Annotated in this window: 52 protein-coding genes and 1 pseudogene (2 of these 53 only partly in view); 20 read left to right on the top strand and 33 right to left on the bottom strand. The window is 67.3% G+C overall.

Annotated features, from left to right (window positions below):
• Positions 1–299, bottom strand: partial view of a TlpA family protein disulfide reductase gene (locus QFZ33_RS21265; protein ID WP_307030736.1) — the beginning only. The gene continues 313 nt to the left of window position 1, outside the view; 299 of the gene's 612 nt are visible here — the first part of the coding sequence; the start codon lies at positions 297–299; its stop codon lies beyond the left edge, outside the window.
• A gap of 3 nt (positions 300–302) precedes the next feature.
• Entirely contained in the window at positions 303–968 is a 666-nt protein-coding gene (locus QFZ33_RS21270; RefSeq protein WP_307030738.1) for a histidine phosphatase family protein, read from the bottom strand.
• A gap of 198 nt (positions 969–1166) precedes the next feature.
• On the opposite strand from QFZ33_RS21270, the gene QFZ33_RS21275 reads away from it, so the two are divergent.
• The 3 genes from QFZ33_RS21275 to QFZ33_RS21285 all read left to right on the top strand — a co-directional run bounded on the left by QFZ33_RS21275 (position 1167) and on the right by QFZ33_RS21285 (position 3388).
• Complete coding sequence (locus QFZ33_RS21275; RefSeq protein WP_307030739.1) at positions 1167–1715, top strand: YceI family protein; 549 nt, start codon at positions 1167–1169, stop codon at positions 1713–1715.
• A 426-nt stretch (positions 1716–2141) separates the two neighbouring features.
• Positions 2142–2300, top strand: coding sequence for a hypothetical protein (locus QFZ33_RS21280; RefSeq protein ID WP_307030740.1), 159 nt, complete (start codon positions 2142–2144; stop codon positions 2298–2300).
• A 218-nt stretch (positions 2301–2518) separates the two neighbouring features.
• Positions 2519–3388, top strand: coding sequence for a hypothetical protein (locus tag QFZ33_RS21285; RefSeq protein ID WP_307030742.1), 870 nt, complete (start codon positions 2519–2521; stop codon positions 3386–3388).
• Between the two features lie 97 nt (positions 3389–3485).
• On the opposite strand, the gene QFZ33_RS21290 is transcribed toward QFZ33_RS21285, so the two are convergent.
• Together QFZ33_RS21290 and QFZ33_RS21295 are read right to left on the bottom strand one after the other, a co-directional pair.
• Positions 3486–4190, bottom strand: coding sequence for a redox-sensing transcriptional repressor Rex (locus tag QFZ33_RS21290; protein WP_307030744.1), 705 nt, complete (start codon positions 4188–4190; stop codon positions 3486–3488).
• A gap of 86 nt (positions 4191–4276) precedes the next feature.
• On the bottom strand, positions 4277–4534 hold the full coding sequence (locus tag QFZ33_RS21295) for a glutaredoxin family protein (protein WP_307030746.1): 258 nt from the start codon (positions 4532–4534) through the stop codon (positions 4277–4279).
• 83 nt (positions 4535–4617) lie between these two features.
• Here QFZ33_RS21295 and QFZ33_RS21300 point away from each other — a divergent pair, with 83 nt between their 5' ends.
• Positions 4618–5436 (top strand): HAD family hydrolase, encoded by an 819-nt coding sequence (locus tag QFZ33_RS21300; RefSeq protein ID WP_307030748.1) that lies wholly within the window; start codon positions 4618–4620, stop codon positions 5434–5436.
• Between the two features lie 155 nt (positions 5437–5591).
• Here QFZ33_RS21300 and QFZ33_RS21305 read toward each other — a convergent pair whose 3' ends face one another.
• From QFZ33_RS21305 to QFZ33_RS21340, 8 genes are all read right to left on the bottom strand, one after another.
• Positions 5592–5690, bottom strand: a complete 99-nt coding sequence (locus tag QFZ33_RS21305; RefSeq protein ID WP_003792170.1) for a 30S ribosomal protein bS22 — start codon at positions 5688–5690, stop codon at positions 5592–5594.
• A 222-nt stretch (positions 5691–5912) separates the two neighbouring features.
• Positions 5913–6125, bottom strand: a complete 213-nt coding sequence (locus tag QFZ33_RS21310) for a helix-turn-helix domain-containing protein (RefSeq protein WP_003797758.1) — start codon at positions 6123–6125, stop codon at positions 5913–5915.
• A 98-nt stretch (positions 6126–6223) separates the two neighbouring features.
• Entirely contained in the window at positions 6224–7372 is a 1149-nt protein-coding gene (locus QFZ33_RS21315; protein ID WP_373427310.1) for a 3-deoxy-7-phosphoheptulonate synthase, read from the bottom strand.
• A 306-nt stretch (positions 7373–7678) separates the two neighbouring features.
• Positions 7679–8983 (bottom strand): MFS transporter, encoded by a 1305-nt coding sequence (locus tag QFZ33_RS21320; protein WP_307030750.1) that lies wholly within the window; start codon positions 8981–8983, stop codon positions 7679–7681.
• A gap of 90 nt (positions 8984–9073) precedes the next feature.
• Complete coding sequence (locus QFZ33_RS21325; RefSeq protein ID WP_373427311.1) at positions 9074–10564, bottom strand: rhamnulokinase; 1491 nt, start codon at positions 10562–10564, stop codon at positions 9074–9076.
• 5 nt (positions 10565–10569) lie between these two features.
• Positions 10570–12624 carry a bifunctional aldolase/short-chain dehydrogenase gene (locus QFZ33_RS21330; RefSeq protein WP_307030754.1) on the bottom strand — a complete coding sequence of 685 codons (2055 nt, stop codon included), beginning with the start codon at positions 12622–12624 and terminating at the stop codon, positions 10570–10572.
• A 4-nt stretch (positions 12625–12628) separates the two neighbouring features.
• Positions 12629–13795, bottom strand: a complete 1167-nt coding sequence (gene rhaI / locus QFZ33_RS21335; protein ID WP_307030756.1) for an L-rhamnose isomerase — start codon at positions 13793–13795, stop codon at positions 12629–12631.
• 45 nt (positions 13796–13840) lie between these two features.
• Positions 13841–14206 (bottom strand): L-rhamnose mutarotase, encoded by a 366-nt coding sequence (locus QFZ33_RS21340; RefSeq protein ID WP_307030758.1) that lies wholly within the window; start codon positions 14204–14206, stop codon positions 13841–13843.
• A 176-nt stretch (positions 14207–14382) separates the two neighbouring features.
• Here QFZ33_RS21340 and QFZ33_RS21345 point away from each other — a divergent pair, with 176 nt between their 5' ends.
• The gene (locus QFZ33_RS21345) at positions 14383–15408 is read left to right on the top strand and encodes a LacI family DNA-binding transcriptional regulator (RefSeq protein WP_307030760.1); all 1026 of its coding nucleotides are present in this window, start codon (positions 14383–14385) and stop codon (positions 15406–15408) included.
• A gap of 25 nt (positions 15409–15433) precedes the next feature.
• On the opposite strand, the gene QFZ33_RS21350 is transcribed toward QFZ33_RS21345, so the two are convergent.
• Positions 15434–16099 carry a rhamnogalacturonan acetylesterase gene (locus tag QFZ33_RS21350; RefSeq protein ID WP_307030762.1) on the bottom strand — a complete coding sequence of 222 codons (666 nt, stop codon included), beginning with the start codon at positions 16097–16099 and terminating at the stop codon, positions 15434–15436.
• Between the two features lie 250 nt (positions 16100–16349).
• Here QFZ33_RS21350 and QFZ33_RS21355 point away from each other — a divergent pair, with 250 nt between their 5' ends.
• Together QFZ33_RS21355 and QFZ33_RS21360 are read left to right on the top strand one after the other, a co-directional pair.
• On the top strand, positions 16350–18452 hold the full coding sequence (locus QFZ33_RS21355) for a DUF6807 family protein (protein ID WP_307030763.1): 2103 nt from the start codon (positions 16350–16352) through the stop codon (positions 18450–18452).
• Between the two features lie 24 nt (positions 18453–18476).
• Positions 18477–20492, top strand: a complete 2016-nt coding sequence (locus QFZ33_RS21360) for a beta-galactosidase (protein WP_307030765.1) — start codon at positions 18477–18479, stop codon at positions 20490–20492.
• 104 nt (positions 20493–20596) lie between these two features.
• Here the strand turns inward: QFZ33_RS21360 and QFZ33_RS21365 are convergent, their stop codons facing one another.
• The gene (locus tag QFZ33_RS21365; RefSeq protein WP_307030767.1) at positions 20597–21187 is read right to left on the bottom strand and encodes a TetR/AcrR family transcriptional regulator; all 591 of its coding nucleotides are present in this window, start codon (positions 21185–21187) and stop codon (positions 20597–20599) included.
• Between the two features lie 134 nt (positions 21188–21321).
• Here QFZ33_RS21365 and QFZ33_RS21370 point away from each other — a divergent pair, with 134 nt between their 5' ends.
• Positions 21322–22599 carry an MFS transporter gene (locus QFZ33_RS21370; RefSeq protein WP_307030769.1) on the top strand — a complete coding sequence of 426 codons (1278 nt, stop codon included), beginning with the start codon at positions 21322–21324 and terminating at the stop codon, positions 22597–22599.
• The gene (locus tag QFZ33_RS21375; RefSeq protein ID WP_307030771.1) at positions 22600–25107 is read left to right on the top strand and encodes a beta-glucosidase family protein; all 2508 of its coding nucleotides are present in this window, start codon (positions 22600–22602) and stop codon (positions 25105–25107) included.
• Here the strand turns inward: QFZ33_RS21375 and QFZ33_RS21380 are convergent, their stop codons facing one another.
• Positions 25108–25815 carry a FadR/GntR family transcriptional regulator gene (locus QFZ33_RS21380; RefSeq protein WP_307030773.1) on the bottom strand — a complete coding sequence of 236 codons (708 nt, stop codon included), beginning with the start codon at positions 25813–25815 and terminating at the stop codon, positions 25108–25110.
• A gap of 107 nt (positions 25816–25922) precedes the next feature.
• Here QFZ33_RS21380 and QFZ33_RS21385 point away from each other — a divergent pair.
• Positions 25923–27261 (top strand): annotated as a pseudogene (locus QFZ33_RS21385) (alpha-hydroxy acid oxidase).
• 80 nt (positions 27262–27341) lie between these two features.
• On the opposite strand, the gene QFZ33_RS21390 reads toward QFZ33_RS21385, so the two are convergent.
• Both QFZ33_RS21390 and QFZ33_RS21395 read right to left on the bottom strand, forming a co-directional pair.
• Positions 27342–27995, bottom strand: a complete 654-nt coding sequence (locus QFZ33_RS21390; protein WP_307030775.1) for an ArsR/SmtB family transcription factor — start codon at positions 27993–27995, stop codon at positions 27342–27344.
• Positions 27996–28072: 77 nt separating this feature from the next.
• Entirely contained in the window at positions 28073–29284 is a 1212-nt protein-coding gene (locus QFZ33_RS21395; protein ID WP_307030777.1) for an acetoin utilization protein AcuC, read from the bottom strand.
• 105 nt (positions 29285–29389) lie between these two features.
• Here QFZ33_RS21395 and QFZ33_RS21400 point away from each other — a divergent pair, with 105 nt between their 5' ends.
• Together QFZ33_RS21400 and QFZ33_RS21405 are read left to right on the top strand one after the other, a co-directional pair.
• The gene (locus tag QFZ33_RS21400; protein WP_307030779.1) at positions 29390–30823 is read left to right on the top strand and encodes a TrkH family potassium uptake protein; all 1434 of its coding nucleotides are present in this window, start codon (positions 29390–29392) and stop codon (positions 30821–30823) included.
• The gene (locus QFZ33_RS21405) at positions 30816–31502 is read left to right on the top strand and encodes a potassium channel family protein (RefSeq protein ID WP_307030780.1); all 687 of its coding nucleotides are present in this window, start codon (positions 30816–30818) and stop codon (positions 31500–31502) included. Before QFZ33_RS21400 ends, QFZ33_RS21405 begins: the two co-directional genes overlap by 8 nt.
• 236 nt (positions 31503–31738) lie before the next feature.
• Here the strand turns inward: QFZ33_RS21405 and proC are convergent, their stop codons facing one another.
• The 5 genes from proC to QFZ33_RS21430 all read right to left on the bottom strand — a co-directional run bounded on the left by proC (position 31739) and on the right by QFZ33_RS21430 (position 38185).
• Positions 31739–32572: a pyrroline-5-carboxylate reductase gene (proC, locus tag QFZ33_RS21410; RefSeq protein ID WP_307030781.1), complete on the bottom strand. Its 834-nt coding sequence runs from the start codon at positions 32570–32572 to the stop codon at positions 31739–31741.
• Positions 32573–33039: 467 nt separating this feature from the next.
• On the bottom strand, positions 33040–34032 hold the full coding sequence (locus QFZ33_RS21415) for a Ppx/GppA phosphatase family protein (RefSeq protein ID WP_307030783.1): 993 nt from the start codon (positions 34030–34032) through the stop codon (positions 33040–33042).
• A gap of 83 nt (positions 34033–34115) precedes the next feature.
• Complete coding sequence (locus QFZ33_RS21420; RefSeq protein ID WP_214852822.1) at positions 34116–34565, bottom strand: SseB family protein; 450 nt, start codon at positions 34563–34565, stop codon at positions 34116–34118.
• A gap of 53 nt (positions 34566–34618) precedes the next feature.
• Entirely contained in the window at positions 34619–37342 is a 2724-nt protein-coding gene (gene topA, locus QFZ33_RS21425; RefSeq protein ID WP_307030785.1) for a type I DNA topoisomerase, read from the bottom strand.
• 174 nt (positions 37343–37516) lie between these two features.
• Positions 37517–38185 carry an ArsR/SmtB family transcription factor gene (locus QFZ33_RS21430; RefSeq protein ID WP_373427312.1) on the bottom strand — a complete coding sequence of 223 codons (669 nt, stop codon included), beginning with the start codon at positions 38183–38185 and terminating at the stop codon, positions 37517–37519.
• A 185-nt stretch (positions 38186–38370) separates the two neighbouring features.
• Here QFZ33_RS21430 and QFZ33_RS21435 point away from each other — a divergent pair, with 185 nt between their 5' ends.
• On the top strand, positions 38371–38685 hold the full coding sequence (locus QFZ33_RS21435) for a hypothetical protein (RefSeq protein ID WP_307030787.1): 315 nt from the start codon (positions 38371–38373) through the stop codon (positions 38683–38685).
• Positions 38686–38780: 95 nt separating this feature from the next.
• Here the strand turns inward: QFZ33_RS21435 and QFZ33_RS21440 are convergent, their stop codons facing one another.
• Positions 38781–40400: a DUF7059 domain-containing protein gene (locus QFZ33_RS21440; RefSeq protein WP_307030789.1), complete on the bottom strand. Its 1620-nt coding sequence runs from the start codon at positions 40398–40400 to the stop codon at positions 38781–38783.
• Between the two features lie 147 nt (positions 40401–40547).
• On the opposite strand from QFZ33_RS21440, the gene QFZ33_RS21445 reads away from it, so the two are divergent.
• The 3 genes from QFZ33_RS21445 (at position 40548) to QFZ33_RS21455 (ending at position 42273) form a co-directional block, all read left to right on the top strand.
• On the top strand, positions 40548–41138 hold the full coding sequence (locus QFZ33_RS21445; RefSeq protein WP_307030791.1) for a hypothetical protein: 591 nt from the start codon (positions 40548–40550) through the stop codon (positions 41136–41138).
• Between the two features lie 10 nt (positions 41139–41148).
• Positions 41149–41592 (top strand): hypothetical protein, encoded by a 444-nt coding sequence (locus QFZ33_RS21450; protein ID WP_307030792.1) that lies wholly within the window; start codon positions 41149–41151, stop codon positions 41590–41592.
• Positions 41593–41712: 120 nt separating this feature from the next.
• A complete protein-coding gene (locus QFZ33_RS21455) occupies positions 41713–42273 on the top strand; it encodes a hypothetical protein (RefSeq protein ID WP_307030794.1) in 561 nt (186 codons plus the stop codon).
• Positions 42274–42343: 70 nt separating this feature from the next.
• On the opposite strand, the gene trhO is transcribed toward QFZ33_RS21455, so the two are convergent.
• Positions 42344–43237, bottom strand: coding sequence for an oxygen-dependent tRNA uridine(34) hydroxylase TrhO (trhO, locus tag QFZ33_RS21460; RefSeq protein WP_307030796.1), 894 nt, complete (start codon positions 43235–43237; stop codon positions 42344–42346).
• A 125-nt stretch (positions 43238–43362) separates the two neighbouring features.
• Here trhO and QFZ33_RS21465 point away from each other — a divergent pair, with 125 nt between their 5' ends.
• Both QFZ33_RS21465 and QFZ33_RS21470 read left to right on the top strand, forming a co-directional pair.
• Entirely contained in the window at positions 43363–44055 is a 693-nt protein-coding gene (locus tag QFZ33_RS21465; protein ID WP_307030798.1) for a GNAT family N-acetyltransferase, read from the top strand.
• Positions 44056–44163: 108 nt separating this feature from the next.
• Entirely contained in the window at positions 44164–46563 is a 2400-nt protein-coding gene (locus QFZ33_RS21470) for a DEAD/DEAH box helicase (RefSeq protein ID WP_307030800.1), read from the top strand.
• A gap of 141 nt (positions 46564–46704) precedes the next feature.
• Here the strand turns inward: QFZ33_RS21470 and QFZ33_RS21475 are convergent, their stop codons facing one another.
• The 7 genes from QFZ33_RS21475 to ssd all read right to left on the bottom strand — a co-directional run bounded on the left by QFZ33_RS21475 (position 46705) and on the right by ssd (position 52558).
• Complete coding sequence (locus tag QFZ33_RS21475) at positions 46705–47100, bottom strand: Rv3654c family TadE-like protein (RefSeq protein WP_307030802.1); 396 nt, start codon at positions 47098–47100, stop codon at positions 46705–46707.
• A complete protein-coding gene (locus tag QFZ33_RS21480) occupies positions 47097–47504 on the bottom strand; it encodes a TadE family type IV pilus minor pilin (RefSeq protein ID WP_307030804.1) in 408 nt (135 codons plus the stop codon). The genes QFZ33_RS21475 and QFZ33_RS21480 overlap by 4 nt, the downstream gene beginning before the upstream one ends.
• 140 nt (positions 47505–47644) lie before the next feature.
• Positions 47645–47932 (bottom strand): DUF4244 domain-containing protein, encoded by a 288-nt coding sequence (locus QFZ33_RS21485; RefSeq protein WP_307030805.1) that lies wholly within the window; start codon positions 47930–47932, stop codon positions 47645–47647.
• A gap of 385 nt (positions 47933–48317) precedes the next feature.
• The gene (locus QFZ33_RS21490; protein ID WP_307030807.1) at positions 48318–48932 is read right to left on the bottom strand and encodes a type II secretion system F family protein; all 615 of its coding nucleotides are present in this window, start codon (positions 48930–48932) and stop codon (positions 48318–48320) included.
• Positions 48933–48975: 43 nt separating this feature from the next.
• Entirely contained in the window at positions 48976–49776 is an 801-nt protein-coding gene (locus QFZ33_RS21495) for a hypothetical protein (RefSeq protein WP_307030809.1), read from the bottom strand.
• Entirely contained in the window at positions 49773–51251 is a 1479-nt protein-coding gene (locus tag QFZ33_RS21500; protein WP_373427313.1) for a TadA family conjugal transfer-associated ATPase, read from the bottom strand. The genes QFZ33_RS21495 and QFZ33_RS21500 overlap by 4 nt, the downstream gene beginning before the upstream one ends.
• On the bottom strand, positions 51248–52558 hold the full coding sequence (ssd, locus tag QFZ33_RS21505; RefSeq protein WP_307030810.1) for a septum site-determining protein Ssd: 1311 nt from the start codon (positions 52556–52558) through the stop codon (positions 51248–51250). The genes QFZ33_RS21500 and ssd overlap by 4 nt, the downstream gene beginning before the upstream one ends.
• 221 nt (positions 52559–52779) lie before the next feature.
• Between ssd and QFZ33_RS21510 the strand changes: the two genes are divergently transcribed.
• Complete coding sequence (locus QFZ33_RS21510) at positions 52780–54591, top strand: bifunctional 3'-5' exonuclease/DNA polymerase (RefSeq protein WP_307030812.1); 1812 nt, start codon at positions 52780–52782, stop codon at positions 54589–54591.
• A 267-nt stretch (positions 54592–54858) separates the two neighbouring features.
• Positions 54859–55050, top strand: coding sequence for a YegP family protein (locus QFZ33_RS21515; protein ID WP_111902112.1), 192 nt, complete (start codon positions 54859–54861; stop codon positions 55048–55050).
• Positions 55051–55110: 60 nt separating this feature from the next.
• Here the strand turns inward: QFZ33_RS21515 and QFZ33_RS21520 are convergent, their stop codons facing one another.
• Positions 55111–55788 carry an NUDIX hydrolase gene (locus QFZ33_RS21520; protein ID WP_307030814.1) on the bottom strand — a complete coding sequence of 226 codons (678 nt, stop codon included), beginning with the start codon at positions 55786–55788 and terminating at the stop codon, positions 55111–55113.
• Positions 55785–56403, bottom strand: the 3' portion of a protein-coding gene (gene nth / locus QFZ33_RS21525) for an endonuclease III (RefSeq protein ID WP_307031939.1). Its footprint extends 185 nt past the window's final position; 619 of the gene's 804 nt are visible here — the last part of the coding sequence; the start codon falls outside the window, past its right edge; its stop codon occupies positions 55785–55787. The genes QFZ33_RS21520 and nth overlap by 4 nt, the downstream gene beginning before the upstream one ends.

The raw sequence follows: 56403 nt of genomic DNA on the forward strand, positions 1-56403 counted from the left end.
GGCGCGCAGGCGGCAAACCAGAAGTTCAGCACGGTGACCTTGCCCAGGAAATCCTTGGGCGCCACGGCGGTGCCGTTGAACAGGGTGCCCTGGATTTCGACGGCAGATTTGCGGTCTGCAGCGGCGAATTCCGTCACCGAACCGTCGCCGGCCACGTAGTTCTTGTTGTCTCCGGCCTTGGCCTGCTTGGCCAGGGCGTCCTCCTGGGCGCAGGCGGACAGGCCCAGCGTGATTGCCGTGAGGGCCAGGCCGCCGGCGGCGAGGACGCTGCGGCGGGAACTTTTGGGCGTTTCAGTCATAACTTAGGCTCCGGGGGTGCTCGAGGCACCGGGAAGAAGGGCGGCGGCGGGTTCGCTGTACTCCACGCGCAGCAGGGCACCGTCGTCGCCGAAAACCAGGGAGGTGAGCGAAGTAAGGGTGCATTCGCGTTTCCGCGGATCGTGCCACAGCGGCCTGCCCTCGGCGCTGAGCCGCGTGGCCCAGATCGGAAGCTGGTGGCAGACCAGGATGGCCTCGGCACCGTCGCCGCCAAGCTCGATGGCCTTGGCGCGCGCTTCTTGGACGGCCTCGGTCACACGGGCTGCCTGCAGCTTGTAGGGCTCGCCCCAGGACGGCCGGAAAGGGTTGATCAGGTGCGGCCAGTGCTTGGGGTTGCGCAGCTCGGCCTTGGTGACCTTCATCCCTTCGAAGTAGTTTTCCGCCTCGATGATGCGGCCGTCGGTGTGGATGTCCAGCCCGAGAGCTTCCGAGGTGGGCTGGGCCGTTTCCTGGGCACGGGTGAGCGGCGACGCCACCAGGTACACGATGTTGGCGCCCTGGGAGACGCGTTCGCGGAAGTGCTCGGCGAGCGTCTGCGCCATCTGCCGGCCAAGTTCGGAGAGGTGGAATTCAGGCAGCCTGCCGTACAGGACACCTTCGGGGTTATGGACCTCGCCGTGGCGGAGCAAATGGACAGTGGCTTGGGGCATGTCTACCAGTTTCTCAAAGGGCAGGGGTAATGGCGAAATCTTCTACATCTAGTAGAACTCAGAAATTTTTAGAAAAGTTCCCAACCGATGGAATAAAAGATGCAAATGCATGTTTATACTGGATGCAGCAGTTAGTTGAGACTTCAATAAAAGCTTCAACGACTACCGGATAGACCCACTGATACAAGGAGAACCACCATGGCACTTTCCACCGAACTCACCCGCGGCACCTGGACCCTCGACAACTCCCACAGCGAAATCGCCTTCACCGTCCGCCACGCCGGCATCAGCAAGGTCCGCGGCCAGTTCAAGGACGCCACCGCAACCCTGGACCTCGCCGACGACGTGACGGCCACCAAGGTCGAGGCCACCATCCAGACCGCCAGCTTCGACTCCGGCGACGCCAACCGCGACGGCCACGTCCGCGGCGAAGACTTCTTCGACGTCGAGAAGTTCCCGGAGATCTCCTTCGTCTCCAACGGCCTCGTTGCCAACGGCGACAGCTACGAACTCCAGGGCGACCTGACCATCAAGGGTGTCACCCGCCCCGTCTCCCTCGAGACCGAATTGAACGGCGTTGCAGTTGACCCCTTCGGCAACACCCGCGCCGGTGTTTCCGCCGAGACCACCATCAGCCGCAAGGACTTCGGCCTGACCTGGAACGCCGTGCTGGAAGCCGGCGGCGTCCTGGTCAGCGACAAGGTTGCCATCAACCTTGAACTTGCCTTCATCGCACCTGCAGCCTAGGTTTCAGGCAGGTCCGGCAGCCACGATTACTGGCATCGAAACGCCCCGTCCGCGGACTCTCCGCAGACGGGGCGTTCGGCTTTCGGCCTTCTGGAATTGGCATGGTCCCGGGCTTAAAGTGAAGGCCATGAGCACCCCCAGCGATGAACCGGAGCCCCCTGAGCGCGGGGCCGTGCCGCCGTCCGGCAGCGACCATCCGCCGCCGGGACAGCCGACGCCGGGACAGCCGTTTCCGGGGCAGCCGTTTCCGGGGCAGCAGCCGCCCGCCAGTGGGGGCCGGTTCGCTTTCGAGATGCCGGCAGACCGGCCACGGAACTTCGGCGAGGCTTTGCCAGCCGGCGGCTTCTCCGGCCTCTTCGGCGTGACAGGGCTGCCCACAGAGCTCAAGGTGTCCTACTGGATCTGGGTCGGCTGGCCCTCACCATCGTGGCCGCGGCTTCGCTACTGCTGGCCATCATCAGCTCGAGTTTCCCGGCGGGCCAGGACGGGAACTGGCTGGGCTTCATGGTGAGTCTCGTGGCCACCGTGCTGATGTGGGTACCCAACTCCCAGAAATGGTTCGCCGCGGCACGGGACCGCCCCTGATAGATACCCGGCAAACTCCTCCCGGCAACGCCGCCGATTTTCAAAGCCGAGAATCCCCTGCCGGCAGCGTTTCCGCAGGTTGGCCCGCCTTTGGAATACCTCTCCGGAATGATCCACCGCGCACCCGCTGAGGGGTACGGTGGGAAGTGAACCATGCTGGGGAGGGCAGGCGTCTGAACCGGTAGCCGATTCAGACGTCACTACGCAAAGGACCGCTCATGAGCAATCCTCCAGTCCCGCACTCCAATGACCCCGGCTCCAACGAGCCCGACGACGGTTCCCAGCCAGGCAACGGGCAGCCCCGCTTCGGGCAGGGCACCCCCCAGTACGGCCAGAACGCACCGCAGTACGGACAGGACGGGCAGGGCGGACAAGGCGCTCCTCAGTACGGACAGAATGCTCCGCAGTATGGCCAGGGCGGACAAAGCACCCCGCAGTACGGCCAGAACTCGCCACAGTACGGACAGGGCGGACAAGGCGCTCCCGAGTACGGACAGCCCCCGTATGGCCAAAACCCGCCGCAGTACGGACAGTCGCAGTCCGGTCAGTCCCCCTACGGCCAGAGCCCTTACGGCCAGTCCCCCTACGGGCAGTACCCGTCGGAACAGGCCCAGGCAGCCACCGGCGCCGGCGTCCCGAAGTTCGTGAATTATTCCTTCTGGATGATCATCGCTGCGGGCGTCCTGTCGATCCTGTCCATCCTGATCACGATTCCCACCCTGGATGACCCGGCCATGCGGAGCACCTTCGAAGAGCAGCTGCGCGGCAGCGGCCAGAACATCGCGTTCGAGGACGTCAAGGGCTTCATCATCGGAACCATGGTGGTCTTTGCCCTGATCGGCGCTGGCCTCTACGCGCTGGTGGCGTTCAACGTCCGGAAGGGCAAGAACTGGGCACGCATCCTGGGCACCGTCTTTGCGGCACTCTCCGTGTTCACCCTTTTCCCGCTGGGCCTGAACACCCTGGTGGGCCTCCTCGGCATCGCCGCGATCGTGATGCTGTACCTGCCGGGAGCGGCACCATACTTCCAGAAGCCGCAGCCGTTCGCCAACCCCTACTCGCAGCCGGGCGGCCCGTACGGCCGCTAGGCGCAGCGCACAACTGCTAGCTACGGGCAAGCCGCCAGGCACCCCGCAAAGCAACAAGTCTTCCCGCCAACGGGCGCGGATTCCTGAAAAGCCGAGGTTACTCCGGCTGGCCGGGCGTCTGCGCCCGTTGCGCGTGGTAGGCCAGGATCTGCAGCTCGGTGGCCATGTCCACCTTCCTCAGCGTCACGTCGTCGGGCACCTGGAGCATCACGGGCGCAAAACTGAGGATGCTGCGCACGCCGGCACCCACCACCCGGTCACAGATGCTCTGGGCCACTGCGGCAGGCAGCGCCAGCACCACCATGTTGGTGCCGGTCCGCTCCAGGACGGTTTCCAAGTCCGCAACGTCGCTGACCCGCAGCCAGCCCACCTCGTTGCCCACCACCATCTGGTCGGCGTCGAAGATGGCAACCACGTCAAAGCCCCTGGATTCGAAGCCGCCGTAGCGGGCCAGTGCCTTGCCCAGGTTGCCGGCGCCGACAATCGCGACTTTCCAGTCATGCGTCAGGCCCAGTGCGGCGGCGATGTGGCGGCTCAGGTACTGCACCTCATAGCCCACGCCGCGGGTGCCATAGGAGCCCACGTGGGACAGATCCTTGCGGAGGGTTGAGGAGCTGACTCCGGAAAGCTCAGCCAATGATTCGGAGGAGACGCGCTCGGTGCCTTCGGCCAGCAAGGAGTTCAGGGCACGCAGGTAGATCGTCAGCCGGGCCACGGCCGCCGGCGGAATCTGCTTTCCGGCAGCACCGGTGGGCCCGGTTGGCCCGGGCACGGCTTGGGATGGTAGATCGAGCGAAGTCACTATCTGCTCCGTTGCGTCGCGTTGTGAGTCCACTCTAAATCCCCATCAGTTATGTCAACAAAGCCGACGCCATTGTTCGAAATCAGCTAATCCCCTGCGATGGCCCGGCGCAGGACACGCTCCAGGTGCGCCTCGTCGATCTTCCAGAAGTCGCGCTGGATCCCATCCACCAGCACCACCGGAATCTCCTCGGCGTAGCGGTCGCGCAATTCGTCGTCGGAGTCCAGCTGCCGCTCGGTCCACTCAAGTCCCAGCCCGGCAGTCACCCGGCCGACGGCGTCGCGTGCCGCGGCGCACAGGTGGCAGTCAGCTTTGGTGAGGAGAACGACGTCGGGATTTGCCATGCTTCAACCGTATCGCCGTTCCCGGCGGTGAGCGACGCGGCGGCCGTCAGGTGCGGGGTACTGCATTGACTAGACTCAGTGGCATGCCCGAGGAGAAGTACGTCGCTGTGGCCCACCGTCCGGTTGCGAAGCAGCAACACGGCGAGGCTGCCTTCTTCGACGTCGACAACACCCTCATGCGCGGCGCCAGCCTGTTCCACGTGGCCAGGAAAATGCACCAGCGCGGAGCCTTCACAATTGCGCAGGCAGCGGGTATGGCGTGGAAGCAGCTCAAGTTCGTGCTCCGGGGCGAGAACCTCAATGACGTCCACGCGGTGCGGGATGCCGCGCTGAGGCTTGCCGCCGGCATCACGGAGGAGGACATCAGGGCGCTGGGCGAGGAAGTCTACGACGAGATGATCGCCTCCCGGATCTGGCCTGGCGCGAAGGCCCTGGCCGAGCAGCACCTGCGGGTGGGCCGGAAGGTGTGGCTCGTCACCGCGACGCCGATCGAGGTGGCCACGGTGATTTCCACCCGGCTGGGGCTCACCGGCGCCCTCGGGACAGTGGGCGAGACCAAGGACGGCTTCTACACCGGCAGGCTCGTCGGGGACATCCTGCACGGCGCAGCCAAAGCCGTGGCGGTCCAGGGCATCGCGGACAACCACGGACTGGACCTGAAGCGCTGCTGGGCGTACAGCGACTCCTACAACGACATCCCGCTGCTGACGATGGTGGGCCACCCCGTGGCGATCAACCCGGACGCCCGCCTGCGCAAGCACGCCCGCGAACACAACTGGCCGGTCTACGACTTCCGCTCAGGCCGCCGGGCCGCCACCCTGGGCCTGAAAGCAGCCACTGCAGGCGGAGCAGTCTACGGCCTCTGGCGGGGCTACACCCGCTTCCGCGGCCCCCGCGCCTGACGCTGCTTTTCCCCTTCGACGCGCCGATTCCCCCACGACACGGGATTTGCCCCTGCGCCAGGCGTTTTGCGCGTCGCGGGACGGCCTGCGCGGCGCGGGACGCAAAAATGCCCGCACCCTCGAAAGGGAGCGGGCATTGACGCGTAGAGCGGACTCTACTTCTTATTGCGGCGCTGGTGACGGGTCTTACGAAGCAACTTGCGGTGCTTCTTCTTGGCCATACGCTTGCGACGCTTCTTAATAACTGAACCCACGAAAGTTCCTTACAAACTAGATGCAGTACCTGTCTGATGGAGAAGGTCCGTGGACTGAGCAACAGACTAAACAACTGACAGATTCTTACAGTGACGTAAAACGTTCCTTAACAGCGTACCGCTTATCCGGAGCACCCCCTGACCAGCACAGCTCCTGTGGCGTGCAGCGGCCCCCAAGGCGGCTGCAGCAACCACGGGATCGGTGCGGTCAGTCGGGTCCGGTTAGGCGGTGCCGGTATGACCGTCCACGACAGCACCCTTGAGGTACTGTTCGACGGCGGTCTCCGGGACGCGGTAGGAGCGGCCGAACCTGACGGCGGGCATCTCCCCCGAATGGACAAGGCGGTACACGGTCATTTTGGAGACACGCATTACCTCAGCCACCTCGGCCACGGTCAAGAACTTGGCGTTCGAGAAGTTCGACTCTGCGGACATTACCCATATTCCTTTGCTCTCAGCAACGACGCCGGTCTATCTGCGGTGTGCGCCGATGCTGAGCCATCGAACAACCGTGTGCTAGTTACTCTAGATGCTCACGTGGCCATTGTGAAAGCCCGGCGCTTCCGGGACGATGCGGCCAGCTGTTCGAGGACGGAGGCCGTCACATCCCACTCCATGCAGGCGTCCGTGACGCTCTGGCCGTAGGCCAGGTCCGAGCGTCCGGCAGCGTGTTCGGCCACATCGAGGTTCTGTGCACCGCCTACGAGGAAGCTCTCCAGCATGACGCCGGCAATGGCCCCGGCGGCCGTTCCCGCGTCCTCGAGCTGGGCGCCGATCTCGAGCGCCACCTCGGCCTGGCGGTGGTGGCTCTTGCCGCTGTTGGCGTGGCTGGCGTCCACGATCAGCCGCGGGTTGAGGTTCTTGGCGGCGAGCTTGGCGGAGGCCGCTTCGACGTCGGCGGCGGAGTAGTTGGGGCCCTTCCGGCCGCCGCGGAGGATCACATGGGTGTCGGGGTTGCCGGCGGTGGACACCAGGGCGGCCCGGCCGTCGCCGTCGATCCCGAGGAAAGCCTGGGCTGCGGCGGCAGCGCCGCAGGCGTCGACCGCAACCTGGAGGTCGCCGTCGGTCCCGTTCTTGAAGCCGATGGGCATGGAGAGGCCGGAGGCGAGCTGCCGGTGGATCTGGCTTTCCGTGGTCCGCGCGCCGATGGCGCCCCAGGAAATGAGGTCGGCCATGTACTGCGGGCTGATGGGCTCGAGGAACTCGGTGGCGGTGGGGAGACCCAGGGCGGTGACCTGCTGCAGGAAGCTGCGGGCCGCGCGCAGGCCGCCGGCGATGTCGTGGCTGCCGTCCAGGTGCGGATCGTTAATGAGGCCCTTCCAGCCGACGGTGGTGCGCGGCTTTTCGAAGTAGGCGCGCAGGACGATGAGCAGGTCTTCCTTGTGCTTCTCGGCCTGGCTCACCAGCCTGCGGGCGTATTCCAGTCCGGCCTTGGGGTCGTGGATGGAGCACGGCCCCACGATCACCAGCAGGCGGTCGTCCACGCCGTCCATGATGGCGCGGACTTCGTCGCGGCCGCGCTCGACGACGTCGGCCGCCTTCGCGTCCAGCGGCAGTTCCGCGATCATTTCCTGAGGCGTGGGCAGGGCGGTGATCTCGCTGACCCTCAGGTTCGACGTGATCTGGCGTTTCGACGTCGACGATGCGGGCGACTGCTGGGGTTCGGTGACTGTTGCGCTCAATTTGGGGTCCTGTTCCGCGTGGGAGCGGGCCCCTGATCAGAACCCGCCGTAGATATGGCGAAGGGCAGAGAGTGATCTCTGCCCTGTTGGCTCTGAAGGAAAGTTGGATGCGTGTCAGTTAGACGCGGGCCCCTCCAGAGCCAACGAAAAATACGCATACCAACGGTTAGTCATGGAAACGACCATAAGCCCACCCTGGTAGATCGCCAAATCGGCTGCGTCACAGTCGGACCACGCACCAGCCCAAAGAGACCCCGCCCACCCGGCAGTTGCTGGCTGGGCGGGGCCGTCAGGGGCGGGCCAGGTCTACGCCGTGGTTTGTTCCACCCGCTGCTTGGCAGGCTCGCCGTAGCGTTCCTGCTCGATCTGTTCCAAACTCTTGCCCCGGGTGTCCGGTGCCCAGATAATCCCGATGACCATGGCGGCCACCAACGCCCCGATCATGATGAGGCCAACAAAGGGGACACCTTGCTCGGCCAGCAGCGTCGGGAACCAGTAGCTCAGCAGGCCGACAACGATGCGGGCGACGAAAAAGAGCACGCCCTGCGCGCTGGCCCGGTAGCGGGTCGCAAACATTTCGGCTGCCCACAGAGCGTAGAAGGCCTGGGCTCCGATGCCGGCCGAAAGACCCCACAGTGCCGCGAAGAGTATCAATACCGGCATTGTGACGTGGACAAAGACCAGCAGGACCCAGGCGGCAAGGCCCAGCACGGCGCCGATCCCGTATAGCAGGCGGCGGTCAATGCGGTCGCCGTACTTCATAAAGCCGAAATACGTCGCTAGGACCGTAAGCGTCCACAGCAACACCTGCAGCAGATTCTGCTCAGCGGACGATTCAACCCCGGACGACTCGTAGACGCGCGGCATGAATATGCCCATCTGGCCGGCAACCAGGTTCCAGAGGGCATAAACGCCCACGAGGAAAAGAAGGGCCTTCAGGTTGGTGGCGTTCGTCAGCAATTCGCGGTAGTTGCGGCGCTTGACGCCGGATGCCTCCTCCAGCAGACGCGCTTCGTTCGACTTCTTCCAGGTGTGGGATTCGGAAAGTCGGCGGCGGATCCACCAAGTGACGAATGCAATGACGAAGAGGTGGGCGAAGACCAGACGGCTACCCAGCAACCCCAGCGGAACGACGACGGTAGCAAGGAGGAACACCAGGGCCGGAGCGAGCGACCACGCAAACTGCGCGGTACCCACGTGCCGGGCCCGCTGTTCAGAGGGCGCCTCTTCCGCGATGTAGGTCCAGGCGACGGGCACGCCGGCTCCGACTGCGATCCCTGTGAGGATCACGCCAACGATGAGCATCCAGGGGGCCACGGCAAAAATCACCAGGGCTGTGCCGATCATGTACAGGATCAGGTCGTAGGTGTAGATGAACTTGCGGCCGTAGCGGTCGCCGAGTGGGCCGCCGATCAGCGCGCCGACTGCAGCACCGAACGCATTGGCGCTCAGGGCGGCAATAAGCCCAACAACAAGGTTGCTGAATCCGAAATACTCCTGCCACAGCGTGAGGCTTGTCGCCAAGGCAATAATGGATCCGGCTTCGATGTAGTTGGACATGGATACCGCGACAGTGGCCTTCCAGCCGCCTATCTCTGGGGTGTTGGTCATAATGAATCTTTCTCCGGCGACGCCGTTGGCACCGGGCAGCCGCGATTGGCCCGCCCTGTATTGATACGTTTCAAGGACTCCTGCAACTCGTCAGTTCGTGGAGGAGTTCAAGGTGAGGTCGAGAGGCTCGTAGCGGCGCAGGCTGGTTCCGGCGCCGACGATCCTGCGAAGCTGCGGCAAACCGCCGGTGGCCACGCCTGCTGCCCGCGCTTGGATGAGCACGTTGCCGAGGGCTGTCGCCTCAACTGGGCCGGCGATGACGGGTTTGCCGGTTGCTTGGGCGGTGAGCTGGCAGAGCAGCGCGTTCTGCGAGCCGCCGCCGACGATGTGCACCACGTCGACCCCAACACCGGCGAGGCGTTCGGCGTCGGCGATGGTGCGGGCGTAGCCTGCGGCGAGGCTGTCCAGGATGCAGCGGACGATCGCTGCCGGGTCGTCGGGAAGGACGGCGCCGGTGTTGCGCGCTGCGGCGCGGATGCGGTCCGGCATGTTGTCCGGGGCGATGAAGGCGGGATCGTCGGGGTTGATCCGCGGCCCGCTGGGCGGGAGCGCCGCGGCCGCGTCGAGGAGATCCCCGATCGCGGGCCGGTAGCCGCCCTCCGCCCAGGCGCGCTGGCATTCGCTGAGCAGCCACAGCCCGCCGACGTTGCGCAGGTACCGGGTGGTGCCGTCCACGCCGCGCTCGTTGGTGAAGTTCGCCGCGCGGCTGGCTTCGGTGAGCACCGGGCTGTTCAGCTCCAGCCCCACGAGGGACCATGTCCCTGAGGAGATGTAGGCGAAGTTCTCCTGCTCCGCGGGAACAGCGGCGACGGCCGAGGCGGTGTCGTGCGAGCCGACGGCCACCACCTTCGTTGCCGCTGGCAGCCCGGTCCGTTCGGCGATTCCGGTCAGCAGCGTTCCCAACGTTTCGCCCGGCTGGATCAGCGGCGGGAACAGATCCTTGGGCAGGCCCATGGATCCAAACAGCTCGCTGGCCCACTCCCCCGCTAGGGCGTCGAACAGCCCGGTGGTGGAGGCGTTGGTGGCCTCGGTGCGGCGCTGCCCGGTGAGCCGGAATGCGATCAGGTCAGGGATCAGCAGCGCCTGCAGCCCGTCCAGGTCCGGTTCGGTGGCGAGCTGGTAGAGCGTGTTGAACTGCAGGAACTGCAGCCCCGTGGTGGCATAGAGCCGTGCCGGGTCCAGTTTGCCGTGCACCCGGGCGACGGCGGCGCGGCTGCGCTCGTCCCGGTAGCTGTACGGCTGCGCGGTGAGCTCGCCGGCCTTGTTGACCAGGCCGTAGTCCACCGCCCAGGTGTCGATGCCGATGCTCATGATCGTTTCCCCCTGCTCCGCTGCAGCCTTGCCGGCGGCAGCGAGGCCGGTGAGCACCTCGGCGAAGAGGGCGTCGAAGTCCCAGCGGAGGCCACCGTCGGACTGCATCACGGCGTTGGGGAAACGGTGCACGACGTCGAGCGTGGCCCGCGCCGGACCGCCGTCGGCGGCGTCTGCTCCAGTGCCGATGCGTCCCAGGATGACCCGCCCGGAGGAGGCGCCGATGTCGACGGCCGCGAACAGGCCGCCGTCGACACTGGCAGTTGGCACGGTACTCAACGCAGGAAGGCGGCCGCGACGCCGGCGTCCACGGGGATGTGCAGGCCGGTGGTGTGCGAGAGTTCGTTGCTGGTGAGCACGGCCGCGGCGTTGGCGACGTGCTCGGGCAGGACCTCGCGCTTGAGCAGGGTGCGCTGGGCGTAGTACTCGCCCAGCTTTTCCTCGTCCACGCCATAGACGGCGGCGCGTTTGGCGCCCCAGCCGCCGGCGAAGATCCCGGAGCCGCGGACCACGCCGTCGGGGTTGATGCCGTTGACGCGGATGCCGTACTCGCCCAGTTCCGCGGCGAGCAGGCGGACCTGGTGGGCCTGGTCGGCTTTGGTGGCGGAGTAGGCGATGTTGTTCGGGCCGGCGAACACTGAGTTCTTGGAGGAGATGTAGATGATGTCCCCGCCCAGGCCCTGCTCGATCATGACCTTCGCGGCAGCCTTGGCCACCAGGAACGAGCCCTTGGCCATGACGTTGTGCTGCAGGTCCCAGTCCTTCTCGGTGGTTTCCAGCAGCGGCTTGGAGATGGACAGGCCGGCGTTGTTAACCACCAGGTCCACGCCGCCGAAGGCCAGCACCGCTTCATCGATGGCGGCGGCCACCTGGGCCTCGTTGGTGACGTCTGCCTGGACGCCGACGGCGACGTCCGGTCCGCCGAGTTCGGCCGCGACGGCCTGCGCGTTACCGAGGTTCAGGTCCGCGATGACCACGCAGGCGCCCTCCGCGGCGAGGCGGGTGGCGATGGCCTTGCCGATGCCCGACGCCGCGCCGGTCACCAGGGCGATGCGGGTCGCGTGGGACTTGGGCTTGGGCATCCGGGCCAGCTTGGCTTCCTCCAGGGCCCAGTACTCGATCCGGAATTTCTCGGCTTCGTCGATCGGGGCGTAGGTGGAGATCGCCTCGGCGCCGCGCATCACGTTGATCGCGTTCAGGTAGAACTCCCCGGCGACGCGGGCGGTCTGCTTGTCCTTGCCGTAGGAGAACATCCCCACACCCGGGACCAGCACGATCGCGGGGTCCGCACCGCGCAGGGCCGGGCTGTCCTGGTCCGCGTGGCGGTCGTAGTAGGCCTGGTAGTCCTCACGGTAGGCGGCGTGCAGTTCCTTGAGCCGGGCCACGGAGTCCTCGATGGAGGCGTCCGCGGGCAGGTCCAGGACCAGGGGCTTGACCTTGGTGCGCAGGAAGTGGTCCGGGCAGGAGGTGCCCAGCGCGCCCAGGCGGGAGTGCTCGGCGGCCTCGAGGAACTCCAGCACGGCGGCATCGTCGCTGAAGTGGCCAACCTGCGGCTTGTCGGCCGAGGCCAGGCCGCGGATCACCGGAGCCAGCGCGGCGGCCTTCGCGCGCCGTTCGGCGTCGGCCAGCGGGGCATAACCGGGCAGTTTCGGGCCGAAGGGTTCGGCCTTGCCGTTTTGGGCGATGTACTGCTCGGCCTGTTCGATGATCCAGAGCGAGTTGGCTTCGGCTTCCTCGCTGGTCTCGCCCCAGGCGGTGATGCCGTGCCCGCCCAGGATGGTACCGATGGCCTGCGGGTTGGCGTCCTTGATCGCGGCGATGTCCAGTCCCAGCTGGAAACCCGGCCGGCGCCAGGGCACCCAAACCACCTTGTCGCCGAAGATCTTCGCGGTCAGCGCTTCACCGTCGGCGGCAGTGGCGATGGCGATGCCCGAGTCGGGGTGCAGGTGGTCCACATGTGCGGCGTCCACGAGCCCGTGCATGGCGGTGTCGATGGACGGTGCGGCGCCGCCCTTGCCATGCAGGCAGTAATCGAAGGCCGCGACCATCTCGTCCTCGCGCTCCACGCCGGGGTAGACGTTCTTCAGCGCCTGCAACCGGTCCAGGCGCAACACCGCGAGGTTCTGCGGCTGCAGCGTGCCGAGGTCCCCGCCGGAGCCCTTCACCCAGAGGAGCTGGACGTCCTCCCCGGTGACAGGATCCTTTTCGGCGCCCTTCGCGGAGGTGTTGCCGCCGGCGAAGTTCGTGTTCCGCTTGTCCGCGCCCAGGCGGTTGGAACGGGCGATAAGGTCCTGGACCGTCTTGTTGGTTGCTGTGTTCTGCATGTTCATGCCCTTATGCGCCCCATCCTGATTGCTGGCCGCCCACGCGGTCCTCGTTGATTTTCTTCTGGTAGCCGCTGGCCTTGTAGGCAGCCAGCGGGTCCGCGGGCAGCCCGCGGGATTCACGCCACTCGGCCAGGACGGGCCGGACGTCGGTGTAGAAGGCGTCGTTGAACACGGCGTTCGCGGCCAGGACGTCGCCGGAGCGCTGCGCTTCGGTCAATGCCTCGGAGTCGATGAGCAGGGCCCGGGCGGTCATCTCCTGGACGTTCAGGACCGAGCGGATCTGGCCCGGGATCTTCTCCTCCAGGTTGTGGCACTGGTCCAGCATGAGCGCAACCCCGGAGTCCTTGCCGAAGCCGCCGCCGCGGATCACCTCGTACATGATCCGGAACAGCTGGAACGGGTCCGCCGCGCCCACGATCAGGTCGTCGTCGGCGTAAAAGCGCGAGTTGAAGTCGAACGAGCCCAGCTTGCCCAGGCGCAGCAACTGCATGACGATGAACTCGATGTTGGTGCCGGGGGCGTGGTGGCCGGTGTCCAGGCAGACAAAGGCCTTCTCGCCCAGCGCCAGGGTCTGCGCGTATGAGGTGCCCCAGTCCGGAACGTCCGTGTGGTAGAAAGCCGGCTCGAAGAATTTGTACTCCAGCACCAGGCGCTGGTCCTCGCCCAGGCGGGCATAGATCTCCTGCAGGGACTCTGCCAGGCGGTCCTGCCGGCCGCGCATGTCATCCTGGCCGGGGTAGTTGGTGCCGTCCGCGAGCCAGATCTTCAGGTCCCGGGACCCGGTGGCATGCATGATGTCGATGCACTCGAAGTGATGGTCGATCGCGCGGCGCCGGACGGCGTCGTCCGATGACGTCAGCGAGCCGAACTTGTACTCGTCGTCCTGGAATGTGTTCGAGTTGATCGTGCCCAGCCCCACACCGAGGCCGGCCGCGTACTCCTTCAGGGCGGCATAGTCGTCCACCTTGTCCCACGGGATGTGCAGCGCCACGGTGGGCGCCAGGCCGGTGAGGTGGTGGACTTTGGCGGCGTCCGCCAGTTTCTCCTGGACGGTGCGCGGGGTACCGGGCGTGCCGAACACCTTGAACCTCGTGCCCGAGTTGCCGTAGGCCCACGATGGGACCTCGATCGCAAGCTCCGAAAGCCGGCCCAGTGCCGATGCTGTGTTGTTCATGATCTTTCTTTCGTCAGTGTTTGCCAGTGAAAGTAATTTGAAGATTTAGTGTTTGGCGGCGGCGTCAGCGTTGCTGCCGGTGGCGGCGGCCAACTGCTCGTCGAGGTTGAACACCTCGTCGACGACCCGGAAGCCCTCGTCGGGCGGAACATCACTGTCCCGGAAGAGCGTGGCCATCTCCGCTTGCCAGCGGTCGTTGACGTCCGTGAGGGCCATCCGGGCCCGCACCGCGTCGAAGTCGTCGCATTCGAGGTAACCGATCAGCAGCCCGTCGTTGTCCAGGAACAGCGAGTAGTTATTCCAGCCTGCCTCCCTGAGGGCAGCCAGCATCTCCGGCCAGACTGCAGCGTGGCGCCGGCGGTATTCCGCCAGCAGCTCCGGCTGGACGGAGGATCGGAAGCAAACCCTCATGTTGTACTCCTGTGGACGTTTCGGCTACGGCGGAAAAGCGGAAGCGAATTCGTTCGGCTTTGAATATTCTCCGCCTTTGAATCGTTTCATTGTTACGATTCAAAGTACTCTGGGTGGAAGAAGGGTGTCAAGCGTTTCACCCGGGCGGGCAAATCGATCTTCGGAGGTTCAGCAGAATGTCGCGGGCAGCCAGCATCAAGGACGTCGCCAACCACGCTCAGGTTGCGGTGGGAACGGTTTCCAACGTCCTCAACAACCCGGACCGCGTCTCCAAGCGCACAAAGGACAGGGTACTGAAGGCCATCGACGAGCTCGGCTTCGTCCGCAACGACGCCGCCCGGCAACTGCGCGCCGGGCACAGCCGGACCATCGGCGTCGTGGTCCTGGACGTCGGCAACCCGTTCTTCACCTCGCTGGTCCGTGCCGCCGAGGATGCGGCGGCAGTGAACGGCAGCGCCGTGCTGCTGGGCGACAGCGGCCACGACGCGAACCGGGAATCGCACTACATCGACCTCTTCCAGGAACAGCGGGTCCAGGGCCTGCTCATCTCCCCGGTGGGCGACGTGGCCGACCGCTTGGATGCGCTCCGGCAGCGCGGCGTCCCCACGGTCCTGGTGGACCGGCTGGCTGACGAGGACCGCTTCAGCTCCGTGTCGGTGGATGACGACGCCGGGGGCTACCTTGCAGCCCGGCACCTCCTCGATCTCGGGCGCAGGAAGCTGGCCTTCGTGGGTGGGCCGCTGTCCATCCGCCAGGTGTCCGACCGCCTTCTCGGCGCCCGCCGCGCCGTGGCCGAGGTGGACGGGGCAGCGCTGGAGGTACTCGATTCCGACGGCCAGTCCGTGCTTGCCGGACGCGGCGTGGGCAACAGGCTCGTGGGCCGGGGCGCCGGGGACATGCCGGACGGCATCTTTTGCGCCAACGACCTGCTGGCGCTCGGAGTGATGCAGTCGCTGACCATGATGAACGGCGTGCGCATTCCGGAAGATGTGGCCCTGATCGGCTATGACGACATCGATTTCGCCGTGTCCGCCGTCGTACCGCTCTCCTCCATCCGCCAGCCCACCGACGCAATCGGCAGGACCGCCATTGAACTCCTGACGGAGGAACTGGACGCGCAGCACCCGCGGCACAGGGCCGTCGTCTTCACGCCCGAGCTGGTGGTCAGGCACAGCACCGCGGGCGCCGAAGCGCCCCACTGACGGTCCCCTTACCGCCAGCGTCCGGTCAGAAGACACCCAGCAGGTCGGCTTCCGGCTTGAAGCCCAGCACTTCCAGGCGGGCGGCCACGAACGCGGCGATCCGCCGGGCTCCCCGCTCGTGGAAGTGGGTGTCGTCCAGCAGGCCGCCGGCCCAGTGCGCGTGTTCGCCGGGGCCAAAATGGAAGAACAGCTCCTTGGACCCCTCCTCGCCAAGCTCGGCGTACAGGGCCCGGGTCCAGGCGTGCAGGTCCACCACGTCGAGGCCCAGCTCGGCGCCCAGTTCGCGGACTACCGCGGGGTACTCCCCCAGCGTCTCCTCGAGGCGGCCATCGCTGAAGTGACGCCGCTCCACCGAAGTGCAGAGGACGGGGGTGGCACCCTTGGCCCGGACGTCCAGCACCATCCGGCGGAGATTTTCTTCATAGCCTCCCCGGGCGGCCAGGTGGCGGCGCTTCTGGTCGTTGTGGCCGAACTGGATGAGCACCACGTCGCCGCTGACCGCCTGGTGCAAGAGTTCGTACCAGAGCCCCTCCTCCCGGAAGGACTCGGTAGTTGCCCCGCCCTTGGCGAAGTTGTGCACGGCACCCCACGAGTAGACCTGGGGCGCGAGGTGGGCGCCCCAGCCACTCATCGGATACTCGTAGCTCGGGCAGGTGGCCACGGTCGAATCTCCGGCCAGCAAAATCTTCATGCTCTTCCTTCCGCATCAGTTCCCGTTGATGATCAGCCGCCGGCGGCCCGCCGGTCAAGCAGTTTTTGAAACGTTACACATCCCCCGCCAACGGAGTACACTGGGCAGCAGACGGAACGGGAAAGCGCTTGCTGCTTGAGGGCACATGCTACCCCGGCAACGGTTGACGATGGCGTCGCGCAGCACTGCAACGCCGGACAGGAGCACCTTGAATACCCCGCTCACCCAGCCCGCACATCCAATTCGGCCAATGCCGGATGCTGTGGGCGCTGGCGCCGCCTCCGGCACACAGCCAGCGTCCAGTGACGAGGCGGTGCCCAGTCAACGAGCCACCAAAGCCGCCTCCCCGCACCTCACCGGTCCCGCCCGTGTCGCGCTGATCGGCGTCCACGGGTTCGGGGCCCACCACCTGGAGAACCTCGAACGGCTGAGCCGGACCGGCGCGGTGGAACTCGTGGCCGTGGCGGACCCGCATCCGCCGTCGCCGGGCGCGTTGCCGGACTCCACGGCAGTCCACCCTGACCTGCAGTCCCTCCTGGCCGGCAACCACAGACCGGACGTGGTCATCGTCGCCACCCCCATCCAGACCCACGCGCCGCTTGCCCTGGCCACCCTGGCCTCCGGCGCCGACCTCTACCTGGAGAAACCCCCAGTGGCATCGCTGGCCGACTTCCGCCAGTTGCAAGAGGCCGCCGAGGCATCGGGACGCAGCGTGCAGATCGGCTTCCAGAGCCTCGGATCGCAGGCGCTGGCGGCCATCGGCGAGCTCCTCGAGGACGGGACCATTGGCACCCTGCAGGGAATCGGCGCGACAGGGCGCTGGGTGCGGGACCGCGCCTACTACAAGCGTTCCCGGTGGGCCGGCAAGCGGAGCATGGACGGCGTGGACGTGGTGGACGGTGTGGCCACCAATCCCCTGGCGCACGCCATCGCCACCGCCCTGCGGATCGCGGGCGCCCGCACCGTGGAGGATGTGGCCTCCGTGGAAACAGACCTCTACCGCGCGAACGACATCGAGGCCGATGACACCTCCGTCATCAGGATCCGCACCGACGCCGGGCTGCCGATCACCTGCGCCCTGACGCTCTGCGCCTCGGAGTCCGTGGAGCCGTACATCACCCTGCAAGGCTCCGAGGGAACGGCCGTTTTCCACTACACGGAGGACCGGTTGCACATCAGCACCGCGGACGGTGAACACTCGCAGGAGTTCGGCCGCGACGACCTCACCGAAAACCTGCTGGAGTACCTGGCCGGGGGCGCTGAACTCACCAGCGCCCTCAACGACTCGGGCGCGTTCATGCTGGTGCTCGAGGCTGTCCGCACGGCCGAGCCTCCGTTGCCGATCAGCCCTGGCCACGTGCTCTGGGAGGGCGACGGTGATGCGGCCCATGCGGTGATCCCCGGCATCGAGGACGCCCTGGAGCGGGCCATCGGCGCACACGCCACCTTCAGCGAACTGGCCCTGCCGTGGGCGCGCCCCGCTGAGCCGGCCGATGCCACGGTACTGTTCGACGACGGCGGCCGTCCGCTGGCAGTCCAGCGCACCGGCGCGCGGCTCAACACGGGGTTGGCCCCGCGCCCCTATCTGCATCCCGTCACCACGCTCGGCGGAACCGTTGTGACGGACCATCTCCCCGCGGACCACCCGTGGCATCTCGGCGCCGGCTTCGCGCTCCAGGACGTCAACGGCACCAACTTCTGGGGCGGGAAGACGTACACACGCGACGCCGGCGCGTACGTGTCCCGGCAGGACCACGGCCGGATCGAACTGCTTACCGCCGACGTGGACGAACCGGACACCCGGCAGCTCCAATGGCTCGGCACGGACGGACAGCCCCTGCTGACCGAACAGCGGACCCTCCGCCGCGAGATCCTCGGTGAGCGGGTGTGGCGGCTGGACCTGGGCACGGAGCTGACCGCCGTCGTCGACGTTTCACTGGGCAGCCCCGGCTCCAATGGCGCCGCCGGCAGCGGCTACGGCGGCTTCTTCTGGCGCCTACCCGCCTGCAGCGGTTCCCGTATTTTCACGTCCGACGCCGAGGGCGAACCGGCAGTCCACGGTTCCGTGGCGCCGTGGCTGGCGTGGACCGCATCCTTCGGCGAAGTCCCCGGCATCCGGTCCGGGCAACCCGCGACCCTCGTATTCGGCGCCCCGGCCGAGTCCGCCGATCCCTGGTTTGTCCGCTGCTCCGGGTACCCCGCCGTGGGGTCGGCCCTGGCCTGGGACAAGCCAGTGGCCCTGGCCGCAGGGGAATCGCTCCGGCGGAGCCTGAGCGTGTGGGTGTGCGACGGCGAACTGTCGCCAGCCGCCGTCGCATCCCTCGTGGCTCCGGGTAACACTAGAAGAGGCTGACCACCGTCCCGACAAAGGAGTCCCATGCCCACTCCAGAGCCCCCGCTCCCAACCCCGTCCTGGAACAGCGGTCCCGGCCTGGCATTCGGCGGTGATTACAATCCCGAACAGTGGCCCGCCGACGTGCGGCTGGAGGACATCGGCCTCATGAAGGAGGCCCGGGTGACCCTCCTCAGCGTGGCCATCTTCTCCTGGGCGCTCCTGGAGCCGCGCGAAGGAGAGTACGACTTTGGCTGGCTGGACGAGGTGCTTGACAACCTGGACGGCGCGGGCATCAAGGTTGCCCTTGCCACGGCCACCGCCGCTCCCCCGGCCTGGCTGGTGCGGAAGCATCCGGAGGTCCTGCCGGTGACGGCGGAGGGCACCGTCCTGGAGCGTGGCTCCCGGCGGCACTACTCGCCGTCGTCCGCTGTTTACCGCCGGTATGCGACGGGCATTACCCGAAAACTGGCCGAACGGTACAAGGACCATCCGGCGCTGGCGCTGTGGCACGTGGACAACGAACTGGGCTGCCACGTTTCGGAGTTTTACGGCCCTGAGGACGCCGCGGCATTCCGGCGCTGGCTGGAGCGGCGCTACGGAAGCATCGAGGCACTGAACGAGGCCTGGGGCACGGCCTTCTGGTCCCAGCACTATGCCTCCTTCGAGGAGGTCATTCCGCCGCGGGCCGCCCCCACCACCCTCAACCCGACGCAGCGGCTGGACTTCCAGCGGTTCAGCTCCTGGGCGCTGATGGACTACTACCGGAGCCTGCTGGCAGTGATCCGGGAGGTGACGCCCAACGTTCCGGCCACCACCAACCTCATGGTTTCCAGCGCCACGAAGTCCCTGGACTACTTCGACTGGGCCAAGGACCTGGATGTGGTGGCCAACGACCACTACCTGGTGGCGGCGGATCCGGAGCGGGAGATCGAACTCGCGTTCAGTGCTGACCTGACGCGCGGCGTCGCGGGCAACAGGCCGTGGATCCTGATGGAACACTCGGCGTCGGCCGTGAACTGGCAGCCCCGCAACCAGCCCAAGATGCCCGGCGAGATGCTCCGGAACTCCCTGGCGCACGTGGCCCGCGGCGCCGACGCCGTCATGTTCTTCCAGTGGCGGCAGAGTGTTGCCGGCGCCGAGAAGTTCCACTCGGCCATGGTCCCCCACGGCGGCCGCGACACCCGGGTGTGGCGCGAGGTGGTGGCACTGGGCGACGCCCTTGGCAAGCTAGGCCCGGTCAAGGGCTCCACGATCGAATCCCGGGTGGCCATCGTGTTCGATTACGAGGCCTGGTGGGCCAGCGAACTGGACTCGCACCCGAGCGAGGACGTGAAGTATTTGGACCTGATTCGGGCGTTCCACCGCTCGCTGTTCCTGCGCGGCGTGGGCGTGGACTTCGTCCACCCGACCGCAGACCTCTCCGGCTACGACGTGGTCCTGGTCTGCACGCTGTACTGCGTCACCGATGCCGCCGCGGCCAACATCGCCGGCGCGGCCGAAGCAGGTGCCACGGTGCTGGTCAGCTACTTCAGCGGCATCGTCGACGAACGCGACCACATCCGGCTGGGCGGCTACCCGGGTGCCTTCCGGGAGCTGCTGGGCATCAGGACCGAGGAGTTCCATCCGCTGCTCGAGGGCGGGCAGGTGACCTTGAGCGACGGCACCATTGGCCGGGTTTGGAGCGAGCACGTCCATGCGGACGGTGCTGAGACCCTGGCCACCTTCACCGGCTACCCGCTGGACGGCGTCCCTGCCCTGACCCGAAGGACCGCGGGCCGCGGCGCCGCCTGGTACCTGGCCACCCTCCCCGACCGCGACGGCATCGAACGCCTCCTGGACCGGCTCCTGGCCGAAGCGGGAGTGGCGGCCGCCGCGGAGGCCGCCGCCGGCGTCGAACTGACCCGGCGGGTTACGGCGGACGGGCGCCGTTTCCTCTTCGCCATCAACCACGGCCGGGAGGCTGCGACGGTGAAGGCCGACGGCGGGGAACTGTTGGGCGGCGGCCGTTTCGGCGGGATTGTCCCCGGCGGAGCGGTGGCCGTGATCGCCGAGGACTGAGCGTAGCGAGGAGTTTTTGTACAGATAATGGCCGCTAAACGCCCCCGAAGTCGCGACAAGTGGACAAAAACTCCACGCCTTGCGCGCTTTGGAGACGCCCGGGACTAGGGCTTGGCCGGGACAAGGAGCACATCGACGAGCTCCGCCAGCCCGCCGGCCATGTCCACCTTCTTGTCGTACAGCCACTGCAGCTGAAGGCCGTCGAACGCGGCGATGACCAGGCGCGCGAGCGACTCCGGCGCAACATCGGACCTGACCTCCCCCGCATCCTGGCGACGGCCGATGTCGAGCGCCAGCTCCTCCACCAGCCGGGAGTACCTGTCCTGGAAGTAGCCGTGGGAAGCGTGCCCGGGGTCATTGGCCGTTGCCGACGCCACGGCATACAGCGTGGTCAGCCCGGGCTCCTTCCTGTTCCGCTCCGCCACTGACGCCAGCATGGGCAGGCCAAATTCGGTCAATCCGCCAATGTCCCTGCTGCGGCGGTCCCGCTCCGCAAGCACCGCCGTCAGCAACTCCTGCTTGCCGCTGAAGTAGTGGAAGAGCGTTGCTTCCTTGACGCCCACAAGCTCGGCCACGCGCTTGAGGGCCGTGCCCTCGAAACCTTCGATGGCAAAGACATCTGTGGCGGTTTGGATGATCTGCTCGCGGCGTTCGGCGCCTTTGGCGTACTGCCCGCGGGGCTTGGAGGGAGACATCTCGCCAGTTTATTTCACACCCTTGGCCTATCGGGCAGCAAGTCATTTTGTGAGAAAACCTAGTAAGACTAGGTTTTTGGCGTTACGCTTTTCACCGAGGCCCAACGGCGGGCCTCTTTTCGTCAGGAGGCAATGTGGCCATCGAATCCCTATCCGAGGAGACCGCGGCTCCGCCCGCACTTTCCCCAACCGCAGGACCGTCCGTCAAGGCGCCGCGGGCCTACGTCATTGGTATGCCTATCGCCAGCGCCGGCCTCTGGATGGCCTTGCTCGCACCGGCCCTCGTCGTCCTCGCCATCAAGGTCTCCGAGATCACCACCCCGGAATCCAGGGCCGGAGCGCTGAGCCTCGTGGCCGGCGTCGGGGCCGTCATCGCCCTGCTGGCCAACCCGTTCTTCGGACGCCTGAGCGACCGCACCACGTCCCGGTTCGGCATGCGCAAGCCGTGGATCGTTGGCGGCTCCCTGATCGGGCTCGGCGCGCTCTTCTTCCTGGGCCTCGCCGGGGATGTGGCCAGCGTCCTGGGCGCCTGGGTTGTGGCGCAGCTCGGATTCAACGCTGCACTGGCTGCCCTCGTCGCGACCCTCCCGGACCAGGCGGCCCCCGCTGAGCGCGGCCGACTCTCCGGCCTCATCGGCATGACCCTGCCGATCGGTCTCGTGGCCGCGGCGTACTTCGCGCAGCTCTTCGACAACGCCTTCCAGATGGCGGTGGTTCCGGGCATCGTGGGGACCGCCCTGGCCATCGGTTTCGCCTTCACGTTCAAGGACCGGGTCCTCACCGAACGGCCGGCGCCCCTGAACCTCAAGGAAATCCTGGGGTCCTTTTACTTCGACCCGCGCCTCCACCCGGGCCTCGGCTGGGCCTGGCTGACCAAGTTCATGGTCTATGTGGGCTACTGCGCGGGCCTGCTCTACCTGCCGTACTTCTTCGCGGACCAGCTCCATGTGGCAGAGGAAAGCATCGCCTCCCTGGTCTTCCAGGCCACCCTGGTCAGCTCCGCCGGAACCGTGGTCACGAGCGTCGCGGGCGGCTGGATCAGCGACCGGATCGGCAGGCGCAAGACACTGGTGATCGCCTCCAGCCTCATCATCATGGCCGGCCTCATCGTGATCGCCATGAGCCCCAGCACCGACCAGGTCCTGGTGGGGCAGGCGATCGTGGGCCTCGGCCTGGGCTGCTTCGGCGCCGTTGACGTGGCCCTCATCGCCGACCTGCTGCCCAGCGGCCAGGCAGAGAATGCCAAGACCTTCGGGGTCTTCAACATTGCCCAGGCACTCCCCCAGTCAATCGTGCCCGCCGTCGCCTTCCCCGTCATCGCCCTCGGCGGCTACCCCGCGCTCTTCCTTGGCGGGGCCGCCGTCGGCATCATCGGCGCAGTCCTCGTCACCCGCATCAAAGGAGTCAAGTAAATGAACCCCACCCTGTCCGCACAGAAGACCGCACCGGCGGGCACTGAGCTGCTGCCGGCGGACGCCGAGGCACGCCTGCGAGAACTGGCCGGAAGCCTCAGCCTGGAACAGCAGGTCAGATTGCTGACCGGCGCCGACGTCTGGTCCACCCATGCCCTGCCGGAAATCGGCCTGAGCCGGATCGTGCTGTCCGACGGCCCGGCCGGCGTCCGGGGCGAAGACTTCGACGAGCGCCACGACTCAGTCTCCCTGCCGTCGTCGTCCGCCCTGTCCGCCACCTGGAGCGTGGACATCGCCCGCCGCTACGGCCAGGTGCTGGGCCAGGAAGCGCGCCGCAAGGGCGTCCACGCCGTCCTCGGGCCCACCATCAACCTGCACCGCTCCCCGCTGGGCGGCCGCCACTTCGAATGCATGAGCGAGGATCCGCGGCTCACGGCGACGCTGGCCGCCGGCTACGTCTCCGGCGTGCAGTCCATGGGCGTGGGCGCCACGCCGAAGCACTACCTTGCCAACGAGGCCGAGACCGACCGCTTCACCTCCGATTCCGTGGTGGATGAACGGCCGCTGCGCGAGCTCTACCTCGCCGCGTTCGAGGACGCCATCACCGAGGCCCGCGCCTGGCTGGTCATGAGCTCCTACAACTCCATCAACGGCACCACGGCCAGCGAGAACAAGCTCCTGGAAACCCCGCTGTCCACCGAGTGGGGCTTCGACGGCGTCGTCGTCTCGGACTGGACCGGCGTCCGTTCCGTGGATGCCGCCAACGCGCACCAGGACCTGGAGATGCCCGGACCCGTGGGCCACTGGGGCGCCAAGCTGCTCGCCGCCGTCGAGGACGGCCGCGTCAGCCGGGACGCGATCCTGGAAAAGGTCACCCGCATCCTGCGCCTCGCCGCCAGGGTCGGCTCGCTCGAGGGCTTCGAGGCCGCTGTCACCGCCGTCCCGGCAGAACTCGACGGCGCACTGGTGGCCCGCGAAGTGGCAGTCCGCGGAGCGGTGCTGGTCCGCAACGAGGGCGGCCTGCTTCCGCTCGATGCCACGGCGCTCGGCAACGTTGCCGTCATCGGGCACAACGCCGAGGAGGCCCGCACGCAGGGCGGCGGCAGCGCCACCGTCATGCCCAAGTACACCGTCTCGCCGCTGGAGGGCCTGCGCAGGGCACTGCCCGACGACGTACCCGTCACCTACGCCCGCGGCGCCAAGGTGGCCGAAGGGCTGCAGCCGTTCGCCCGCAAGGCGCTGCACAACCCGGTCAGCGGCGTGCCCGGCATGCGCGTGACCTTCCTGGCCGCCGACGGAACGGAGATCTCGGGCGAGGACCGGCTGGCTTCACACCTGATCTGGTTCGGCGTCGGCATTCCGGAGGGCACGGCGGCCATCCGCATGCAGACCGAGTGGACAGCGGAAACCGCGGGCGTCCGCCACCTCGGCGTGGGGACGGTGGGCCACATCGCCGTTTCCGTAGACGGCACCGAGGTCTTCAACGGTGAGCTGGAGGACGACACCGACGTCCTGGGCGCCGCGCTTTTCGATCCGCCCCAGATCATCCACGCCTTCGAGGCCACCGCACGTCAGCGGTTCACCATTGACGCGCTGTACCAACTGCCGCAGCAGCAGGAGATTCCGCTGACGGCCATCCTGCTCGGCGAGGAGACCATCGTCGCCGACCCCCAGGCCGAGATCCGGGCCGCCGTCGAGGCGGCCCGGACGGCCGACGTCGCCGTCGTCGTGGTGGGCACCAACGCCGCGATCGAATCGGAAGGCTTCGACCGCAAAGACCTTGATCTCCCCGGCCACCAGAACGAGCTTGTTGAAGCCGTGGCCGCGGTCAACCCGCGCACCGTCGTGGTGGTCAACTCCGGTTCGCCCGTGCTGATGCCGTGGCTGGACAGGGTCAGCTCGGTGCTGCTGGGTTGGTTCGGCGGACAGGAGTTCGGCGCCGCAGTGGCGGACATCCTGCTGGGCAAGGAAGAGCCCGGCGGCCGGCTTCCCACCACCTGGCCAGCGGCGCTCGGGGACGTTCCCGTCCTGAACACCACGCCTGTTGACGGCAAGGTGGTCTACAGCGAGGGCATCCACGTGGGCTACCGCGCCTGGCTCAAGCAGCAGGCCGTGGGCGGCGCCGCTCCGCTGCTGCCATTCGGTTTCGGCCTGGGCTACACGACGTTCGAGCTCGGCACAGCGCACGCGCCGCAGTCGGTTCCGGCCGGCCAGGACATCGTGGTGCACGTCCCCGTCCGGAACACCGGCACGCGCACCGGCCGCGAAGTGGTCCAGGTGTATTTGGCCCGCGAGGATTCCGCCGTGGAGCGGCCCGTCCGCTGGCTGGCCGGATATGCAGGGACGCACCTGGCGGCGGGCGGCACGGACACCGTCGAGGTCCGGATCCCGGCCCGCGCCTTTGGCCATTACGACGGCGGCTGGCAGGTTGAGCGCGGCTCGTTCCGTCTGCTGGTGGGCCGGCATGCGGCGGACGACTTCCAGGCGCTGGAGGTCGAGGTCCGCTAGCTACGGCTGGGCTCGGTCCGAATCCTTCGGGCCCAGCCCGGCTTCTTTGTAGTACCCCCGGATGTGGGCGGCAACCAGTTCGGCCGCCCGGCCGCCGTCGTCCTTCCGGATGGCCGCCAGGATCTCCCGGTGCTCGGCCCGGAGTCGCGAGGCCGTGGCATCCCAGTCCGGCAGGTTCGCCGTCAATTGCCCGGCATAGCCCTGGATGGCCTCCCGGAGGGACCCCATCATGGCGCTGACCACGGCGTTGCCGGCGGCATCTGCCAAGGCCAGGTGGAAGCGGACGTCCAGGGCAAGGAAGTCGTCGATGCCGTGGCCCTCGTCCATGTCGTCCAGCAGTGCCGCGGCCAGGTCGAGTTCGGGGGCATCCGGCCTGGCCCGGGCGGCCGCCCAGGACTCGAGCAGCACTCGCGTCTCCACCACGTCCTCCACCGGCAGGTGCTGCGTGGCGACGTGCAGCCGCAGCGCGGAGCCGAGGGCCGCCGTCGGATCCGAGATCACCACAGTCCCGGCCTCCGGGCCGGAACCCACGCCGGCCCGGACCACGCCCATGGCCTCCAGGACGCGGATGGCCTCGCGGACAGAGGTGCGGGACACGGCGAGCTGCTCGGCCAGGGTCCGTTCGGCCGGAAGGCGGCCGCCGACGGCGAGCTGGCCGCCGGAGAGCTGGTTCTCGATCCACCGCAGGACAAGTTGGTGCGTACGCATGAGCCCATGGTACTTGATGTGGTTGGACCACATGCTTTACAGTGTGGTTAGACCACAGCGGGGAGGCTCCTGTTCAGCATCCCCCGGCACGCCCACGGAGGAAAGCCATGACCCATACCATCCAGCCGAGCAATCCCGAGACCACCCCGGCCCCGGACGCGACGGACATCCCGGCCACGCGGCCCGCCACCGGTGTCGCCGTAGCAGCCGCAGTTCCGGCCGCCCTGAAGCGCCGCATCCCGAAGTACTCGGACCTCGCCCCGCTGATGCAATTCAAGAAGCCCGAGTTCAGCAAGGAAGCACGGCTCAAGCGCGCCAGCACCGTCTGGGAACTGCGCGACATCGCCAAGCGCCGCACCCCCCAGGCCCCGTTTGACTACACTGACGGCGCAGCGGAATCCGAGATCACCCTGCGGCGCGCCCGTGAAGCGTTCCTGGACATCGAGTTCCGCCCCGGCATCCTGCGGAATGTGTCCAGTATCGACCTCAGCACCGACATTCTTGGCAAGTCCTCCCGGCTTCCCGTGGGCATCGCGCCCACCGGCTTCACCCGGATGATGCAGTCCGAGGGCGAATACGCGGGCTCGCAGGCCGCCGAGGCCGCCGGCATTCCGTACACCCTCTCCACCATGGGCACGGCCTCCATCGAGGACGTTGCCGCGGCGGCACCCAACGGCCGGAACTGGTTCCAGCTGTATCTCTGGACAGACCCGGGACCGCTCTCTCGAACTCATTGAGCGGGCAGCGAAGGCCGGGAACGACACCCTCATGGTCACGGTGGACACCGCCGTGGCCGGGGCGCGGCTGCGCGACGTCCGCAACGGCATGACCATCCCGCCCGCACTGACGCTGAAGACCGTCCTGGACGCGTCCTACCGCCCGGCCTGGTGGTTCAACTTCCTCACCCACGAGCCGCTCACCTTCGCCTCGCTCTCGCGGTACACGGGCACGGTCGCCGACCTCATCAACTCGATGTTCGACCCTACCCTCACGTTCGAGGACCTGGACTGGCTGCGGGAAACCTGGAAGGGCAAGCTCGTGGTCAAGGGCATCCAGACCGTGGACGACGCCCGCAAGGTGGTGGACCACGGTGCCGACGGCATCGTGCTGTCCAATCACGGCGGCCGCCAGCTGGACCGCGCACCCATTCCCTTCCACCTCCTTCCGGAAGTTTCCAAGGCGCTCAAGGCGGACGGCAGCAGCGCTGCGATCATGCTGGACACGGGCATCATGAGCGGCGCGGACATCATCGCCGCCCTGGCCCTCGGCGCCGACTTCACGCTCATCGGCCGCGCCTACCTGTACGGGCTCATGGCCGGCGGCCGGGCCGGTGTCGACCGCGTCCTGCAGATCCTCGAAAAGGACATGGCCCGCACCATGGCGCTCCTCGGGGTCAGCAGTATTTCAGAGCTGACCCCCGACCACGTGCGGATCCTCGGCAAGTAATGCGTGGGCCCCAACTGGGTCGCAGCACAGGGCGTTCTGAGGGTTCAGAACGCCCTCAGCTGCTACTCAGTTGGGTGGGGCTACTTTTTGCGGCCGAACTTGGGCAGGTTGGCCAGCAGGTCGGCGGCCTTCGTCGCGGCGCGGCCCACGGTACGGCCTATCTGCTGCGGCACGGTGTCGTCCTGGCCGGCGCTCCCGGGCACCTGTCCCCCGGGAACCACGACGGCGGGACTCAGCTGGCCGCTCGCCGGCCGCCCGGGTGCGTGGGTAGCGTCGTCCGCCGCGCTCCCGGCATGTGCCGCGGCGGCTGCCGCGAAGGCGTCCGGGACTTCCGCGGCAGGGCTGGCCGCGGCGGGCGCGGGACTTCCGGCCGATGTTCCGGCTGAGGCGGCGGCCGCACGTGCAGTACCGGTCTGCGCTTCCTCAGCCTGCTGGGCTGCGGCGTCCGGTGACGCTTCGGCGGAAGCCGCGCGTCCGACGTCGAACGTTTCCAGCCAGCTGGCGACACCCGCCAGCGGCTTTGGATTCAGCGCGTAGTAGCGCTTCTGGCCCTGCGCGCGCATGCTCACGAGGTCGGCTTCACGCAGCACCTTGAGGTGTTTGGAGATGGTGGGCTGGCTGGCGGCGAGCTCCTCGACCAGCTCCCCCACTGCTTTGTCCCCCGCTTGGAGGGACACGAGAATGTCGCGCCGCGTGGCCTCCGCAATGACGGCAAATACGTCGTCTGTCACCATGAGACCCACCCTAGCGACATATACGCCAAATGGCATCTACTATTTCGCCTGTGGTTGGCCCCATGAAGAAACCGGAACTAGTCGAACCAGGGATCCAGTCCGTACAGCGGGAAGACTTCCTTGCGCGTGGCCATTACGGTGCGGTCGATGTCGTCGTTGGGATCGAAGCCCACCTCCCACGAGCGCCACCAGACGTCGGCGTCGTCGCCCATGGTCTCGGGCGTGTCAACGCCGTAGCGTTCCTGCACGTAAGTCCGCCACGCCTCCGGCACGGGGGTTCGCAGCGGCACCGGCCGGTTGGCAGCGATGCCGATCAGGTGGCTCCACGTCCGCGGCACAACGCCAGTGATGTGATACCCGCCGCCGCCGGTGGCGATCCAGCGGTTTCCGCAGTACCGGGCGGCGAGGTTCGCGACGGCGGTGGCTGCCTCGCGCTGTCCGTCCACACTAACGTTCAAATGGGTCAGGGGATCAAGCCGGTGCGAGTCGCAGCCGTGCTGGCTGACGATGACCTCGGGCGCGAAAGCGCCCACCAGTTGCGGGACCACGGCGTGAAAAGCCCGCAGCCAGCCGGCGTCCCCCGTTCCCGCAGGCAGCGCCACGTTCACCGCGCTGCCCAGGGCCCCGGGGCCGCCGATCTCGTTGGCGAAGCCGGTGCCGGGAAACAGTGACATGCCGGTTTCGTGCAGCGAGATGGTGAGGACGCGGGGGTCATCCCAGAAGATGCTCTGCGTCCCGTCCCCGTGATGGGCATCGATGTCGATATATGCCACCCGCTGCACACCGCCGTCGAGCAGTTTACGGACCGCCAGGGCGGCATCGTTGTAGACGCAGAAGCCGCTGGCGCGGTCCCGGGACGCGTGGTGGAGGCCGCCGCCGAAGTTCACGGCCCGGACCGCCGAGCCGTCCAGGATCGAGCTCGCCGCGAGGAGGGAGCCGCCAGCCAGGCGCGCCGCAGCCTCGTGCATCCCGGCGAACGCGGGATCGTCCTCGGTGCCCAGCCCGTAGGACTCGTCCGCGGCGGCGGGGTTGTCGCTGGCCCGGCGCACCGCGGCCACGAAGTCGGGGCTGTGCACGGTGGTGAGCTCGCCGTCGTCGGCCACGTCCGGGGCAGCCAATGTGACGTGCCCAAGATCCAGCAGGCCAAGGCTGCCGGCCAGCCGGGCGGTCAGGTCCAGGCGCTCCGGGGCCATGGGGTGGCCGGGGCCGAAGTTGTACGCCGTCATGGCAGCGTCCCACACCACCGTCGTTGGCAGTGCGGGGAGGCTGAGTCCGGGCTGGAATGTCATCACTGACAGGCTACCGGAGCCCGGTCAGCCCGTAGGCCCGGCCACGGCGCGGTGTTTAGTGGTTTACTACTGGAGGAAGCAGAGTCAATCGAGGAACAGCCGCACATGACCCAAAGCCAGTCGAGGTCCAAAAGCCCGGCCAGCTGGCAACCCGCACCGCCGGAGCGTGAGGGCCTGTGGATATTCACGGGCATCCGTGACTTCATCGATGACATTGCCAACACATCGCCGGCCCGGCTTGCCCTGAGCGCCTTCGTGGTGGTCATCGTCCTCTTCACCGCCCTCCTGTCGCTGCCGGCCTCCTCGGCAACCGGTGACTTCACGCCGCTCCACCAGTCCCTCTTCACCGCCGTTTCGGCCGTCTGCGTCACGGGCCTGACCGTGGTGTCCACCGCCGTGCACTGGTCCTTCTTCGGCCAGCTGATCATTTTGGTCGGTATTTTCGTCGGCGGCCTCGGCACGCTGACGCTGGCCTCGCTGCTGGCCCTCATGGTGAGCAAGAAGCTGGGGGTCAGGGGCAAGCTCATCGCCCAGGAGGCCATGAACAACGCGGGCCGGCTGGGTGAGGTGGGTACGCTGCTGCGGATCGTCATCACCACCTCGGTGGTCATCGAGGCCGCCCTCGCGATCGCCCTGATCCCGCGCTTCATGGTCCTCGGCGAGCCTTTCTGGCAGTCCGTCTGGCACGGCGTCTTCTACTCGATCTCGTCCTTCAACAACGCCGGATTCACCCCGCATTCGGATGGCATCGTCCCCTACGAAACAGACCTCTGGATCCTCATCCCGCTCATGCTCGGCGTGTTCCTGGGCAGCCTGGGCTTCCCCGTAGTCATGGTGCTGCAGCAAAACGGGCTGAACTGGAAAAAGTGGAACCTGCACACGAAGCTCACCATCCAGGTCTCGTTCATCCTGCTCGCCGCCGGAACCGTCCTGTGGGCGCTCATGGAATGGGACAACATCCGGACCATAGGCGGCATGGACCTCGGCGACAAGATCACGCACTCGCTCTTCGCCTCCGTCATGACGCGCTCCGGCGGCTTCAACCTGGTGGACCAGAACCAGATGGAATCCACCACCATGCTGCTCACAGATGCCCTCATGTTCGCCGGCGGCGGCTCCGCCTCAACCGCCGGCGGCATCAAGGTCACCACCATCGCCGTCATGTTCCTGGCCATCATCGCCGAAGCCCGCGGCGACGCCGACGTCAAGGTCTATGGCCGCACCATCCCGGAGGGCACCATGCGCGTGGCCATCTCGGTGATCGTCGCCGGTGCCACGCTGGTGTCCGCGTCCGCATTCCTGCTGCTGCACATCAGCGGCGCTTCCCTGGACCGGGTGCTTTTCGAAACCATTTCAGCCTTCGCCACCGTAGGCCTCAGCACAAACCTCAGCGCCGAACTCCCGCCGGAGGGCGTATACGTGCTGTCGGCCCTGATGTTCGCCGGCCGCGTCGGCACGGTCACGCTTGCCGCTGCCCTGGCCCTGCGCCAGCGCAGCCAGCTGTACCACTACCCCGAAGAGAGGCCCATCATTGGCTAATCCGTCAGGCGCCCCCAACCGCCCCGCCCACAACGCGCCGGTCCTGGTGATCGGGCTGGGCCGCTTCGGTGCCTCCACTGCCGAGCAGCTGGTGAAGCAGGGCCGCGAGGTGCTGGCCATCGAACGCGACAGGTCCCTGGTCCAGAAATGGTCGCCCGTACTGACCCACGTGGTGGAGGCCGACGCCACCAACATCGACGCGTTGCGCCAGCTGGGCGCCCAGGAGTTCAGCTCGGCCGTGGTGGGCGTGGGCACGTCCATAGAGTCCTCGGTGCTCATCACCGTGAACCTGGTGGACCTCGGCATCGAGCACTTGTGGGTCAAGGCGATCACGCCGTCACACGGCAAGATCCTCACCCGCATCGGCGCCAACCACGTCATCTACCCCGAGGCCGACGCCGGCGTCCGCGCCGCGCACCTGGTCTCCGGGCGCATGCTGGACTTCATCGAGTTCGACGACGACTTTGCGATCGTGAAGATGTATCCCCCGCGTGAAACTGTCGGTTTCACGCTGGACGAGTCCAAGGTCCGGTCCAAGTACGGCGTGACGATCGTGGGCGTGAAGTCCCCGGGCGAAGACTTCACCTACGCCCGCCCCGAGACCAAGGTATCCGCCCGCGACATGCTGATCGTGTCCGGCCACGTGGACCTGCTGGAGCGGTTCGCCGCCCGGCCGTAACACGCGGTCCGTCGTGCCCGACCCCGGCGCGGGCCGCCGTCGGGAGTTCTTGTACAGATACCGCGCTCTAAAGGGGCTCTAACCCGCGGTATCTGTACAAAACTCCATTCCTGGAGGGGTGGTGGGTGGGTGGGCCCACGCCCGCAGGGTTCCCTGGCCGAGCTCGCGAGGTAAGGGCTGGTGGGTGGGCCCACGCCCGCAGGGTCCCCTGGCCGAGCTTAGGGTGCGGGTGGGGACTAGCCGAGCTGTTTGGTGATCTCGGCGGCGCGGTCGGCCGCGGCGCGTGCCCCCGCGGCGATGATCGCCGGCATGCCGCGGTCATCGAACGTGGCGATGGCGCGCTCCGTGGTGCCATTGGGGCTGGTTACGGCTTTGCGCAGGGCGGAGGGTTCGGCACCGGGTTCCGCGAGCATGAGGCCGGCTCCGGCCACGGTTTCGCGTGCCAGCAGGAGCGCCAGCTCCTCGTCGAGACCGAGTTCGACGCCGGCGGCGGCCATGGCCTCGGCCAGGTAGAACGCGTAGGCCGGACCGGATCCGCTGATGGCGCCCAGTGCATCCACCTGCTCCTCGGGGATTTCGACGACGGTCCCCACCGCGCCGAGAATGTCTTTCGCCAGCTGGAGCTGCGCAGGCGAGCAGTTGGTGCCGGCGGAGACCGAGACCACGCCGCGGCCCAGCTTCGCCGGGGTGTTGGGCATCGTCCTGATCACGGGCTGGCCCGGCGGCAGGGCAGCTTCGAGCTGGGCGATGGAGACGGCCGCCGCAACGCTGATGACGATCGCATCGGGAGAAAGCGAGCCGCTGACTTCCCGGGCCAGCTCGGCGATGCCCACAGGCTTCACGCCGAGAATCACGACGCCGGCCCCCTTCGCCGCCTGCTTGTTGTTGTCGGGCTCTTCGCTGCCGGCGATGGCCGTGATGCCCGCGTGCCGTTCGGCCAGCTCCGCTGCCCGCTCCGCGCGGCGGACGGTGGCCACGATCTCCATGGGATCCGTGCCGCTGTCCAGCAGGCCACCCAGAATGGCCTCGTTCATTGATCCACAGCCAAGGAATGCGATTCGGTTGCTCATTGCTCCATCATTGCAGTTCATCGCGCCCGATGCAGACCCCGACCATTCACAGGAAGCTCACATGTTGGTCGAAGCATTCACACACCTTCGGCCACTAACTTAGGTAATACCTCATTGAGGGTGCGAGTGATGAAGCAAGCATGGGGATGCTTGTCAGGCACCGACGGTCTGCAGCGGTTTTTGCCCATTTTTCTGCAGTAGGCCGTCGGTGTCTTTGCTTTTAAGCCCCGTGAAGCCCCGTCCGGCGGCCGACGGATTCCCAGCCTGCATTCAGGTAAATCCCCCAGAACACCCATACTGGCCCGTTAGAGTCGTAAACGCCTCACAGGTGCGAGTGATGGAGCCGGTCCTTCGGGACTGGCGCGGCGTCGGTCGGTTGCAGGAGTGTTCCCCCCAGCTTCTTCTGCGTAACCGGCCGGCGCTTACTCGTTTAAGGCCCGCCAGCGAGGGGCCGCGGCGCGCCGGCCCTAGATGGCGGGCAGCGCGGCGACCTGCGGGACACCCACGTGCGGTGCAGGTTCAAGCGGGCCGTCGACGACCAGCTGGTCGAGCCGGCGGAGGATGAGGCCCTCGCGGAGCGCCCATGGGCAGATCTTGATCTTTTTGTACTCAAAGAGTTCCAGGGCCGCTTCAGCCACCAGCGCACCGGCAAGGAGCTGGTTGGCGCGGGCCTCGGAGACGCCCGGCAGGTGCAGCCGGTCTTCGGACTTCATGGCAGAGATCCGCTGTGCCCAGATGCCGAGGTCCGTGCGGTTCAGGTCGCGCTTCACGTACGGGCCGGCGGCGCTGGGGGCTGCCCCGGCGATCCGTGCCAGGGAGCGAAAGGTCTTCGAGGTGCCAGCCAGGACGTTCGCCCTGCCCACCTCGTTGAAGTTGCGGACCACCGGCCTGAGGGTGGCCCTGATATAGCGGCGCAGCTCCTTGACGCTTTTTGCGGAGGGCGGATCCTCGTGCAGCCAGTCCCGGGTCAGCCGGCTCGCGCCAAGGGGCACGGAGGTTGCCAGTTCCGGCAGCTCGTCCTGCCCCAGCGCCATTTCGAAGGAACCGCCGCCAATATCGAAGTTCAGGACGGGGCCGGCGCCCCAGCCATACCAACGGCGGACGGCGAAAAACGTCATGGACGCTTCCTCGCTGCCCGTGAGTTCCTGCAGCGTCACAGTGGTCTCGTGCTTCACCCGCGCCAGCACCGCGGGTCCGTTGGTGGCCTCGCGAATGGCTGACGTGCAGAAGGCCAGCAGGTCGTCGGCCTTGTGCCGCGCCGCGAACTCCCAGGCCTCGAGCACGAACTCCGTGAGCTCGTGCTGGCCCGCGTCGGTGATGTTCCCTTCCTCATCGAGGTACTGCACCAACGAGAGGGGGCGCTTGTGCGAGGCGAAAGGCACAGGTCGCGCGCCGGGGTGGGCATCCACCAGCAGGAGGTGGACAGTGTTGGAACCGATATCGAGGACGCCTAGCCGCATCCTGCCATTATTCCTCCCGCCGGCGCAGCGGACGCAACCTGTCGCTTACATTGCGGGCTTGAGTGTGCGGACCGCCGCGCGAGCTACTCGCCTTCGAGGCCCGCAGGGTCGGGGTCCACGTCATCGGCGCGCTTGAAGTCGCGCTTGATGTTGGCGATGCCCTCGGGGTTGATCTCGAAGCCGTACGCAGCACCCGGATTGATGACCATCCCCAGCTCATCGCCGATGTTGGCGATGATTGCCGCGCCCTGCGTGCCCAGCACGTTCGGGGCAGCCTCCAGGTACTGTGTGTCCACCCTGCTGGGGTGCGAAAACACTGCAAGGACAGGTTGGCCGTCCGCGTTGCCCAGCACCAGCGGCTCAACCTGGGAGTCCTCGCCCTCAAGCGCGTCGGAACTGATGATGTAGACCTCGTTGTTGAGGAAAGACAGGATGACGTCCACCGGATCGGCGTCCGGCTGGCCGCCCTGGGCCAGCTTCTCCTCAAGGTCGTTCAGCGGCGTGGTGTCTGCGGGTTCCGGCTGTTCAGTCATGCATCTACTCGACCACGTTGCAGGGCACGAAGCAATTCCCGCAGCCGTCCCCCCTACTTCTTCGCTGCCGCCTTTTTCGCCGGGGCCTTGCGCGTGGTGGTGCGCTTGACCGGGCCCTTGGCCCGCTTTTCGGCGAGGAGTTCGACGGCGCGTTCCCGGGTCAGTTCCTCCAGCGACGTGTCGCGGGGCACGGTGATGTTGGTGATGCCGTCGGTGATGTACGGACCGAAGCGGCCCTCCTTCACCACGATGTTCTTCTCCGACACCGGGTCCGGGCCGAACTCGGCGAGCGGTGGCACGGCCGCGCGGGCTCCGCGCTGCTTGGGCTGGGAGTAGATCTCCAGGGCCTGTTCCAGCGTGATAGTGAAGATTTCCTCTTCGGAGCCGATGGACCGGGAGTCCGTGCCCTTCTTCAGGTACGGGCCGAAGCGGCCGTTCTGCACCGTGATCACGTTGCCCTCGGTGTCCTCGCCGAGCACCCGGGGAAGGCTCATGAGCTGCATGGCCTCGTCCAGGGTGACAGAGTCGACAGTCATGGACTTGAACAGCGAACCCGTGCGCGGCTTGGCCTTGACGGGCTTCTTCGGCGGCTTGGGCTTGCCATTCTTGTAGTACTCCACGGGCTGGTTGGCCAGCTGTTCCTCGGTCATCTCCGGGATGATCTCGGTGACGTAGGCGCCGTACCGGCCGTTCTTGGCAACAACCGTGTGGCCGGTGTGGGGATCGGCACCCAGGACCCGTTCCTCAGGAGCGGCCGTTTCCATGAGCTCCACTGCCTTGGCGGCAGTGAGCTCATCCGGGGCGAGGTCTTCCGGCACGTTGGCCCGGGCGGATTCCACCACTTCGCCGGTCTTGGGATCCACCGTCGGCAGGGAGCTCTCCAGGTAGGGGCCGAACTTGCCGACGCGCAGCGTGATGCCGTCCGCGATGGGCACGGAGTTGATCTCCCGGGCGTCGATCTCGCCCAGGTTGTTCACGATGCTCAGCAGGCCGGGATCGGCGTCTTCGCCGTAGTAGAAGTGCTTGAGCCAGGCGGCACCCACAGCCTGGCCGTTGGCGATCTTGTCCAGGTCGCCCTCCATGTCGGCCGTGAACTCGTAGTCCACATAGTCCGTGAAGTGCTGTTCGAGGAGCCGCACCACGGAGAAGGCGATCCAGCTAGGCACCAGGGCAGAGCCTTGCTTCCGCACGTAGCCGCGGTCCTGGATGGTGGAGATCGTGGAGGCATAGGTGGACGGGCGTCCGATGCCCTTCTTTTCCAGCTCGGCGGTCAGGGAAGCTTCCGTGTAGCGCGGCGGCGGCGAGGTCTCGTGGCCGACGGCGATAATGTCGGAGGCGGTCAGCGCGTCACCCTTCGTGACGTTCGGCAGGCGGCGGGCCTCGTCGGAGTCGTCGTCGCCGCGACTTTCGTCCTTACCTTCCTCATAGGCGGCCAGGAAGCCGGGGAACGTGATGACCGTACCGGAGGCCGAGAACTCGGCGTCGCGGCCGTCCGAGGCTACAGCGCCCAGCCGGATGGTTGCGGTGGAGCCCTTGGCGTCGCCCATCTGGGAGGCGACGGTGCGCTTCCAGATCAGCTCATACAGGCGGAATTCGTCGCCGCTGAGCTGCTTGGCGACCTGTGCCGGGGTGCGGAAGGAGTCACCGGCGGGGCGGATGGCCTCGTGGGCCTCCTGCGCGTTTGCGGCCTTGCTGGTGTAGACGCGCGGCGACTGCGGCACGTATTCGGGGCCGTACAGCTCGGAAGCCTGGCGGCGCGCGGCCGTGACGGCCTCGTCGCTCAGCGCCGAGGAATCCGTACGCATATAGGTGATGTAGCCGTTCTCGTACAGCCGCTGGGCGACCTGCATGGTGCTCTTGGATGAGAACCGCAGCTTGCGGCCGGCCTCCTGCTGCAGCGTGGAGGTGGTGAAGGGCGCAGCGGGGCGGCGCGTGTACGGTTTGGTGTCCAGCGAGCGGACTCGGAAGTCGGCGTCCTGCAGGGCGGCGGCCAGCGAGGTGGCGAGTTCCTCGTTGAGGTGCGCAACATTGCGCGAGGTGAGTTCGCCGTCGTCGTTAAAGTCCCGGCCGGTGGCCACCTTGGCGCCGTCAACGGCGGCGAGCTTCGCTTTGAAGGAACCGGCGTCGGCACCGAACTGCCCGGTCAGGTCCCAGTAGGACGCGGCCTTGAATGCCATGCGTTCCCGTTCGCGGTCCACCACCATGCGGGTGACCACGGACTGCACGCGGCCGGCGGACAGTCCGCGCGCCACCTTGCGCCACAGCACCGGGGAGATCTCATAGCCGTAGAGGCGGTCCAGGATGCGGCGGGTTTCCTGCGCGTCAACCAGGGCGGCGTCGACGTCGCGGAGGTTGTCCATGGCACGGTGGATGGCTTCCTTGGTGATTTCGCCGAAGGTCATCCGGTACACGGGGACCTTGGGCTTCAGGACCTCCAGGAGGTGCCACGCGATGGCTTCGCCCTCGCGGTCCCCATCGGTTGCGAGATAGAGCGCGTCGGCGTCTTTGAGCTGGGCCTTGAGCTCGGCCACCTTTTTCTTCTTGTCCGGGGAGACCACGTAGTAGGGCTTGAAGTCGTTTTCGACGTCGACGGCGAACTTGCCCAGGGAGGTTTTCTTCAGGTCCGCGGGGAGCTCGGACGGCTGCGGCAGGTCGCGGATGTGACCAATGGAGGCCTCAACGATGAAGCCCTCGCCCAGATACTTGGCGATGGTCTTGCTCTTGGCCGGAGACTCCACGATCACGAGTTTCTTGCCGGTTTTGGCCTTGCTTGGCACAGTGCTCCTACAGAAAAAGGTTGCTCGGGCAGATCAGCCCATACTGGCCTAGTTCACCATATTTTGCAGAATTCTGCGCTGTCATGTGGAAAACGGTGGCCCCCGTCACGGCCGTGGCTGCCAGCCGCCCGGACGTGTCCCCGCGGGCCAGCACGCGCCCGTCCGCCGCGCCCGTCAGGTGCCGCCGTGGCCCCCGGAGGCCTCCGGCAGGGTACGGTCGTCCGGAATCATTGACCACATTGTGGCGATCCGCTCGGCGCCCGGCGGAATGCGGTTGGGATCCTCCAGCTCGTAGTCCCGGAGCAGCTCAAAGACCCTTTCCGTCAGTTCCTTGCGCTGCTCGGCCGTCAGATAGAGAAGGTTGTTGGCGAGCAGCACCGCCGACGCCGGCTCGGCGGACTCACCGCGTTGGCGCTGTTCGTCGCGGGTCCGGGCGTAAGCGCTGGCGCGGCGCCGGAATGCGTCCAGTTCGAGGTCGATCACCGCGAAGTCCGGACCGGCCACCGCCCCGCCGGAGTTGATCGCAAAGTCCGTGCCCGCCGCCTTCCACCGGCGTTCCCGCGCGTCGGCCGACGCCTCGGCCGGGACCACGATGCCCCACTTCTGCAGTGCCCGCAGGTGGTAGCTCATCGCGCTGGGGGTGAGCCCGGTCTGCTGGGCGAGTTCCGTGGCCGTGCGGCTGGACTGTGTGGAGTACAGCTCGGAAATGACTTCCAGGCGGGCGGCATGGGCCAGGGCCCGGATCGCCTTGGGGTCGGTGATTTCCACCTTCTTTCCCGGCCGGTTCCTGCGGCGCGGCGCGGCTTCCGGCTGCGGTCCCGGGGACAGCGCGTCAGTACTCACTTCATCAGTTTACGCAGCACCAAGGAGCTCTGAAAGAAATGCTTGATATCCCCCGATCCGAGGCCAGTCGGCTTGCCCGGAAATACTAAGCATGCTTTGCTTATATGCGTAAACAGACCTCCCGCAAGCAGTTCGCGGCGGGGCAGCCAGCGTTGGCAGCCCCGTGAGAAGCCCAAAGGATGACCATGATTACCCTCGACGAAGACACTTTGATGCCGGCAACCCGGCCCGCCGGAGAACTCACCGGCTCAAGCCTGGACGCGGGCACGGCCACCGACAGCTCCCTGCTGGCAGCAACGGGCACTCCGCGGCACTGCCGGCGGTCAATGAAGCGTCTGGATCAGGAATTCCCCCTGGAAATGGCCATTCGGGTGGACGGCCAGCGTCTGATCCGCTCCTTGAAGACGGTGGGCGCCGCCGACGCCGTGACCTACCGCTGCATGTGCGGCTTCACCATCGACGTCCCTGCTCCCGGGATGGGCCGTGCCCTGAATAACTGAAAGTGCCTGCGCGCTCCCAGCGCGAACGTACAGTTGCGGCCCTAGATCCACTGAGATTCGGGGCCGCAACTGTCCGTTCGCGCTGTGGGCCGGCGTCAGTCCGACTCAACAGGCAGCAGGAATCCGTCCCGGACCAGATTGGCCACTTCCGTGAGCAGACCAGACCGGAAGGTGTCGCCGTCGAACCCCTCCGTTCCGCCCAGCAGCGCCTCAAGGGCGCCGATAATCTGTCCGGCGGTCAGGTCGCCGTCGCACGCGGAGACAAAGCCCGCCAGTTCGGTGCTCAGCAGGTTGGTGCGGCGGAGGCCCGCTCCCTGGCGCAGCAGGATGACGCCGGGGTGTTCGGCACCGGGGCGCTGGTGCCGCTCCTCGGTGACGTCCTCGGCCACAAGAAGGTGGGCCGCGGTCACGTCGTGGGCCGCCAGCCAGTCGGCCCGTTCCACCGCTGCCGCCAGGTGGGGGCCGACCGGCTGTTCGATCGGGTAGGTGATCTCTTCGAACCGGCGGATCCGCCGTTCACCGGCCGGCCGGCGCAGGAAGACCATGCCGAAGCCGATGCCGCCGACATTCCGCGACGCGAAGTCCTCCAGGTACGCGGCGTAGGCCTCCTGATAGTGCCGGCGGTCCCGGGTTTCGGAGGCATCCTGCAGCCAGGTCTCGGCGTACTGCTCCGGCCCCACCTGTTCGCGCTGGATGAACCACGCGTCAGTGTCCGGACCGGCCCAGCTTTGCGGCCGCTCGTCCCACGCCGAACCCTCCGGGATTTCCCAGTTTCCCAGAAGCTGGGCTGTTCCGCCCGGGGCAAGCACGTCAGGCAGGGAGCGGATGAGCGACGCGACGATGTCGTCGCCCGGCAGGCCGCCGTCGCGGTAGGTGAACTGGTCGGCCGCGGCCTCCCCCGCTGTGCGCGGTGTGATAACGAAGGGCGGATTGGACACGACGAGGTCAAAAGCCTCGCTGGCAACAGGCTCGAGGAGCGATCCGACCCGCAGGCTCACCCGCTCTTCCGGCCGTTCCGGATCAATGGCCAGGGCTTCAGCATTGAGCAGGAGGTTGAAGCGAGTGAATGCGAGTGCGCGCTCCGAGATGTCAGTGGCGGTGACGTGGCCGCTGTGCTGCAGGAGATGGAAGGTCTGGATGCCGCAGCCGGTGCCAAGGTCCAGTGCTCTTTCGGCATCGCGGCGGATGGTGGTCTGGACAAGGGTGGTGGATGCCTGCCCGATGCCCAGAACGTGGTCGTGCCTGAGGACGCCGGGCCGCTGGTGCGCGGCGAGGTCGCTGGCCACCCAGATTTCGACGCCGCCGTTCCCGCCCGAGTCCCAGCCGTAGGGGCGCAGGTCCGATTCGGCAGCAGCCTCGGTCCCCGTGATTTTCGCCAGGCCAAGAGCCACCAGGCCTTCGGAGCGGGTCCGCGGCAGCGCGGCGTCGAGCACCCCCGCTTCCTGCGGAACGGCCAGTAGCCAGAAACGCACGACGGCGGCCAGCGCCGCGGTGCGTGGCTCGCCGGCGGCTGCTGCTTCAGTCGCGATCAGTGCCGGGATGAGCTGGTCCCGGTTCAGGGCCGCGTACGCCGAGTCCCCCAGCAGGTCCGCCACGCCCTCGAGGGTGTAGCCCACCGCGCGAAGGTCCGAGGCCAGGGCCTGCAGGAGGTCGGGCAGATCGCTGCGCGGTGCGTCGGGAATGTTGCCGGCGGTGAAGTGCGTTGGTTCGGTCACCGGCCAAGTCTATTTCCCGGCTATGCCTGCGGGCCGGTCATGCCCTTCCGGCCACTCCGGCCCTCAGGCCGAGGACCCGGCACGGCGTGTGGTCCGCCTTATCGTCGGCGCCTGATTATTGTCGGCGCCTAAAGCTACAGTTGGGCCATGCTCGGAACCCAGGCAGTGGCGGCCGATCCCGATTGGCTGCGGTACGCGGCGGCATTCGCCCCGCTGCTGGCCGCCGTCATTGCCGGCTGGATCGCCTGGCGTGCGCTCGCCCAGCGGCGCGAGGCGGACCGGCGTGACCAATGGTGGAAGCGGACCCAGTGGGCCATCGACCTTGCAATGGACCGCGACTTCAGCAGGGCCATCGTGGGCCTGGTCGCGCTGAAGCACCTTGCGGCCAGCGATCTGTGCAGCGACGAGGACTACGAGATGCTGGACAAGATCGGCGGCGCCAAGATCGATGCCCTGACCCTGTCCGAGGAGAGCGCCAGGCGCGAGGCCGTGAAACCCCCACCAACGGAACCGCAGCGGCCGGAACCGCAGCCCCCACATCACGAGACGGCGGTGCCGCCCGGCGCGGGACGGACCACGGTCATTCCCGTGACCCTGGAGTCACGGGGCGAGCGCGTGCTGGCGACCTCTGCCGGCATGGCCAAAGTGCTGGCTGAGGCAGACAGACTTGTCTCTTTTGTGGCCTCGCGGCGGAGCGGGAGAAGTGGAACGGAAACCGGCAGTACCTCGAACGGGTAAGTTTGAAGTCATGCCTGACCGTTCTCCTCTGTTTTCCCGTGCCGTGGGCGGGACGGCCGCGTCCGCCGTCATGGTTCTGGCAGTTACTGCCTGCTCCCCCGTGGTGTCGATCGAAAATGCCGATGTTCCGCAGTGGCGGGCCACCGCCCTGCCCTCCGACGGCCAGGCAGTGCTGGAAGACGCCGGCAAGATCCTCAACCGGGACCGGATCATCCAGGCGGCAGCCAGCGTCCCGGCAGGCGAGTACACGCTGACCATCACCTGCGACGGCGGCGGGAAGGCGTTCTTCGCGGTGACGCTCGCCGGCAAGGAACTGGCGGAAGCCGGAGCGGCCTGCAACGGCAGCCTCGAAGCCGCGACGATCACCGTACCGAAGGCCGCGCGAATGGAGATCAGCGCCTCCAGCGTGGACGCGCCGCTCCTGTACGCCTACCATCTGGTTCCAGCGCGCTAATCCGGGGCCCATTGACGGCGGGACCGCATGGACCCGCAGGTCCGGGACAGCCAGGGAGAATTTTTTCTCCCGGCGGATTACCATCTGTACCGGCGCCTCCGGCAGGCCTAAAGTCGGGGTATGCCCACGGTGCGGATCGCCTCCGCGCGTCGTTTTTTGGGGCGGGCGCAACGCACGGTTTGGCTGCGGGCGCCGGCAGCCGCCGTCGTGCTTTTCTTTGTGCTGGTTGCCGCCATCCTGGGCGGCTGTGAATACAGCTATGACGACGGCCGGGGCGAACTTCCAGATGCCCCTGCGGTGACGGATCCCGTGTTGCCCCGGGACCCGCTGGAGAACGTGCCGGTGTCGGGCGAGGAGCTCACCGAATGGGCGAAGGAAGTCATGCCTGACGCCGAGGGACAGGTTTTCAATACGAACTACGGCAGCGTTGAGAGGGGACACAGCAAGACGGAGTCCACCGGCCAGCTGCCGAGCGGCACGTACGCCCTCACCCTCGCCTGCCGGAGCGAGCGGCGGGTCTCATTCACAGTCCGCGACGCCGAGTTCGCCCTGGTTGACCTGAGCCTCCGTTGCGGCACATCCCGCGTCAATGTGGTGCACCTGTCCAAGGACTCCGTGCTTCGGGTGACGGTGGAGGTGCGATCGGACGCCAATTTCGCCTACCGGATCAGCCGGATCTGACGCAACGGCTTTGCAGCCGTCCCGGCAGTCCGTCGCAGCCGTCGCTCCAGCCCAGCCGTCCCTGCGAAGTTCAGGCGGCGCAGCCGTCCGGGCAGCGCAGCGTCTCGGGGTTGGCCGCGCACCCGGCGCAGTACAGGGTGAGCGTGCGGCAGCTCAGGTTCGAGCAGTTCTCGAACTTGCTCGTGGGCGTCTGGCACCGGACGCACTCGCCGATGGTCTTGGCATCTTCGCTGAACTCGAGGTGCATGCGCTTGTCGAAGACGTACAGGGAGCCCTCCCAGAGGCCCTGGTCCTTGAACTTTTCGCCGTAGCGCACAATGCCGCCGTCCAGCTGGTACACCTCTTTGAAGCCGCGGTTCACCATGAGGCTGGACAGCACCTCGCAACGAATGCCTCCGGTGCAGTACGTGACGACGGGCTGATCCTTGAGGTGGTCGTACTTGCCGGAGTCGAGCTCGGTGATGAAGTCGTGGGTGGTGGCGACGTCAGGGACAACGGCGTCCTTGAACTTGCCGATCTGTGCTTCAAAGGCGTTGCGGCCGTCAAAGAACACGATGTCCTGGCCGCTGGCCTTCCTCGAGTCGACGAGTTCGTGGAGTTCCTCGGGCAACAGATGCGTCCCGCCTCCCACGACGCCGTTATCGTCCACCTTCAGTTCGCCGGGCGCACCGAACGAGACGATCTCGTCGCGGACCTTGACGCTCAGGCGGGGGAAGTCCTCCGCACCGCCGCTGGACCACTTGACGTCAATGCCGTGGAAGCCCCTGTATTCACGGGTGGTTTTCACGTACTGCTTGACGGCCCCGATCTCGCCACCGACGGTGGCGTTGATGCCGTCCTTGGAGATAAGGATCCGTCCGGTCAGGCCGAGCTTTTCGCACAGGGCACGCTGCCAGAGCCGAACAGCGTCCGGGTCTGCGATGGGAGTAAAGCCGTAAAAAAGTACGATTCGGTTCAAAGCCACGTATTTAAGGGTACTTGGTGGCCGCCGGGGACCGGATTCAGACCCGGGAAGAGCCTCCTATCACAATTGCATAAGCAAGCGCCAAAGCCCTGTTGCTTATGACAGCGCTGGAATACTCTCGTCACATGACCCCAGAAGCCATGGTTGGAGACATCACTCACCTGCTTGAAGTTTGGGTAGCCGGTTGGGCAGGTTGCCGGGGCTATGAGACGCGCACCGAGGGACGGTTCCCCGCCGCCCTGCGTGCTGACACGACCGGGGACTGGGAATACTTCGCCTCTGATCCGACGGACGCCGAGTTCGCGGACCTGGCAGCAAAGACTGCCGAGGCCCCCAAGCGGGTCCTGACCATCCTGACCAATGATGTGGGACGCTACAAGCTCTTGGCTGAACAACACAACCTCAACGCCACGTCAGCATCCCAGACCATGATGGTGGTGGACATGGAAACCCAGGACTCCGAGGACCCCTGGCTCTCGGACGACGACCTGTCCCTGAAAACATGGGAGTCCGACGGTGTCCACTTTGCCGAAGTACGATCCGACGACACGCTGGCCGTGAGCGGCCGTGTAATGGTCATCAACGGCACCGCGGTGTTCGACAAGATTGTCACCGAACCCTCCTTCCAGCGCCGAGGCCTGGGCAGCTTCATCATGAAGGCGCTGGCGGCGCAGGCGTTTTCGCACGATGTGGAGGACGGCCTCCTGCTGGCCTCCCTGGACGGGCAAAAGCTGTATTCACATCTGGGCTGGTCCTCGGTGTGCCACGTCCTGATGCTCTCCGCCTCCGATGAGGGCTCCGACCTCTCCGTGGTCTGACCCTTCCCTGCATACGCCCCCTGCCTGATTCCGTCCCGGGGCAGCTGTTCCGGCCCGGGGCCAGCTGTTTCGTGTCGGCGATTTTTGCCCGGATGAAACAATGTTGGGGTGAACCCCCATGACTCGCTGATTCCGTTGCTGGGCCGTGGCCCGGACCCGGAGCAGCTTCGGCATGTGCGGACCATTCCGGCCCGCAACGCCGTGCACGAACCGTGGCCGGCCTGGGCACACCCGGACCTTGTCGCGGCCTACGGCAAACTCGGCATCCACCAGCCCTACCGGCATCAGATCCGGGCGGCGGACATTGCCCACGGCGGCGGGCACGTGGTGATTGCAACCGGGACGGCATCCGGGAAATCCCTGGCCTACCAACTGCCGGCGCTGGATGCGATTCACCGCTCCGAGCTACGCGTCCTGTCGGACCCCGGAAAAATCCACGACGACGGCGCGGTGACGCTCTACCTCTCCCCCACCAAGGCGCTGGCTGCTGATCAGCTCGCGGCAATCCGGTCCCTGAACCTGCCCACCGTCCGGGCTGAAACCTACGACGGCGACACCGACCAGGCCTCCCGCCGCTGGATCCGCGACCACGCGAACTTCATTCTGGCCAACCCCGACATGCTGCACTTCGGCATCCTGCCGAACCATGCCTGGTGGGCGGGGTTCTTCCGGCGCCTGCGCTACGTGATCGTGGACGAGGCGCACAGCTACCGTGGTGTCTTCGGCTCCCATGTGGCCAACCTGATGCGCCGGCTGCGGCGTATCTGCGCTTACTACGCGGCCGATGGCAGCTCCGCCGGACCGGTGTTCATCGCGGCGTCCGCCACCGCTTCCGAACCGGAGAAGTCCTTTGGCCGGCTCATTGGCGCCGCCGTCCAGGGAGTCTCCGAAGACTCCTCGCCGCACGGGTCCACGACGGTGGCGTTCTGGGAACCTGCGCTCAGTGAGGTGCGCGGCGAAAACGGGGCAAAGGAACGCAGGACGGCGGTGGCCGAGACCGCCGACCTTCTCGCGAACCTTGTCTCGTCACGGGTCCGGACCATCGCCTTCATCAAGTCCCGGCGCGGCGCCGAAACCATCTCTTCCATCACCAAGCGGCTCCTGGAAGAAGTTGACCCCAGCCTGCCGCAACGGGTGGCGGCCTACCGCTCCGGATACCTCCCGGAGGAACGCCGTGCCTTGGAAAGGGCGCTGCGGACCGGCCAGTTGCTGGGCATTTCCAGTACTTCGGCCCTCGAACTCGGCATCGACATCTCGGGGCTCGACGCGGTGCTGGTGGCCGGCTGGCCCGGCACCAGGGCGTCCCTTTTCCAGCAGATCGGCCGGGCGGGCCGCGCCGGACAGGACGCCATTGCCGCCTTCGTGGCCAGCGATGATCCCCTGGACACCTACCTGGTCAATCATCCGGAAGCCATCTTCGACGTGTCCGTTGAGGCGACTGTGTTTGATCCATCCAACCCCTATGTCCTGGGCCCGCACCTCTGTGCCGCGGCCGCTGAGCTTCCGCTCGGCGTGGCCGAGCTGCCGCTGTTCGGAGCCACAGCAGAGAAACTGCTCGGGCAGCTGGTGGCACAGGGGTACCTGCGGCGGCGCCCGGCCGGCTGGTTCTGGACCCACCCGCAAAGCGCGGCCGCCATGGTGAACCTGCGGGCCGACGGCGGCGGGCCGGTGAGCATCGTGGATGCCGACACGGGTTCGCTGCTGGGAACCATGGATTCGCCGCAGACGCACTACCAGGCCCACACGGGGGCCGTGTACGTCCATCAGGGCGCCAGCTACGTGGTGGAGGACCTGAACGAGGACGATCACTGCGTTGTGGTACGCCGGGCCAATCCCGACTACTACACGACTGCCCGGGACATCACGCAGATCGAGGTACTCGAGACCCAGCGGACGGAGCAGTGGGGCGATGTTGCCGTGCACTTCGGTGACGTCAAGGTCACAACGCAAGTGGTCTCCTTTCAGCGGAAGGCCATGATTTCCAATGAAGTCCTGGGTGAGGAACCCCTCGAGTTGGGAGCCCGGGACCTGTTTACGAAGGCCGTGTGGTTTGTGGTGGAGAACCGGTCACTCACGGGCGCCGGACTCATCGAAGCGCAGTTCCCCGGAGCCCTCCACGCGGCCGAGCACGCCGCCATCGGACTGCTGCCGCTGGTTGCCTCGAGCGACCGCTGGGACATCGGCGGGGTTTCGACCGCAATCCATGCCGACACCGGTGTACCGACGATTTTCGTGTACGACGGGCACCCGGGCGGCGCTGGCTTTGCCGAGCGGGGCTTCGAGAAAGCCAAGGTGTGGCTCTCGGCCACGCGAGACGCGATCGAGGCCTGCGAGTGCGAATCAGGTTGCCCTTCCTGCGTCCAGTCCCCGAAATGTGGCAACAAGAACAACCCGTTGGACAAGGACGCCGCCGTCACGCTGATCGATGTCCTGCTGAAGGACGCGCGGGACGCGTCAGCGCCACAGGATTCCAGGGCGGACGCGGCGGCGCCGAACGCGGTGTTGTAACGAACACGGTCTGGGTGACGAACACGGTCTGGGTGGCGAACGCCGCCTATGTTGACGCCGGGACCCGAGCTGGAACGGGGCCCAAGAGTAAGGGTCAAGTACCGTCTAAGCCCGGCGCGCATGTTTGGAGCCGCGCGAAGTTCAGGGCGGCGGTCCCGCCCTGGCACGGCCGGTGGCGATGCCCAGGAGCTGCCCAGCAGACAGCTCCGTGCTGACTTCGACAGACTGGTCGCCTCCCGCGGTGCAGCTGGTGAGCGTTGCCTTGTGGCGGGCAGCCACCGCCGCAGCCACGAGGCAGGGCTCCCCCGGTGAAACGCCGCGGAGCGCGTCAGCCGCGGCCAACGCGGCGAGGTCGGCCGCGGCGGCGGCCTTGGACGCCGCCGCGGACGCCTGCGCCAGCAGGAGGAGCAGTGACATGACCATGACCACCACCATGCCGAGCGCCGCGGCCAGCACCGTGCCTGATCCGCGTTCGGATCCGACTCCCGGCACCGGATTCCAGCGCTTGCCAAGGCGCTGTTTGTGCTGCTGGTTCACAGGGGCCGCCCGGCAGCAACGCCGTATCCAAGGTCGGCCCGCGCCGACCGCATCGCCTGCACCGGTCCAGGAGGCGGCGCCGATGTTGCCGTTTCGCTGCGCGCCTCGGCCCTGGCGGTCAACGTCCAGGGCACCATGCGGCCCAGGGGTCCCGCCGCCCGGTCCGACACTGTGACGCTCATCCATTCACTGCCGGGCACCACTGCCGACGACGCCGAAGGGCCAGCCAGCTTCCGCACAATACCGTCGACGGCGGCAGGGTCCTCACCCCTGGCAAGTGCCCTGGCACCGGCCCGGGCCGCATCCTCCAGCCGCAACTGGGTGATCCCCGCCGCAGACCCCGCGAGCAGCATCGCCAAAAGCAGCAGGACCGCCGGAAGAGCGACCGCAAACTCGGCGGTCACCGCGCCGCGGCTGTTCCCGTGGTCCGTCTTGGCACCGCGGGCCTTCCCCTGACCGCGGCTGCCGGCCTCATCTCCGGTTGGGCTCCTGTGCTGCCGGCAGGACATAAGTCCGGCCGCCTGAAGGGTCTGCGGAGCGGGTTTCACGGCAGGGCCAGCGCCGTACGGATCAGGTTGAGCAGGAAGCCACGGACTTCGTCGCTTCGCAGGATGAACACCAAGAGCCCGGCGAAGCCTACCGCCGCCAGCGTGGCGATGGCATACTCGGCAGTCGCCATGCCGGCTTCAGAGCCCATGAGACGCCTGCGTGGCCGTGGCTTCACCCGCGGCGCCATGCGGGCTCCCGGATAGATCTCCAGCACGTCGGCTTCTTCGGAGTCCGGGCGCAAGGCACGGGCGGCTTCACCCGTGGTGTGGTGGTTGAGGGACATAAATTTTTCCTTTCTGGAGTCCCGGCCAATTGCCGGTGCATTGAACTCTCCCGTCCGCCGCCCGGACCGGTAAGGCTTGACCTTCCCTAAGTGGAAAAGCGACCAGATCGGCCGCATGTGGAGGGAGAGTACCGGTGTATCCGCGGCGGCCCACGGGCAGTGTGCCCGTGTGGCAGCGTCAAAATACGAGGCAGCGGTAATGCATGGCAGCGCTACATACGTGGCAGCGCGAAAAGGCTTGTGGCGTCAGTTTTGACGCCGGGAAAGATGTGCCAACTCCGCCGGACATGCGGCTGGAAGCAATGTGCCAGTCCCGCTAGACATGCGGCGCAGGAGAATGCGGCACGATCGCACGCACCAACCGGGGTTGTAAGACCGATGGACCTCAGCTGCCCGAAGGAACCAGGGCGAGCAGCACTGGAACGACTCCCAGGCATATGAAGGCGGGCAGTGAACAAAGCCCCAGCGGAACCACCAGCTTGATCCCGAGGGAGGCCGCGCGTTTCTCCGCGGCCCGGAAGCGTTCCCGCCGCATTCTGGCGGCCTGGGCATAAAGGATGGACGACGACGGCGCACCAGTCAGCGCAGCGAAGCCCAAGGCGTCTCGCAGAGCGAGTATTTCCGGCGAGCACACGTCTGAACTCCGCCAAGCCGTCCCCCAGTCGGCGCCAATGGCCATGGCTCCCACGACAGGCCGCAGGGCGCGGCCATACTCGGGTGAGGCCGCAGCGGCCACCAGTTCCAAGGCTCGTCCGATACCCGCCCCTGCATGGAGCATGGCGGCAATCAGCTCAAGCATCATGGCGGTATCCCGCAATCCTGGGGACCGCCCTGCCCGATCTTGAGAATCGTCGTCCCCATCCGTAATACCGTTGCCCGCCGCCCGGCCGCGCTGGCGGAGGAGCCCTGATCTCCCGTGAGCGGTTCGACTAAAGGCGAGGCCTGCGGATGCAGCCAGCGCAAGGGAGATAAGGGCAGCAGCCAGAACTGATCCGCTCATTGGCCCAATCCCGTCATGCAGGGGCAGTCGGATTGGTGGATTTTCATGGCACGGCCTCGCCGGCCGCTGCCCGGACGAGCCTCGCGGACCAGATGCGGCCAGCAACGGTCAGCCCGATGCCCGCGACCAGGGCAGCCATCCCGAACGGCGTACCCAGCAACATAGCCAGCGGGTCCACGCCGAGGCAGACACCCAGTCCCAGTCCCAGCAGCGGGAGCCAGGTCAGCAGTGCGACCGTCGCTTTCGGTCCGGCGAGCGCCGTCTGCCGGGCTGCTTCAGCGTCGTCTTCAACCTCCAGCTGAGCCGCAAAGCGCGTCAGGACGTCAGCCAGCGGACAGCCGCTGGCGGCCGCTATCTCGAAGCAGGCTGCCAACTCAGCCCAGATCCGAGGCTCTCTGCTACCGGATCCATGACGCGAGGGCCAACATGCCGACCGCATAGCGTCCGCTACCGGAGCTCCCCGCAGGGCCGCTCCCCGGGCGGCTGACAGGACGGCCGCCGATCCGGGGCTGAGCCGTGGCCGGCGGGGGTCGTCATCTGCGGACCCCTGCTCCACGTAGAGCTGCCACAGTTCGTCCCACAGGCGCGAAGGAGACCGGCCACCCTTCAGCAGGGCAGCCAGCTGCTGAACCACAACGGTTAGGGACACGGAGGTCTCCTTGCGGCCCCGGGCGAGGCCAATACCGCCCCGCCCCGTTGTTGCAGGCCTGCCGCTGCGGCGGACACGGCCGCCGGTTGCGCCACCCGGGCCGAAGGCACTGCGTGCCCGCCGAAGTGGCCCACGCGCAGGGCTCAGGATCAGCCACGCGGCAAGCACCAGTACGCCAACAAAGACCGCGGTCATGCTGCTGCCCTGCGGGCTCCACGTTTTTCACTCATGATCCCCCGACCGTCGTGTCCCGTCGACACGGCGGGCGCGTCCGGCTGCGCCCGCTCCGGCCCGTCAGCCACTGTCGTACCCAGACCGGCACTGGGGGCGGGGTCGGAGTCGCTGGCGGGGACGGAGCCGCGTACGTGGCCGGCATCAGGGACAGTGCCTGCATCCAGGGCAAGGCACGGATCGAGGGCCAGGCGCTGGGCAAGGATCTCCCACGCCGGCCCGGGAACCGGCCCGCCGGCTGAAACGTCCACGGCAACGGCGACGTCGAGGCCACCCGGCCGCTCGGCCAGGACGCCGATGCACGCGACGTAACGTCCGTGCCTTGACCGGGCCACATGCACCACCACCTCAAGGGCGCTGGCAACCTGCAGCCGGACCGCATCCTGGCCAAGCCCAGCCAGGGCTCCGAGAGCGGTGAGCCGGGCCGGAACCGCACCTGCGGCGTTCGCGTGGATGGTGCCGCCGCCTCCGGTGTGGCCCGTGTTCATGGCCGTCAGGAGTTCGCGCACCTCGGCACCCCTGCACTCCCCCACAATCAGACGGTCCGGCCGCATCCTCAGGGCCTGGCGAACGAGTTCCCCAAGGTCCACGGCGCCGCCTCCCTCGAGGTTGCCGTGCCGCGACTCCAGCGAGACGACGTGAGGGTGCACCGGATTAAGCTCCGAGGCGTCCTCGATCAGGACCAGCCGCTCCCCCGGATGGCAGAGCCCCAGCAGGGTAGACAGGAGGGTCGTCTTTCCGGAGCCGGTGGCTCCGCTGACCAGGAAGCTCAGCCGCTGCTCCACCATGCGTTCCAGAACGCGTTGAACCAGCGGCCCAAACATGCCCCCGTCCCGGAGCTCGTCCATGCTGAAGACCTGTTCCCGCCGGATCCTGATGCTGAGCAGCGTGCCAGCCGCCGAGATGGGCGGCAGGACGGCATGGACCCGGTAGCCGCCCTCGAGCCGCACATCCACGCACGGCGATCCGTCGTCCAGCCGCCTGCCGCCCGATGCCACAAGCCTGGCGGCAAGGGCCCTGAGCTGCGCCTCCCCTGCGAAGGTCACGGATGTCCGTTCGATGCCGCGGCCCCTGTCCAGCCACACGGAGTCCGGGGCGTTCACGAAGATGTCCGTGACCGACGGGTCCCGGACCAGATGCTGCAACGGCCCCAGGCCGTTGAGCTCAGCGCTGATGCGCTCAGCGGCGGCGAGGGAACCGGCTGTGCCCAGCAGCTTCCCGGTGGCCTGCACCGCGGCCGCCACCCGCGACGGGGTCACCGGCCCGGCGTCGGCCATGACCGACTCGCGGACGGTCTCAAGAAGCCCCGCATCCAGGACCCGGGCCGCACGCCGGCGCCCGGCAGTCTCCGCGAGCGCGGCGCGGGAGGTGGGTGCACCGGGTGCGGCGCGGCCGCCGGTATCGGCACCGGCCGGGGGCACTCCCAGATGCGCACTCACCGGAGGTCCCCGGCCTGCAGGTCGCCGGCGAGGAGGCCCAGCACCGACGAGGCGAAACGCCGGACAGTCTTCCGCCTGCCCTGGTCGAGCAGGCGGCCCAGCTCGGTGGCCGAGGCCGTCCCCCGCACTTCGGGCATGACTCCGTGCAGGGGGAGCCCCACGGATTCGGCGACCAGCGCGGCGTCAAGAGCAACCCCGGCCTTCCCCCTGATGACCAGGGCCGATTCGACCGGCGGAAGCTCCTGCATCAGCCGGGCGGCGGCGACTGCAGCCTTCAGCTGGGCCGGTACGACGACGAGGAGGCGGTCGCAATCCCAGGCGAACGTGCGCAGCGGCTCGGCGTTGCGGCCGATATCGACAATCACCACCTCGTAGCCCCGCCGCGCGGCGTCGAGGACGTTTCCCACGGTGACCGGGTCCACGAGCGGCGGCCGTTCCCTGCTTCCGGGCCAGGACAGAAATGAGAACCCGCCGGCGACGGGTAAGGCGTCCGCGAGCTGCTGCGGGTCAATGCTGCCACTCGCATCGGCCAGGTCTGGCCAGCGGAGACCCGGGGATTCCTCCGCTGCGAGGGCCAGTTCGAGTCCGCCGCCCCACGGATCGGCGTCGACGAGCAGGACCCGGGCACCGAGTTCAGCTGCTGCCTGGGCGAGCCACGCCGCCGCGGTGGTGGCGCCTGCCCCTCCGCAGCCCCCGGTAATGCCGAGCACCAGGCCTCCGGCCTCCGGTGAACGTGACCGGTTGAGGTACTCGGCCAGCCACGCGGCGGCGTCGGGAAGTACGGCGACGCGTTGCGCACCCAACGCGGCGCCCAGATGCCAGAGAGTGTCCCCTTCCCCGCTCAGCCCGACGAGGACGGCAGGGGCACGGCGCCGGGGCGGCAGTTCACGGACGTCGCTGCCAACCAGGACGTCAGCGGCGGAATCCCAGAATGGCGCGGCCTGCGCAACGTCGTCCACCACCCGGAGCCGCCCTCCGGCGGCTGCAACAATCCGTTCCACTTCACCCCGCAGGAATTCAAAGCCCGTGACCAGCAGGACGTCACCACCGTCAGCGGGAAGCCAGGTTCCGGGTTCAGAGCCGGTCAGTGACCCCACCTGCGCCGGCCTGGGCTGGGCCGCTGGCCGCCGGCTGCTCCGAGGCGCCGGTGAGGGTCCATCCGGGAAGCCGCCCGTCGGCTCTGCCCAAAGACCGTCTGCACCAGACGCCGCAGCACCGGGCAGCCTGCCTTCGGGCGGCGCAGCATCCGGCAGCGCGGTGTCCGGGTCTGATGGGAGTCGCCGGTTCCGGGCGTGGTGCCTGCTCATGCAGCAACTGTGCCCAATGGACCGGCCGCCCGTTAGAGACGAATGAGTGTATGTGGAAAACCTGCCCCCGCCTCGCGCCGGGAAAGCCCAGCTCGTGGAGGACAAGAGGCAGCGGACATGCGGCAGAGGACAGAAGCGGCGGGACCTTGCGGACAATCCGGTGGCGCACCAGACCTCGGCCACGACGCCAGACAGCCCCGCGGCAGGGCAGAATTGGACATATGTATCTGTTGCTCGCCGCCCACCCCGACGGCGCAGCCATACAGGAACTCACGGCGGAGGGCCTCCTCCACCCCGCCAATCCGGAACCACGGATCGTCAGCCTGACCCCGCCGCGAGCCCATCAGGAAGCCCCGCCACCTACGGCGCCCCGGACCGCGCCCCAAACCGCACCCACCAGCGGCACCAGCCTGGCCGGCGTCGTCCGCGAACTCGAGAAGCGGCGCCCACGCTGGATCTGGCACCGCACCCAGGACTGGTACCCGTCTCTGCTGGCGGCGGGCGTGGACGTGGAACGCTGCTACGACCTCTCCCTGTGCGGCGCTATCCTGGCCCATTCCGAGTTCACGGCGCACACCCCGTACGCCAAAAACGCCGAGAAACTCACCCAGGACGACGAGCTGCAGCCGCCCCGGCTGCTCCAGCCGCCCCCTCCGCCTGCGGACCAGGGCGCCCTTTTCGATGACCCGGGCGCGGCAACCGAACCGAGGCAGTCCCTGGCCGAACTGCGCGCCGAATACGCTGCCCAGCAGGAGGCCCTCGCGCTTGCCGCGCTGGCAGTCGCCGCAGGAGCAGCCGCGGCAGGAGACGAAAACCGGCGGCAACGGCTCCAGCTCCTCCTCGCCGCAGAATCGGCCAGCGCCCTGGTCGCGGCCGAGATGCAGCATGCCGGCGTGCCTTGGCGGGAGGAACTGCACGAGCACATCCTGGCCGAGCACCTGGGCCCGCGGCCGCCGCTTGGCCACCGCCCCGCCAAACTCGAGGCCCTGAACACCGAACTCCGGGACCTGCTGAATGCACCGTCACTGAATCCGGATTCGCCGCAGGAGCTGATGCGCGCCCTGCACCGCAACGGCATCGAGGTGAAGTCCACCCGGCAATGGGAGCTGAAGGGATCCAGCCATCCGGCCATCGCGCCCCTGCTGGCCTACAAGAAACTGTCACGGCTGCACACCGCCAACGGCTGGGCGTGGCTGGACGCCTGGGTGCGGCACGGTCGGTTTCGGCCAGAATACGTGGTGGGCGGAGTGGTGTCGGGCCGCTGGGCGTCCCGCGGCGGCGGGGCACTGCAGATCCCCCGCCAGGTCCGCGGCGCGGTGCACGCGGACCCGGGACACAAGCTCATCGTGGCCGACGCGTCCCAGCTGGAACCCCGCGTTCTCGCCGCCCTGGCGCAGGATTCGAGCATGGCCGAGGCCGCACGGGACCAGGATCTCTACGCGGGGATCGCCGCCAAGGGGTTCGGCGGCGACCGGAGCAAGGCAAAAATGGCCCTGCTGGGGGCCATGTACGGGGCCACCTCGGGCGAGGCAGGCCGCCTGATGCCGCAGCTGGCCAGGACCTACCCGCGGGCCGTGGGCTTCGTCGAGCGCGCCGCGCGCGACGGCGAAGCCGGCAGGACCGTCACCTCGCGCCTTGGGCGCAGCAGCCCGCCGCCGTCGGAACGCTGGTTCCTCAGCCAGCGCTCCACCTCGGCGGAGGAACAGCGCCGCGCGGACTCAATCGCCCGTTCCCGGGGACGATTCACGCGCAATTTTGTGGTCCAGGGTTCAGCCGCGGACTGGGCCGCCTGCTGGCTGGCTGAATTGCGACGGCGGCTGCGCACCATGCGTGCCGACGGTTCAGCCACCGGTGAACTCGTGTTCTTCCTGCACGACGAGGTGATGGTCCACGCCCCCGACTCTGCTGTGGACGCCTGCATCCGTGCCATCGAGGAAGCCGCCAACGCTGCGAAGGAGCTGCTCTTCGGCCCCATTCCGGTCGAATTCCCGGTGAGCGTCGCCGTCGTCGATTCCTACGACAACGCAAAGTAGCGGCTGGCCCGGAGAAGCCGGCCGAACCCAAACGGGACACTTCGGCACTCGACGCGACTGCCGGGCACCGCGGAGCCGGACAGTAGCCTCTTCCCAGGGGAAACAAAAGTCACATCAGCCACAGAAAGAATAATTGGTTGTACTGAGTAATGTACCGACGGGTAGTTCGCATCGTGTGGCGTGGGCCACTAAGCTCTATGGTGGCCGGGCAGTGGCAATAAGTTGGCCCGGCAGTGCGACGAAGCATCAGCAGGGGGTCCCACGCCAATGGCGGGCAAGTTTGAAGTTCACCAGGACAGCGATCAGTCTTACAAATTCCGTCTCATCGATGGGGACGGAAACATCGTGGCAGAGTCGCCGCGGTTCAAGAGCGTTTCGGGAGTAGTGGCCGGCATCAACGCATTACGCGAAAACGCCGCCACCGGTCTGGTGGTGGATCTGCGGAAATCGCAGCACTGACACTGGCGGGATAGCCAGCGGAAACACCGCCCGCGGAACGGCCAAAGCCAGCAGTGCCGCCTACAGGTCCAGCGGGTGCAGCCTGGTCCTGTCCCAGGGGACGGCCCAGCCTAGCTGGTCGAACAGTTCGTTCAGGATCATGCCCGTGAAACCCCAGACCACCAGGCTGTTCACGTTGAACGCCGGGCTCTGGAACGTCTGGTTCAGGCGGGTCACGGCTGCCATGGTGCGGTTTTCGGGGTCCAGCAGGTCCCGGACCGGCACCCGGAAGACCTGCGCCGACTCGCCGTAATCCACCACCCGGACCGGCGACGGCGCGGCCCACCAGGCCAGGACGGGGGTCACCAGGAAGTTTCCGCGCGGAAGGGCCAGTTCCGGCAGGGCACCCAGCACTTCGACGCCTGAGGGGTCCACGCCGGTCTCTTCCTCCGCTTCCCGAAGCGCGGCCTCCACGGGAGTCTCACCCACGTGGATGCCGCCGCCGGGAAAGGCCACCTGTCCTGGATGGTCATCGAGGGTGTGGGCGCGTTCCAGGAGCAGGACGTCCAAGTCGGCAGCAGCGAGCGGCTTGCCGGAGGCTGCAGGCACATCGTCCAGGGCGCCGAAAAGGATCAGGACGGCCGCCTTGCGGGCAACGGACTCGTCAACGGTCAGCTTGCGCCAGTATGGATTCCGGGCAGGACCTGTTCCCGCCCGGATAGAGTCGACGAGGTCCACCAGGTCCTGGCGCGCCGTCACGGCGTCCTCCGCTGGGATTCCATCCGGATCTCGGCGGCGCGGTGAGTGTCGGCCAGCAGCCTCGCCAGAAGCTCCTCGCTCCCGGGCGCCAGTTCGTACTTCAGCAGCTTCGCGGCCTTGGCGGGGTTCGTCTCGCCCGAGCCAAAGCTGGGGCACCAGTTGGCCACGGCGCAGGCCCCGCAGGCCGGCTTGCGGGCATGGCACACCCGCCGGCCATGAAAGACCACCCGGTGGGACAGCATGGTCCAGTCCCTGGGCTCAAACAGTTCCGCCACGTCGGACTCGATCCGGACCGGGTCATCAGACTCCGTCCAGCCGAAGCGCCGCGCCAGTCGCCCGAAGTGGGTGTCCACCGTAATGCCCGGAATGCCGAACGCATTGCCCAGCACCACGTTCGCGGTTTTCCGTCCGACGCCAGGCAGCGTCACCAGATCTTCCAGCCGGCCGGGCACCACGCCGTCGTACTCGTCCACCACCCGGTTCGCCAGCGCGAGGAGGTTCCGCGTCTTGGCACGGAAAAACCCCGTCGGCTTGATGATGGCTTCAAGCTCCGCGGTGTCGGCTTCCGCCATGGCGCGGGCGTCCGGGTAACTGGAGAAGAGCAGCGGAGTGATC

It is taken from the genome of Arthrobacter globiformis, assembly GCF_030815865.1.
Classification (GTDB): domain Bacteria; phylum Actinomycetota; class Actinomycetes; order Actinomycetales; family Micrococcaceae; genus Arthrobacter; species Arthrobacter globiformis_B.

What these genes read in the sequence shown, in the direction of transcription:
- QFZ33_RS21270 (WP_307030738.1), bottom strand. Translation starts at nt 968, where the DNA reads ATGCCCCAAGCCACTGTCCATTTGCTCCGCCACGGCGAGGTCCATAAC.
- QFZ33_RS21275 (WP_307030739.1), top strand. Translation starts at nt 1,167, where the DNA reads ATGGCACTTTCCACCGAACTCACCCGCGGCACCTGGACCCTCGACAAC.
- QFZ33_RS21285 (WP_307030742.1), top strand. Translation starts at nt 2,519, where the DNA reads ATGAGCAATCCTCCAGTCCCGCACTCCAATGACCCCGGCTCCAACGAG.
- QFZ33_RS21295 (WP_307030746.1), bottom strand. Translation starts at nt 4,534, where the DNA reads ATGGCAAATCCCGACGTCGTTCTCCTCACCAAAGCTGACTGCCACCTG.
- QFZ33_RS21300 (WP_307030748.1), top strand. Translation starts at nt 4,618, where the DNA reads ATGCCCGAGGAGAAGTACGTCGCTGTGGCCCACCGTCCGGTTGCGAAG.
- QFZ33_RS21310 (WP_003797758.1), bottom strand. Translation starts at nt 6,125, where the DNA reads ATGTCCGCAGAGTCGAACTTCTCGAACGCCAAGTTCTTGACCGTGGCC.
- QFZ33_RS21320 (WP_307030750.1), bottom strand. Translation starts at nt 8,983, where the DNA reads ATGACCAACACCCCAGAGATAGGCGGCTGGAAGGCCACTGTCGCGGTA.
- QFZ33_RS21330 (WP_307030754.1), bottom strand. Translation starts at nt 12,624, where the DNA reads ATGAACATGCAGAACACAGCAACCAACAAGACGGTCCAGGACCTTATC.
- rhaI (WP_307030756.1), bottom strand. Translation starts at nt 13,795, where the DNA reads ATGAACAACACAGCATCGGCACTGGGCCGGCTTTCGGAGCTTGCGATC.
- QFZ33_RS21340 (WP_307030758.1), bottom strand. Translation starts at nt 14,206, where the DNA reads ATGAGGGTTTGCTTCCGATCCTCCGTCCAGCCGGAGCTGCTGGCGGAA.
- QFZ33_RS21345 (WP_307030760.1), top strand. Translation starts at nt 14,383, where the DNA reads ATGTCGCGGGCAGCCAGCATCAAGGACGTCGCCAACCACGCTCAGGTT.
- QFZ33_RS21350 (WP_307030762.1), bottom strand. Translation starts at nt 16,099, where the DNA reads ATGAAGATTTTGCTGGCCGGAGATTCGACCGTGGCCACCTGCCCGAGC.
- QFZ33_RS21355 (WP_307030763.1), top strand. Translation starts at nt 16,350, where the DNA reads ATGCCGGATGCTGTGGGCGCTGGCGCCGCCTCCGGCACACAGCCAGCG.
- QFZ33_RS21360 (WP_307030765.1), top strand. Translation starts at nt 18,477, where the DNA reads ATGCCCACTCCAGAGCCCCCGCTCCCAACCCCGTCCTGGAACAGCGGT.
- QFZ33_RS21365 (WP_307030767.1), bottom strand. Translation starts at nt 21,187, where the DNA reads ATGTCTCCCTCCAAGCCCCGCGGGCAGTACGCCAAAGGCGCCGAACGC.
- QFZ33_RS21375 (WP_307030771.1), top strand. Translation starts at nt 22,600, where the DNA reads ATGAACCCCACCCTGTCCGCACAGAAGACCGCACCGGCGGGCACTGAG.
- QFZ33_RS21380 (WP_307030773.1), bottom strand. Translation starts at nt 25,815, where the DNA reads ATGCGTACGCACCAACTTGTCCTGCGGTGGATCGAGAACCAGCTCTCC.
- QFZ33_RS21390 (WP_307030775.1), bottom strand. Translation starts at nt 27,995, where the DNA reads ATGGTGACAGACGACGTATTTGCCGTCATTGCGGAGGCCACGCGGCGC.
- QFZ33_RS21395 (WP_307030777.1), bottom strand. Translation starts at nt 29,284, where the DNA reads ATGACATTCCAGCCCGGACTCAGCCTCCCCGCACTGCCAACGACGGTG.
- QFZ33_RS21400 (WP_307030779.1), top strand. Translation starts at nt 29,390, where the DNA reads ATGACCCAAAGCCAGTCGAGGTCCAAAAGCCCGGCCAGCTGGCAACCC.
- proC (WP_307030781.1), bottom strand. Translation starts at nt 32,572, where the DNA reads ATGAGCAACCGAATCGCATTCCTTGGCTGTGGATCAATGAACGAGGCC.
- QFZ33_RS21415 (WP_307030783.1), bottom strand. Translation starts at nt 34,032, where the DNA reads ATGCGGCTAGGCGTCCTCGATATCGGTTCCAACACTGTCCACCTCCTG.
- QFZ33_RS21420 (WP_214852822.1), bottom strand. Translation starts at nt 34,565, where the DNA reads ATGACTGAACAGCCGGAACCCGCAGACACCACGCCGCTGAACGACCTT.
- QFZ33_RS21435 (WP_307030787.1), top strand. Translation starts at nt 38,371, where the DNA reads ATGATTACCCTCGACGAAGACACTTTGATGCCGGCAACCCGGCCCGCC.
- QFZ33_RS21445 (WP_307030791.1), top strand. Translation starts at nt 40,548, where the DNA reads ATGCTCGGAACCCAGGCAGTGGCGGCCGATCCCGATTGGCTGCGGTAC.
- QFZ33_RS21450 (WP_307030792.1), top strand. Translation starts at nt 41,149, where the DNA reads ATGCCTGACCGTTCTCCTCTGTTTTCCCGTGCCGTGGGCGGGACGGCC.
- QFZ33_RS21455 (WP_307030794.1), top strand. Translation starts at nt 41,713, where the DNA reads ATGCCCACGGTGCGGATCGCCTCCGCGCGTCGTTTTTTGGGGCGGGCG.
- QFZ33_RS21465 (WP_307030798.1), top strand. Translation starts at nt 43,363, where the DNA reads ATGACCCCAGAAGCCATGGTTGGAGACATCACTCACCTGCTTGAAGTT.
- QFZ33_RS21485 (WP_307030805.1), bottom strand. Translation starts at nt 47,932, where the DNA reads ATGTCCCTCAACCACCACACCACGGGTGAAGCCGCCCGTGCCTTGCGC.
- QFZ33_RS21490 (WP_307030807.1), bottom strand. Translation starts at nt 48,932, where the DNA reads ATGAGCGGATCAGTTCTGGCTGCTGCCCTTATCTCCCTTGCGCTGGCT.
- QFZ33_RS21495 (WP_307030809.1), bottom strand. Translation starts at nt 49,776, where the DNA reads ATGACCGCGGTCTTTGTTGGCGTACTGGTGCTTGCCGCGTGGCTGATC.
- ssd (WP_307030810.1), bottom strand. Translation starts at nt 52,558, where the DNA reads ATGAGCAGGCACCACGCCCGGAACCGGCGACTCCCATCAGACCCGGAC.
- QFZ33_RS21510 (WP_307030812.1), top strand. Translation starts at nt 52,780, where the DNA reads ATGTATCTGTTGCTCGCCGCCCACCCCGACGGCGCAGCCATACAGGAA.
- QFZ33_RS21515 (WP_111902112.1), top strand. Translation starts at nt 54,859, where the DNA reads ATGGCGGGCAAGTTTGAAGTTCACCAGGACAGCGATCAGTCTTACAAA.